This window comes from Streptomyces sp. NPDC047706 (assembly GCF_043204795.1).
Taxonomy (GTDB): Bacteria; Actinomycetota; Actinomycetes; order Streptomycetales; family Streptomycetaceae; genus Streptomyces.
In genome coordinates this window covers 56003-110134 of sequence record NZ_JBIDCW010000018.1, presented here as the reverse complement: position 1 = coordinate 110134, position 54132 = coordinate 56003, and the positions used below count along the sequence as shown (strand labels likewise).

Below are 54132 nucleotides of genomic sequence, written 5' to 3'. Positions count from 1 at the left end.
CCAACGAGACCTCCGCGCTGCGCCTCGCCCGTGCCCGCGCCACCGAGGAGGCGAAGATCGCCGAGGCGGAGGCGAAGCGGGAAGCGACCGAGCGCGCCGCGCGAGCCGCCCGTGAAGTCGAGGACGCCCGGCGCCGCGAGGAGCAGCAGCGGGCCGCCGAGGTCGCCCAGGCCGAGGACCGGTGGCGCAGCTACGCCCTGGGCTTCTACATCGTCTGCGCCGTCGTCGCCCTGCCCGTGCAGGTCGCCGCGTTCTACAACCCCAGCGCGATCTGGCTGATGGCCGCCCCCCTCATGCTCGAAGGCGGCGCCTGGGTCGTCCTCAAGGGCGCCGCCGCCGCCGTCGCCTCCCACCGCCCGCACTGGCACTACCGGCTCATCGCCTGGCTGCTCGCCTTCATCGCCGCCGCCATCAACCTGTGGCACGGCCTCCACGCCTTCGACCCGGCCACCGCAATCGGAACCGCGTTCGCGTCGATCGCCGGCCCGGGCGTCTGGGACCTCCACGAGCACGGCCGCATCCGCAAGCGCGACGGCGTCCTCACCCGACGGGAGCGCAAGGCGCAGGAGAAGGCCGCCCGCGACGAGGCCCGGCAGAAGGCCGCCGAGGAGAAGCGGCGGGCCGCCGAGAAGGAGGCCGCGGACAAGGTGGCTGAGGAGGCGCGCCAGCAGCTGGCCGCAGCACGTGCGGAGGCGTTCCCGAAGGTGTGGGAGCACGCCCTGAAGATCGCTGCCGCGCTCGGCGAGACCACCGTCACCGAGGCTGTGTGGAAGCGTGCGCACCGAGACGTCGAGGGCGCCGACCCGTCCGAGTCCGCTGACGTCATCCGCATGCGCAACGCCGCCGAGAGGCGGGTTGAAGCCGCCCGCCAGTCGAAGCCCGTCAACGCCAAGTCGCTGCAGGTGGATCAACAAATGCCCGGCCGTTCGGGGCGTGGTCACGCAGGGGGTCCGACAGTGCGCGGTACGCGACAGAAGGGCGACACCCAGAGGTACTCCCCGGCCGCCCGAAAGCAGGCCTCCATCACCGCCAAGAACGCCGCCCAGAAGGACGCGTCATGAGCCTCGACCAGCACCCCGAGTTCCCCGCCGACTGGGATGTCGGCAAGGTCATCCCCGGCGAGCTGCACGTGCCCGACGACCTGTCCGACGAGGACATCCCGCCCGGCATTGTCATCCCCTACGAGCCGCGCCTGCCCATGCTGTCGAAGACCGGCTCCGCTGCGATGGTCGTCGCCGCGAGCACCGGCCGGGCGTGCGGACTGACAGCCCGCTGGTTCTTCACCGGCGCCCGCGCCACCGCCGTCCTCGGCTGGCGCTACGTCCGCGCCCACGACCTCCAGGAAGTCCTCGGCGGCATGTCGAAGAGCGGCGACTGGAACAAGGTTGAGATCGTCCGCAAGCGGCGCTGGCGGTTCCTCGGCTGGGCGGGCGGTGTCACCGCCGGCCTCAACCTCACCGGCTGGTGGGCCCTCGTGAAGTTCGCTGACATGACCGCCCTCGACTGGTCCTGGGTCATCCCGCCCACCCTCACCGGTGCGGTCGCCGCCGCCGCGGTCACCATCTACGGCCGCTACCGGGTCAACAACCCGGGCCTCGCCCCGCAGCAGATCGTCGCCGAGCACGACGACCCCGACTCCGACGAGCCGTTCCCCCTCGCCCTGTGCACCTCGCCCGGCATGGTCGAGGACTGCGTGTCCCGAGCCTTCGCCTACGAGGGCATCGGCACCCGCGCGGTGCGGGCCCTCGGCTTCCGCGGCAAGTTCTGGGAGATCGACGTCGTCCTCCGCGGCTCCACGCCCGGCAAGGTCAACGCCGTCTGCGACCAGATGGACGCCCACTTCAACATCAAGCAGGGCGGCACCCTCATCGACCCCGACCCGGCCGAGTCCGCACACCTCGTGCTCCGCCTCGTCACCGGCAACCCGTTCGAGGACATGCCCAAGCCCAACGTGCACGCCCCGAACAGCCTGGACATCGCCGACGCGCACCACTTCGGCCGCTGCATGGACGGAAGCGACCTCAGCCTCGTCCTCGAAGGGCAGCGCATCCTCGTCATCGGCGTCTCCGGCGCCGCCAAGTCGACCGGCGTACTCCGCGACCTCGCAGAGGTCATCACCGCCTGCCACAACGCCATCGCCCTCGACTTCGACCCGGTCAAGGACGGGCTCAGGGAGTTCGAAGGCGTCATGGCCGCCCCGCCCATCCGCGGCAACCGGGCCTGCGAGGAGTGGCTCGACCACCTCGTGAAGATGGCCAAGGGCCGCAACACGGTGCGCAACCGGCTCGGCATGGGCGACACCTGGGTGGCCACCAAGGAGCACCCGGCCATCATCGGGTTCTTCGACGAGTTCATCTACATGAGCCCGCTGGCCAAGGAGCGGTTCATCGAACTCCTGCGCATCGGCAAGCAGTCCGGTATCTACGTGGTCGCCGCCGGCCAGGACGCCACGTCGGACGCCATGGGCGACGCGATCGCCGACACCTTCACCACGAAGATCATGCTCGCCTCTCGCTGGGACGACATCCGCATCGTGCTCGGCCAGGGCGCCGCGGCGAAGGGCTTCCGCCCCGACCGGCTCGTGCCCGCCCAGAACAAGGACATCAAGAACGACGCCGGCCAGTCGTACATCAAGGGCCCCGGCCTCGACCGGCCGCTGCTGTACGGGTGGAACGAGCACTCCCGCGAGGGCATCAAGCGGGCCGTCGAGGCGCGCAAGGAAGCCGGGCGGCCGTTGTTCGACCGGGACACGCTTCAGGCCGCCGGGCTGCTGCACCTCATGGACGGCGGCGCGAAGGAGACGCTCATCCCCGGCGGCCGGCAGATCGTCGTCGACGCCATCGAGGTGATGGCCACGGCTGGCGTCGAACGGATCCGGCCCGAGCCGCTCGCCGAGGCGCTCGCCGAGCTGAACCCCGAGCTGTACGCCGACCTCACGGCAGCTGACCTCCGGAAGCTCCTCCGTGAGGTTGGTGCGGGCGCACCGGTGCCCATCGGGGACATCGACGGGCTCAAGAACCCGCGCGGCTACAAGCTCGAAGCCCTGACCATTTTGACCTAGAAAGTGCACTGCTCGCGAGGTGCTCGCCGCTGCTCGGTCGCAGGTCACAGCCGCTCAGTGAAGTGCTCGGCCAACTGCTCGCCAAGATCCCGAGCGCCTCGCGAGCACCACCTTGAGCGGCCCTGACCAGCAGTGGAGCACCCGCGAGCACTTCCCGAGCACCTCGCAAACCCACACAAACCGATCACTCGCCCGAGGAGCGCTGATCATGCCCGCGAAGAGATCCACCGCCCAGAAGCGGGCCGCCGCACGCCGCCGCAAGCCCGCCGCACGCAAGCACCCCGCCAGCCGCGTCAAGATCCCCCGCAGCGGCCCCATACACGCCCGCCTCGGCGCCTGGATGGCCCTCCGCGTCGTCGCCCGCTTCGCCGACCACCAAGACGTCCTCCGCTCCCGCAAGGACGCCGCCATCCTCCGCGCCACCCACCAGGGCTGCCCCAAGTGCGGCGGCAACGGCCAGATCTTCACCAAGGGCAAAGACGGCTCCTTCACCGGCTCCAAGCCCTGCCCCGCCCCGCCCACCAAGACCACCGTCTCCCGCTGGGAGATCAACCGCGCCGCCCGCATGGGCGCCGACAAGAACACCGGCCTCATCGGCTGGTCCTGCCCCTGCGGCAAGAAGGAACGCCCCCGCTACCGCGACGCGAAGGAAGCCACCAAAGCCCTGCGCACCCACGAACGGCAGAAGCACGGCGGCAAGACCGTCGGCGGCACCTGGTACGCCCAGACCGCGCAGGCGGCCGTGCCCGCGCAGAAGAAGACACAGCCGGCCGTGTCCAAGGTCGTCACCAACTCCGGCAAGACCGACGACGCCTGGATCAAGCAGAACAGCCCGATGAGCCCCAACAAGGCCACCGCCAAAGGCCTGTGCTGGCAGTGCGCAGGCCACGGCAAGCTCTACAGCGCCTTCGGCGGCCAGCAGCTCATCGTCGTCTGCGGCGAATGCCAGGGCAGCGGCAAGGACAAGGCGGCGGCATGACCACGGCGCCCACCACCACGACCGCCACCGCCGCCCCGGTCGAACTCGGCCTCGACGCGCGGCTCGCGCTGGTGGGAGCCCTCATGGACGAACGCCTCGCCCTCGCCAACATCGCGTTCGAGGTCGACACCGCACACCTGCCCGCCGCCGACCCCATCCCCAACGTCACCGCCCCGCCCCCGATCGAGCCGGCCGCCGAACCCTGCCCGTACAGCACGCCAGCCGCCGCCACCCTCCACCGGGCCCGTATCCGGCTGGAGACCGCCGGCTGGTGCACCGGGCAGCTGCGCGACGAGCAAGGTGCCGCCTGCGCCATCGGAGCCATCCGGGCCGCCGCCGACAGCCGTAGCGCGGCCGACGACGCTTGCGCCGTCCTGCTGGAAGCCGTACAGCGGGACTTCGCCCACGTACAGACCATCCCGTCCTGGAACGACGGCCAGACCCAGCCGCGGCTCATACTGCTCTACCTCGACCGGGCCGCGGCATTGGCAGACGCGCGAGGACAGTGACGCGCCTGGGACAGGGGTGACTTGACATTCCGACCTGCACCGAAGCAAACTCGGATCAACCTAATACACGTGTCTGAAGGGTCATCGCGCGCGCGGTGGCCCTTTCGCCGTTCCCGGGGGAGGTCAGCATGCCCCCAGTCCTGGTGACCGCGGCCGACGCCGCGTACTACACCGGCCGCAGCATCGGCACGATCTGGCGGTGGGCGTCCGAAGGGCGCATCACCCGCTACGGCAGCGGCAAGAACGTTCGCTACGACGTGCACGAGCTGCCCGCCCGAACCGTCGACGAATGGTCCGGCGAGGAGCACCTCGGCGACCCGCCGCCCCTGCCTGCCGGCGCCCGCGCCGCCTGATCGTCCCGCCGCCTGCGCTCGCTCCGGTCCGGGCGGCGGGGCTTCAACCACGCGCCACGCGGCGCTCACCACTGTTCGCTCTGTAGGAGACCGTCATGCCTCGCACGAACATCAACGCCGTTCAGGCGTCCCGGTCCGGCACGGTTCTTCCGGCCGCGACCGCGGGTGACGCCGTGAACGGGAACTCGATCGCCAACGACGGGCGCACTGTGCTGATCGTCAGCAACACGAACGGCGCGTCGACGGCCCGCACGATCACCTTCACGACCACCGTGTCCGTCGACGGCCTCACCGCGCCCGTGCGGTCCGAGTCGATTCCGGCGGGGGAGACGCAGGTCTTCGGGCCGTTCCCGCCCAACGACTACGGGACGCCGCTCGCCTTCAACGTCGACAACGCCGAGCTGACGGTTCAGGCTGTCCGCGTCTGACCTCCTCAACCCGCTGCGAGGAACCCGCTATGGCCCGCATCCAGATCCTTGAACTGCCCACCGTCTACCGCGAGAAGGGGGACGACGAGACCCCCTTCGTCATCGTCATCGACCAGGCAGACGACGCCTTCCGCCACGCCCTCGCACCGACGAATGAGGCGATGTACGAGGCCCAGGCCGCCTTGGCCGAAGCCATCGGCGCCCGAAGCATCCTGATCTTCCCCGGCACCGTCGAGATCCCCGCCAATGAGGTCCCGGTCGATCCGAATGGCTACCCGCTGAAGATCCGCGTTGAAGGAGACTTCGAGGACTTCCGCGCGCAGGTGCAGGACGAGATCCGCAAGGCGCAGGCGCAGATGGGGAGTGCTGGGCTGAGGCGGTCCGTCTAGTCCTGGAACGAGCCGTCCCGACGGCGCTGGTGGCGGCCCATCATGTGCTTGCACTGAGGGCAGCACTTCAGGAACACCGGCTTAACCAGCCAGGAAAGCGTGAACAAGTACAGCGTGTGACGCCCCATCCGAGCGACCCACGACATCGTGCACGTCTGGCAGTCGCGGCAACCACTGGCCATTCGAAAGCACCCCTCTATTCCTGGAACCCCCCTGGTTCCGGGAGGGGCACGCTAGCGCAGTAGGGGAGGCCAGCGTGCCGTCACGGCTCAAGCCTCCCTGCTCACGGCCAGGTTGTGACCAGACCAAGCCCTGTCCGATACACGGCAGGGACACAAGGGTCCGAGGCGGGGCACGGAGACGGGGCTACACGGCACGGCACGAGGACCGCTTCCGCCGTGGCGTACTCGACGCCCAGCCCGTGTGCGTCCTCTGCCGTAGGGCGCCAGCCACAGAGGCCGACCACTGGCCAAGGTCGAGGCAGCAGCTGGAGCGTGAAGGCATGGACGCCGACGATCCGCAGTACGGACGTGGGCTGTGCAAGCCTTGCCACAGCAGAGAGACCGCGCGGCATCAGCCCGGAGGATGGAACGCCGAGCAGCGCAGGTGAAGCCATCCTGAAGGGCAAGGGCTACCGCATTCGGGGCATCGTGGTCGGCTGAGGGAAGGTCTACGACGCCCTGAAGGGCCGACTGGGCAACGCTCGGGCTGCCAGGATCGCCAACGCCGGCCCGAGGATGACCGATCAGTCGCGGGTGGCGAAGTGGGCTGCTCGGACCGGATACGCCGCGGCGGCTGATCGTCGCATCATCGCCGGGATCATTTCGGATTGATCAAGTTCAAGATCCTCGCGCGCACGCGCACGCACCCGGGTGGGGGCGCACCCGCCCGCGCGCGCCTGCGGGACCGCGGGGGAGGGAAATCCGTGGCGCCGCGGATCCGAGCCTTTTGATCTTGGGGGTGATCTTGCATGGCCGTGCCTGGTCGCAAGCCGAAGCCCCCGCTGCAGGTCGTCCGTGAGGGCAACCCGGGCAAGCGCCCGGTCCGCGAGGGTGTCAAGCTCCCGCCGGCCGAGCTGGTCGAGCCTGACTGGGCGGTGTTCTTCCCGGCGTCGCGGGTACCGCCCAAGCCGCGGGCGCCGCGCGGTGCGGACGACGAGCAGCTGAAGGTGTACCGGCATGAGGTGCAGGTCTGGCAGCGGTTGAAGGTTGCGGCGGAGGCCGCAGACTTCGGCCGCGGCGTTGCATCGCGTGAGTGGTCGAGCGTTGTGCCGGTGCTTCAGCGCATGTCGGGGCTGACGTCGGTGGACCGGTCGACGGCTGTGGACTACTGCGTGTGCGTGGCCCGGCTGGAGTGGTGCGAGCGGCAGCTCAGCATCGAGGGCTTGGTGACGATGGGGCAGCGCGGTCCGTGCCGGAATCCGCTGACGACGATTGCGTCGCAGTACCGGACGCAGTTGAAGACGTATATAGGGGAGTTGGGGCTGAGCCCGTCGGCGCGGGGCCGGCTGACGCCGCCGGAGGGGAACGATGACGACGAGGACAGCGTCTTCGATTAGAGGACCCCGGCGGGTGCGCTAACACCCCCGGGCGTGGCCGACTTACCAGGAGTCGACGTGGCTAACGCTACATGCAGCATCGAAGGATGCGACGACAGGCTGATCGCGCGAGGGTGGTGCTCAAAGCACTATCAGCGCTGGAAGACGCATGGCACTCCGAACGCGCCGGGCAAGACCCGGCGTGGGTGCACCGTCGATGGATGCGATAGACCTCGCTTCGGGCAGGGATACTGTCGGCTTCATTACGACCGGTGGCGAGCCCACGGCGACCCTGCTGTATCCAAGCTGAACCGTCAGCACGACGGCCGCTGCGAGGTTGAAGGGTGCGACCGGCCCTACAAGGGGCGTGGCCTGTGTCATCTGCACCTTCGCCGATTGAATGAGACCGGCACAACGAATGCTCGCGTCGTCGACGAGCCCGCCAAGTGCAAGGCGGGCGGCTGCAGTCGACGTGCTCACGGACAAGGCCTTTGCAGCACGCACTACTCACGGCTGCGCAAGTCGGGGACGACCGATGATCCCGTGGCGGAGCCACGCCCTTCGTGCTCGATTGAAGGCTGCACCGGTGAGGCGCTGGCCCGAGGCCTGTGCAGTCGGCACTACCAGAAGCTCAAGGCCCACGGTGATCCGAACAAGGGTGGCAATCGGCGGTCGGGGCGCGGCCTCATCTGTGAGGCCGAGGGCTGCGGAGCGCCGTACTCCAGCAATGGCTTCTGTGTCCGGCATGCCCTTCGTGACTATCAGCGCCGCAACCCGGAGAAGCTTCGAGCGTGGCGACAACGGCGCGGCAAGCGGCTCAAGGCCGGCGCGACATCGGAGCGGAGCGCGACCATCGAGTACCGGGCCATCATCATTCGGGACCCTTGTGTCTACTGCGGCGCTCCAGCAGAGGCCATAGACCACATTGAGTCGATCGCGAACGGCGGGCTCGACAGCTGGGAGAACCTGGCTCCAGTCTGCACCTCCTGCAATTGCTCGAAGCAAGCCAAAGATCTTCTGGACTTCTTGATGTACAGGTCGGGGGGTGGCTCGGGTGGCGGAAGAGTTCGACCCTGCGCTGCTTCCCGTTCCGTATGACGCCCTTGTAGAACTCGGGATGGACGACGCAGAGATCCGGCAGGCGTGGGAATCGCGCCCCCTGATCTCCGCCAACCAGCTTGCAGACCACCCGGGCGCCTACTTCGATGTAGAGGCTGCTCGCCGGGCGCTCAGGGCGATCGAGTCGTTCAAGCACACTAAGGGGCGCTGGGGTGGGAGCCCGCTCATCCTGGCGCCTTGGCAGCGAGTCTGGATCGTGGCGCCTGTCTTCGGTTGGCGTTATCACGACGAGGAACTGGGCTGTCCCGTGCGCGTGGCGCGGAACGTCTGGGTGGAGGTGCCACGCAAGGCGGGAAAAGCACGCTGTCGTCGGGCGTCGCGCTCACGCTCCTGCTGGCCGACGGCGAAATCGGGGCCGAGGTCTACACGGCGGCGGGAAGTCTCGACCAGGCGAAGCGCGTGTTCGACGACGCCAAACGGATGGCCGCCACGTCCAAGGCAGTCAAGGGGCGCGCTGAGGTTCTGACCTCAGTGATTCGGGTGCCGCGCACGGGCGGCGTGTTCCGAGCTCTATCGCGGATCGCAGAGACCGCGCATGGATTGAACGTCTCCGGGGCTGTGGTCGACGAGGTCCACGTCCATAAGTCGCGCGATCTAATCGATGCGATCATGACTGGTGTCGGCGCGAGGGACCAACCGCTGGTCGTCTTCTTGACCACGGCGGATGACGCGCAAGAGGGTTCCATCTACGACGAGTTGCACGGGCTGACCGAGAAGGTCGCCAGCCGGGTCGTGAACGACCCCGGCCACTACGGGGTGATCTGGGCGGCTCCTGAGGATGCGGACCCGTTTGACCCAGCGACCTGGGCGCGTGCGAACCCAGGGCTCGGAGTGAGCCCAACACTCGCGTACATGCGACGGGAAGCCGAGCGCGCCAAGGCGACGCCCAGCTACTACCCGACGTTCCTCCGCCTGAGTCTCAACATCAGGTCGAAGGCGTCCACCCGGTGGATCGATGTCCGCTCCTGGGACCGGGTGGCGGGCATGGTCGACGAGACTGCGCTGAAGGGGCGTCGGGCCTGGGGCGGCCTGGACCTGTCGGCGGTCTCCGACCTCAGCGCCTGGGTGCTGGCCGTGGATTCGAAGCAGCCGGGCGTCGAGGTTGAGCTGGTGTCCCGGTTCTGGCTGCCGTCCGAGCGGCTTGAGGAACTGCAGCGGCAGTTGCAGGTGCCGCTCGCACAGTGGGCCCGCGAGGGCTTCCTGAGGCTGACCGAGGGCGACGCGATCGACTACGACACGATCGAGAAGCAGGTGCTGGCGGACTGCCAGCACTTCGACGTGCAGTGGATCGGCTACGACCGCATGTTCGCCGGTCAGCTGGTGCAGAACGTGGACCGGGACACGAAGCGCGGTGTGAAGGTGACGCCGATCAGCCAGACGTTCCTGGGCCTGTCGCCAGCCTGTAAGGAGCTGGACCGGCTGCTGCTGGAGCAGCGGTTCCGGCACGGTGGGCATCCGATCCTTAGGTGGATGGCCGGGTGTGTGGAGACGATCGCGGACGGCAACGACAACTACCGGCCGATGAAGCCGGATCGGAAGAAGTCGCAGGCTCGGATTGACGGGGTCGCGGCGACGGTGATGGGCCTGGACGGCTACTTGCGCAGGCCGAAGGCGAAGTCTCGGGTGGCGGTCGGATTCTGACGCGAGGGGGTGCTCGTGGCCCCCTCGCAGAAGCCGAAGCCGGGTGAGCCGCTGTGGTGGGTGGACCAGCTATGGAAGGAGCTGGCCGAGCGCCGCAAGTACGCGGACACGATGCGGCAGTACTACTCGGGCGACCATCCGCTGCCGATGATCCCGGATAAGGCGCGGCCCGGGTTCCAGCGGCTGCTGAAGCAGTCCAGGTCGAACTATGTGGGCCTGGTCGTGGACGCGACGGCGGAGCGGCTGCAAATCGACGGGTTCCGGCTCGGTAGGAAGCAGAGGGTCGGCGACGCAGAGTTGTGGCGGATCTGGCAGGCGAACAGCATGGACGCCGACTCGGATCTGCAGCTGACGGAAGCGGTGAAGGTGGGCCGCTCGTTCGCGCTGGTGGCCCCGAATCCGGACGACGCGTCGACGCCGCTGATCACGGCGGAGGATGCGACGCAGGCGATCGTCGCCTACGAGTCGGGCAGCCGCCGCAAGCGGCGTGCGGGGTTGAAGACGTTCTTCGACGACTGGACTGGGGACGTCTGGACGACGCTGTTCGTCGACGGCCTGATCTTCAAATACCGGGCGCCGGAGCAGCAGAAGGGCGCGATGGGGCCGCCCAAGTGGGAACCCCGCGAGGTCGCCGGTGAGGACTGGCCGGCCCGCAACCCGCTCGACGTGGTGCCGCTCGTAGAGATTCCGAACCGTCCCGACCTGCTGGGTGAGGCGCACTCGGAGATCGAGGATGTTCTCGACGACCAGGACCGGATCAACAAGACGCTGATCGACCGGATGATGGCGCAGGAGTTCTCCGCGTTCCGGCAGCGGTGGATGACCGGCTACGAGGTGCCGATCGATGACAACGGGCAGCCGATTGAGCCGTTCAAGGCGGCCGTGGACCGACTGTGGGTGATCGAGGACGAAAACGTTACGGTCGGCGAGTTCCAGGCCACCGACCTGCGACCGTACCTGGACTCAGTGGAGTCCGACGTGCAGCACATGGCCGCGCGCACGCGCACGCCAGCCCAGTACCTGCTCGGCAAGCTGTCGAACGTCAACGGTGAGACGCTGAAGGCCACCGAGTCCGGGCTCGTCGCGAAGGTGCGTCAGCGTCAGCGCCCCCTTGGCGAGGGCATGGAGGAGGTTGCGCGGCTGGCGTTGCAGGCTGCTGGAGACTCCCGGGACCTGGCATCGCTTGAGGTGATCTGGCACAACCCGGAGTTTCGTACCGAGGGTGAGCTCGTCGACGCGTTGGTGAAGATGTCCACGCTCGGCGTACCGAGGGAGGCGCTGTGGGAGCGCTGGGGCGCGTCGCAGACGGAGATCGCGCAGTGGCGTGAGCAGGCCGACCAGCAGGCGGCGCGGATCCTCGGCGGTGACCTGGCGAGCCTGTACGGGCCGAAGCCGGACGTGACTGCGGCGGGCGGCGATGGCGACGCCGGTTGAGCTCGGGCGTAGCCGTTACGGACAGGTGACGTCGGTGATCCGCGCGGTGGTCGAACAGGTGCAGGCCCTGTGGAAGGGCATGTCACCGGCGACCGTCGAGGATGACTTGGGGGGCGCTGCCGGGGCGGCGATCGTGGCTGCGGTCGCTGAGGGGCAACTGTCGGTGGCGGACGCAGCGCAGGCGTACATCGCGGCGCAGATGGCCGCCCAGGGCGGGGCGGCGCTCGCGGAGGCAACGCTGGTGGCGGCGGCGTTCGCCGGGATCGCTCCCGATGGTGGTCCGCTGGAGACGCTGCTGTTCCTGCCCGCGATCGGCGTGCGGCGCCGACTGGCAGCCGGGATGACGCCGGATGAGGCGATGCTCGGCGGCCTCGCCGACATGGCCCGCTACGCGTCCACGGCGATTGCGGACACGGCCCGGTCCGCGGACCAGGTGGGCATGGCGGCGAACCGCAACTGCGTCGCCTACGTGCGCGTAGTGCAGCTGCCCGCGTGTGCGCGCTGCATCATCCTGTCCGGCCAGATGTACCGGTACAGCGAGGGATTCGACCGGCATCCGAACTGTGACTGCCAGACCCTGCCGCTGCGCGAGGAGGAATGGCCAAACGTGCCGACGCCGCGGCAACTGTTCGCTGGAATGTCGGAGAGGGAGCAGCGCCGGGTGTTCACAGTGGATGGCGCGAAGGCGATCCGTTCAGGTGCCGATCTCGGGCAGGTCGTCAACGCTCGCCGCGGTATGGATTTGGCGGGAGTGCGCGGGCGCAGCTACCGGCCAACTACAACTGAGGGCATCACGCGCCGCGGCCTGTACGGGCGGCAGATGCGCCGGGCGGGCGGAGACTTTGCCCGCTACCAGGGACAGCGATACAGCCAGTCCACGACGCCGCGTCTGACCCCGCAGGAGATTTTCCGGCAGGCGTCCGGCCGCGATGAGCAGGTCGAGTTGCTGCGCCGCTACGGCTACATCGTCTAGCCGATCTTGAGTGTCCCTGCCGCGAGGGCGGGGTGAACGGAAGGACAGCCGCGATGGCTGACGAGAACACCAACGACGTCACCGAGCCGGAGCCCGCGACGGAGCCCGAGCACACCGACGACGTCCCCGCCGGTCTCGGCGAAGCCGGACAGAAGGCCCTGGCCGCCGAACGCAAGCGGGCAGCCGCTGCCGAGAAGCAGGCCAAGGCCTCACAGAAACAGCTCGACGAGCTGAGCAAGCGTCTGCAGGAGTTCGAGGACCGCGACAAGACCGAGGCGCAGAAGCTCGCCGAGCGCGCACAGGCCGCTGAGACCGAGGCGGCGAGCGCCCGCGAGGAGCTGCTCCGCTACCGGGTCGCGGCGACCAAGAAGCTCCCCGCTGAGCTGGCCGCGCGCCTGCGCGGGTCCACCGAGGAGGAGATGGCCGCCGACGCGGACAGCCTGCTCGAAGTTCTCGGGCAGCGGCAGACTCCCAGCTACGACGGCGGCGTGCGGAAGCCCGCGCCCGCCCCGACCGACATGAACGCCCTGATCCGCCAGAAGGCGGGCCTGGGCTGACCAGCCACCGGCGCGGCTCGACCGGCCGGATCTCATCTGGACAGAGGAGGCACTGAGCCGTGCCGTACAACAACATCGTTTCGCGCACCGACGCGTCCGCCCTGATTCCCGAGGAAGTCTCGAACGAGATGCTCGGTAAGGCGACGGAGCAGTCGGCGACGCTGTCGCTGTTCCGCCGGGTGCCGGTCGGCCGGGCGCAGGTCCGGTTCCCGGTCCTGTCGGCCCTGCCCACGGCGTACTTCGTGACCGGTGACACCGGTCTGAAGCAGACCACCGAGGTCAACTGGACGAACAAGTTCCTTAACATCGAGGAGATCGCGGCGATCATGCCGGTCCCGGACAACGTCCTCGCGGACGTGGACGCCAACGTGTGGGACGAGGCAATGCCCCTGATCACCGAGGCGTTCGGGCGGGCACTCGACGCCGCGGTGTTCTTCGGCACCAACGCACCGGCCTCGTGGCCGACGAACGTCGGCGCCGCTGCGACCGCGGCCGGCAATGCTGTGACTGCGAACTCGGCGGCGACGGCGGGTGGGTTCTTCGGTGACATCGACAACGGCTACGAGAAGGTCGAGGCCGACGGGTTCGAGGTTGACGGGTTCGTCGGCGCCACGTCGGTGAAGAGCAAGCTGCGCAAGTCGCGTGACTCGCAGGGCAAAAAGCTCGACGAGACGCGCGTGAACGGCGCCCTCACGATGATCGACGGCATGCCGGTCGTGTACCCGATGCGGGGGCTCTTCCCGACCTCGGCCGGATCCCCGCAGCTCTTCATGGGCGACTGGTCGCAGTTCGTCGTCGGCGTCCGGTCGGACATCTCGATGAAGATCCTCGACCAGGCCGTCATCCAGGACAACACCGGCGCCATCATCTACAACCTGGCGCAGCAGGACATGACCGCCATCCGTCTGACGTTCCGCGTGGGCTGGCAGGTCGCGAACACCATCAACAACGACCAGCCGACCGAGGCCAGCCGCTACCCGGTGGCCCGCCTCGACCTGCCGTAAGGAGGCTGAGTCATGGCAGTGGGACGCACGAACGAAGGGCGCACGGTCACGGTCACCACGACCAACGCCAGCGCCAATATCACCGCGGCGGCCGGCACCTTCCACGAGGAGGACGCCGGCCGCACCATCACCGGGACCGGCATCCCCGCGGCGGCGACGATCGCTACGGTCACCTCTGACACGGCAGCGACTCTGTCGGCGAACGCGTCCGCTTCGGGCTCGCCGTCGGTGACGCTGGGCCGCGCCCTGCCGACGGCCTACGGGTTCACGGGCTGGTCGCCGGAGACGGACGCCGAGTCCGAGACGTACACCGTGGCGGCCGTGAATGCGGGCACCGCGACCCCGGACAAGCTGACGAACAACGTCACCCCGGTGACGCAGAGGGCGAGGGGCTGACATGGCGGCAGCACGGAAGCCTGCAGCGAAGGCCGAGGAAAAGCCCGGCGGCGCCGAGAAGACCGTGGCTCCAGAGGCGGTCGACGAGGTGCACACCCGAGGCGGCTGGGACGTCGGCTACCGCGGCGACCGGGTCGACGACGCGGACGACGACTCCTACACCGTCGCTGGTGTCCTCAAGGCCGCGAAGAGCGGCGACGAGTAGACGGGGAGGCCACCATGCCACTGCCTTCGCTGGCGACGGTGGCCGACCTCGCCACCCTGCTGGGCCGGACTTTCACGCCGGACCAGGAGCAGCAGGCGCAGGCCCTGCTGGACCAGGCGTCGAGCGTGGTCCGGGCCTATGTCCGTCAGGACATCACGCGCGCGACGACGACGGACACGTTCACGATGCGGCGGGCCGATCCGGTGCTGCACCGGTGCGCGGGAGTGGTGACGCTGCCGCAGCGCCCGGTCGTCGAGATCGACGCTGTGCTCGTCAACGATGTGGCCACGCAGGACTGGTGGCAGGACGGCAACGACCTGGTTCTCCGTTCGGCAGCGTGGGACCGGCCTCCGGCGGCCAACCGGCCGCCACAGGTCACGGTCACCTACACGCACGGCTACGATCCCGTGCCAGGCGACATCAAAGCGATCGTGCTGCAGGCCGCGAACCGGGTGATCGTCAACCCGTCCGGGATCCGCTCGGAAACGGTCGGCGGGATCTCCACCACCTACCTGATCCCGGCGGTCGGCGAGTACCTGGGCGTGCTGCTGTCCCGCACCGAGCAGAAGGTGCTGGACCGCTACCGCCGCACGGCCGCGTCGGTGAACCTGCGGAGCCGCTGATGCTGTACCTGCAGGACATCGTCATCGTTCGTGCCGGTGTCGCCGAGGACGAGTACGGCAACGAGCAACCCGACTGGGGCGCCGGCGCCACTCGCATCCCGGTGTCCGGGGTCAACGTGCAGCCGAACGGCGGCTCGACCGAGGACACCGAGGACAAGCAGGTCACGGTCACCGGCTGGCGCCTGTACACGCCCCGCGGCATGGACGTGGACCTGCGCGAGACCGACCGAGTCGAGGCGTGGGATACGACCATGCAGGTCATCGGCAAGGTGGCCCGCTGGCCCGCCCCGGGCGGGGGAGTGCACCACGTCGAGGCCGACCTTCGGGAGGTGGCGTGATGGCCGCAGGCCGTTTCCGGTTTGTGCCCAACCCGGAGCTGTATGACGAGATCGCCCGCCTGCCCGGCATGCGCAACGCCCTGAAGGAGGCTGCGGATCGTGGTGCCGCCGTGGCGCGGGCGACTGCACCGCGGTACTCGGGCCCGACCTACGACCCGGCGGTGCAGCGCCACGGCGAGTACGCGGCGAGCGTGTACTCCGCGGCGACGCTACGGCCGAACGGCTGGCGCGCCGAGTTCGGCGCAACCGCCCCGTGGGCGCTGCAGGTCGAGTTCGGGTCGGGCCGCCCCGCCACCTCCCGTGACCGGCCGCAGGCTGGCTGGTCCCCGAAGACGCGCACGCTCGGTCGTGCCCTGGACTCGCTGAGGAGCACCTGATGCCCCGGATCAAGCTCGCAACCTGGTACGGGGACAAGGCCCCGGGCGAGGAACTCGACGTCGACGACGTCACCTTGAAGGCGCTGCGCCGCGACGGACTCGTCGCCGAGGTGACCGGCTACGAAGACGGTGGCCGGCTGGAGCCGGGCACCTCCGAGGTCACCAACACGACGGACCAGCCCGAGCAGGTGGTCCCGGCTTCGCCGCCCGAGACGGGCGGGAAGCGGCGGTGAGCGGCGGCCTGCAGGCGGCGCCCATGCCGGACGCCGAGCAGGTCACCGTCAGGATCCTCAAGAGCGTCCTGCCGACGGGCACGATCGTCGGCACCGAGTGGCCCGACGGCTGGGAAGCCAAGCTGCCCCCTGGCATCGTCTCGGTCACGCTGGGGGGAGGCGGGTCCCGGCAGAAGCCGGTGACCGCTGACCGCACCCTCGACATCGACATCCTGGGTGCGACGAAGAAGCAGGCCCGCGACCTCGCGGCCGCTATCTCTGCCCACCTGATTGCCGCGCAGGGAACGACGCAGCACGGCGCCCGCATCTACGGCGTCGACGAGACGTCGCTGGTCTGGCTGCCCTACCAGCCGTCCGCCGAGACGGACACGATCCCGCGCTACGTGCTCGTAATGAGCATGGTGATCCGCCCCGCGTAGCAGCACCCAACCCGCACCCATCACCCATTCACCCGTCGGCGTCTGGCCGTGCGGGTCCTCGCTATGCCTGGAGGCATCCCGTGGCGAACGACGCCGACAACGTGAGGGTCGGTCTCAACGGATCGATCTACATCGCCCCGAAGGGCACCACCGCACCCGCCGACCTCGACAGCGCATGGGCGGCCGGCTGGGTCGACCTCGGCTACCTGTCCGACGACGGCGTGGAGATGTCGTACTCGACGGAGACCGAGGACATCAACGCCTGGCAGTCCCTGTCCCCGGTGCGGAAGGTGCTGACCGGCGTCGACATGACGCTCGGCTTCACCGCGATCGAGCTGAAGACGGCCACGATGACGCTGTACTTCCCCAGCGCCACCATGAGCGACGTCTCCGGCACCGTGCACAAGCTCAGCATCCCGGCGGCCCCGGCCCCCGACGAGCGGGCGATCGGCCTGGAGTGGCTCGACGGCACCATCAAGAACCGGCTGATCATCGCCCGCGGTGAGGTCACCGACCGGGAGTCCATCACCCTCGCCCGCTCCGGCGCGGTCGGCCTCGGCATGACCGTCTCCGCCTACGCCGACACCGCGCCCGAGATCGCGGTGTGGCTGTCCAACGACCCGGCCTGGTCCGCGGCCTGACGAACTCCCGGCAGACGTGCCTAGCGGGTCGCGTCTGCCGGGCCCCAACCCGCTACACCCGCAAGGAGAGATCAGCATGACCACCAGCAAGAAGCCCGCCGGGCGCGAAGTCGTTTCCCTCGACACGCTCGCCAAGCAGAAGCGCGACGCGCTCCCGGAGCCGGTTACGTTCGAGCTGCGAGGCGTGGAGTTCACCCTGGAGCCCTTCCACTCGCTGCCGATGGATCTGCAGGAGCGGATGCGCGGGCCTGAGGACTACCTCGGCATCCTGCGCGTCGCGCTCGGCCCGGAGAAGGTCAAGGAGATGGTGGACGCCGGCTACACCATCACCGACCTGAACCTGGTCGCCGAGGAGTGGATGCGGCGGTCCGGGATCGAGCCGGGGGAATTGCAGGCCTCCTCCGCTTCCTGACGGAGTACGGGGAGGCCGTCGAGTGGGACATGGCCCGGTACTGGCCGGGCCGGTCCCTGCTGGACCTGTGGCGTGGGACGCTCAGTTGGCGTGAGCTGCGGGTGTTCCTCAGCCATCTGCCGCACGACTCGGCCACGGCACGCGCGGTGCGCGGGTCCACGCCGGAAGAGGAAGCGTGGACGCTGGACCGGCAGCTGCTGGCGACGATCGCTGACGCGGTGCGAGAGAACACCTTCGCCACGATCAAGTTGGGCGGAGATCCGAAGAAGACGGGCCGCCTGAAGCCGCCCCGCCCGATTCCCCGCCCGGGTGTCGAGCAGCCCAAGTCGAACGTCATCCGCTTCGGTGGCCGTCACGGCTCCGGAGCCAAGCAACTGGCGCAGGTCTTCGGGAGGCCCGCCGCGAACCAGTAACGGGGGTGCGCGGTGGCCGGTGCTGGTGGCGTCCTCGTGGGACGCGGATACGTCTCGATCCGCCCCGAGTTCGAGGGGGACTGGTCCCGCTCCGTCAACGCCCGCGCCAGCCAGGCCGGGCGGTCCGGGGCGGGAGCCTTCAGCAAGGCGTTCGGCGCCGGGCTGAAGGGCCTGGGTGCGCTCGCCGGTATCGCGATCGGTGCGAACCTCTCGTCGGCCGCCGCCGGCGCCGCTGCACTGGCTCCCGCTCTGACGACTGCCGGCGTGGCTGCTGGTGCACTCAAGCTGGGACTGACCGGCGTCGGGGCTGCCTTCAAGGCGGCATTCGCCGACTCGACCGCGCAGGCGTCGTCGGCTGCTTCGGCGACGCGGGCCGTGGAGTCCGCGCAGCGCGGGCTGGCGAACGCGCAGCGTGCGCTCGCGCAGGCGCGTGAGGACGCGGCCCGCCGTGTCGCGGACGCGCAGCGGCAGGTCGCGGACGCCGAGCGGGACCTGGCCGAGGCTCAGCGCGACGCACGTGAGGTGCAGGCCGAGCTGAACGACGCTCGCCGTGAAGCCGCCCGCGCGCTGCAGGACATGAATCAGCGGCTCGCCGAGTCCCACCTCGACGAGCGCGAGGCCGTCCTCCGCCTGAAGGAGGCCGAGGACGAGCTGAGGGCAGCCCAGCGGAAGCCGGGCACGGATCCGGAGGAGCTGGAGCGGCTCCGCATCGCCTACGAGCGGGCCAAGCTCAACCTGACCGAGCAGCGCACCGAGACCAAAAGGCTTGCCGAGGACACGAAGGCTGCGAACAAGGCGGGCATCGAGGGCAGCGAGCAGGTTCTCGCCGTCCGCGAGCGGATCTCGGAGGCGAACGAGAACGTCGCCGACAAGGAGCGAGCTCTCGCCGACGCGCAGCGCGGCGTGGACGAGGCGCGCGCCGAGGGCGCCCGGCAGATCGAGGACGCCCAGCGCGCGGTAGCCGACGCTGCCGCTGCGGTGGCGGACGCACAGGCCGCGGCTGCAGCGCAGACGTCGGCGCTGGACCAGGCCATGGCCAAGCTCGCCCCCAATGCGCAGAGCTTCGTGCGGGCCGTGCAGGGGCTGGCGCCCGCCTGGGATGCGATGCGCCTGTCCGTGCAGAACGAGCTGTTCCGAGGCCTCGACGACACGGTCACCACCCTCGGACGCACCACCATCCCGATCCTGCAGCGGCAGCTCACCGCAACGGCCGGCGTGTGGAACGCCATCGCCAAGTCGGCTGCCGGCGCGGTCACGGAGATGGCCCGGTCGGGGATGCTCGACCAGATCCTGAAGGACGCCACCGCCAACCTGAGGGTCTTCCAGGACACGCCCGGCCAGCTCATCACAGCGTGGGGGCAGCTCGCTGTCGCCGCGCAGCCCGCGTTCAATGCGCTGCTCACCCAGTTCGCGGGGGCCATCAAGAGCTTCACCGACGGCATTGCCGCATCGTTCGAGTCGGGCGGTCTTGAGCAGGCCATCACGACCGCGTTCGGGATTCTGTCGCAGTTCGGGACGCTGCTCGGAAACGTCTTCGGCGTCGTCAGCCAGATCTTCAAGGCCGCGTCGGACGCGGGCGGGCAGATCGTCGGCGCGTTGGGTGCCGTGTTCGGCGAGCTGGAACGCATCCTGGCCGCGCCACAGATGCAGGCGCAGCTGCGCAGCCTGTTCGCGTCGGTGGCCCAAATCGTTGGCGCGCTCGTCCCCGTCATCGGGGCGATCGTGCAGGCTGCCGTGCCGCTGATGGCGGCGATCGCCCAGCCGATCGCGATCCTGGCGACCGCGCTCGGACCGCTCCTGCAGCAGCTCGCCACCACCTTGGGCGCTGCGCTGCTGCCGATCGTCGATGCGCTCGCGCCCGCGCTGGTCCTCGTCGGTACGACGATCCTGCAAATCGTCACCGCGGTGATGCCGCTGCTGCAGCCGATCGCCACCCTGATCAGCCAGGTAATCACCGGACTGGCGCCCGCGCTGCAGCCGGTCGTGGCGGTCACCATGCAGCTGGCCAATCTCCTCGTCGGGCCACTGATGCAGGTGGTCCAGGCGCTGACCCCTGCCCTGGTGCAGGTCGCGGGGCTGGTGGCTGGCGTGTTCCAGGCGCTGCAGCCGATGTTGCAGCCGCTGATCGGACTGCTGGCGCAGGTCGCGCAGTTGGTCGCCGACGTATTCGCTGCGGCCCTCGCTCAGATCGTGCCGGCGCTCACCCCGCTGGTCGACGTCGGCGTGCAGCTGGTCGACAACGTGTTCGCCGCGCTGGAGCCACTCCTGCCTGTCATCGGGCAGGCCTTCGAGGCGATCGGGGCCGCCCTGCTGACCATGCTGCCCAGTCTGCTGGGATTCGCCGACGCGGCCGTTCTCCTCGTCGAGGGCCTGTCGCCGCTGATCCCGATCGGTGTGCAGCTCGTGCAGAGCGTCCTGGAGGCGCTGCTGCCGGTACTGCCCACGGTCGCGGACGCGTTCGTCGGGATCGCCGAAGCGCTCTTGCAGATCGTCGGCCCGCTCGCCGAGATGGCCGGGCAGATCGCGCAGCAGCTCGCGCCGATCCTCGCCGACATCGCCCCCATCTTGGGGGAGTTCGTCGGCCTGCTCGCGAACACTCTCGCCCGCGTGCTGCCGCCCCTGACGGACGCGCTCATTATCCTGGTGGGTGCGTTCACGCCCCTGTTCCCGGTGCTGACCGAGCTGGTCGGGATGGTGCTGGAGATGGCGGCCGGAGTGCTGATGCAGCTCCTGCCGTCGATCCTGCAGCTGGTACAGGCCGGAGTGGACCTGGCCGTCGCACTGCTGCCCCTCGTGCCGCCGCTCGCGCAACTGATCGGGCTGGTGCTGGAACTGGCGGTCAACGTTTTGGACTGGCTGCTGCCCCCGCTGATCGACCTTGCCACCTTCCTCGTAGGCGGCCTGGCGGGTGCACTGTCGACGGCGATCGGATGGGTATCCGGCATCATCACCGTGATCGCAGACCTGATCAGCTGGGTGACGAAACGGCTGATCCCAGCGTTCCGCCTGCTCCGCGACCGAACGATCAGCATCTGGAACGGCATCAAGAAGGCCATCTCCGACGCGTGGACTCTGATCAAGGTTCTGGTGCTGTACCCGATCCGGGACTTCTTCACGAAGACGATCCCCGGCTGGGGATCCACCCTGCGTCGCAAGGTCGCCGAGTCGTGGATCGGTCTGCGTACCGGCGTCAACGACTCGTGGGTCTGGCTCAAGACCTGGGTGATCTACCCGATCCGCGACTTCTTCACCAAGACCATTCCGGGCTGGGGTACAACTCTGAAGAACCGGCTGGTCGGCGCGTTCACCGAGGCGGTCAAGAGCATCAAGACGGCCTGGGACCGCATCAAGAAGATCGCCCGCGACCCCGTCAAGTTCATCGTCGACACCGTCTACAACAACGGCATCCGCAAGGTGTGGAACCTCGTCACCGACGCGTTCGGCGGCAAGCACCTCAAGCCCATGGAGTTCGCCACCGGCGGCATCCTGCCCGGCTACACCCCTGGCCGCGACGTGCACCTCATGCCGTCCGTCGCCGGACCTGTCGCTCTCAGCGGCGGCGAGGCCGTCATGCGCCCGGAGTGGACGCGCGCGGTCGGACCCGGCTACGTCCACGCCATGAACGCCGCCGCCCGCCGCGGCGGAGTCGGGGCAGTGCGCGGCATGCTGGGCTTCGCCGACGGCGGCATCTTCTCCGGCATCGGCGACATCCTCGGCGGCGCCTGGGACAAGGTGAAGAAGAGCGCCTCCTGGCTGAAGGACACCTTCGGCGGCGCCATCACCTCCGGCGTGAAGTCCGTCATCAACCCCCTCATCAAGGCAATCCCGGGCGGCAACATCGGCTGGGTGGGGCTCCTCAAGAGCCTGATGAAGGGCGCCGTGTCGCGCCTGGTCAGCGCGGGCAAGGAAGGCGACAAGCGGTCCGTCCCGAACATCGACTACAAGGCCGGTGCGGGCGTCGAGCAGTGGCGGGGCGTCGTCCGTAAGGCGCTCGGCGAGGTCGGTCAGCCGCTCGCCTACGACGGCATCACCCTCCGCCGGATGAACCAGGAGTCCGGCGGCAACCCGACCATCGTCAACAAGTGGGACTCCAACTGGCAGGCGGGACACCCGTCGGTGGGCCTCATGCAGGTCATCGGCCCCACCTTCCGGTCCTACGCCGGGAAGTACCGGAACACCGGCCCGTTCCTGTACGGGGTGTCGACGAACCCGCTGGCCAACATCTACTCCAGCATGAAGTACGCGCTCGCCGCCTACGGCAGCCTGCCGCGGGCGTACAACCGGGCCGGCGGCTACGACTCCGGCGGCTGGCTCCAGCCCGGCGTGACCACCGCGGTCAACCTCACCGGCAAGCCGGAGGCCGTCCTCACCGACAGCCAGTGGCGAACCATGGTGGGCGCCGCGGCAGCGGGCACTGCTGCCGGGCCGGCCACGCAGTACGTCATCAACGCACGCACCGCCGATTTCACCGTCGCCGACCTGGAGCGCGTCCAGCGCGTCCAAGAGGCCCGGGCCAGGGTGGGGAGGCCGCGGTAAATGCCCATCATCGCAGCACCTGTCGTCATCCCGCCGGATACGGGAGAGCCGCCCGGCGGGACACCCGTACCGCTGCCGGAGATCGGGTACGCCACCGCGACGTACATCGATCCGTCCGGCACGGTGTGGCCGCTCACCGACGAGGCGGCAGGCTGGTTCACGCTGGCCGACGGCGTATCCGGGCTGGGGGCGACGCCATATGAGCTGACCAGCGACCCTCACCCGCGCGGAGGTGCGCGTCTGCGGCATGTCCAGCCGCAGCCGCGGACCATCGTGTGGCCGCTGTTCGTGCAGGGCAAGGACCACACCGAGTTCCTGCAGCGGTGGCGGGCGCTGGCTACCGCGTTCACCCGCACCCTTCGCAGGCAGGAGGGGCCGGGCCTGCTGGAGATTGCCCGGCCGGACGGTACGCGTCGGCAGATCCGGGTCTACTACCAGGACGGATTCGAGGGGCAGGCCAAGCGGGGGTACTACCGCGACGCCGACAGTGCCGTGATCTCGCTGTGGTGCGAGGACCCGTACTGGTTCGATCCCGCCCCGTGGACAGTAACCCGGGAGACGGGCACTCTCAGTAGCTTCTTCACGCCCTATCCGACGGTGTCGTCGTCGCAGGTGCTGGGCGCGACGACCGTGCACAATCCGGGCGACGTCGACGTCTGGCCGACGTGGGTGGTGACCGGCCCGGCCAGCTCGATCACGTTCACGCATGCCGGGACGGGCGAGGCCTTCACACTCGACCCGGATGCTCCCGCGATCGGGCACGGCAGCCTGCTCGCTGGCGAGAAGGTCACGATCTCCACCGACCCGCCGCGTGTGCGCTTCGAGAACGGCGACAACTGGATCGGCGGCCTGGACTGGCCCGCAGCCACGCTGTGGGGGCTGGAGCCCGGCGACAACGAGGTGACGTTCGCGCTGTCCGGGTCCGGGCCCGAATCGTCGGTGAACCTGACCTTCAACGCCCGATACGAGACAGCCTGATGACCATCCAACTCCTCGTCACCGACAACACGCTGACCGTGCAGGGCGACCCGCTCACCGGCTGGACCAGCCTCGACGCCGCGAAGAAGTTCAACGAGCCGGGGGCGGGCTCGGTCACCTTGCCCGCCTACCCGGAGGTGATGGAGCAGCTACAGCCCGGCAACCGCCTCGTCGTGATCCGCGACGGCGGGATCTGGATGGGGGGCCCGATGGAGGTTCCCGCCGACTTCTCCTGGTCCATCGACGGCGAGCAGGACCCGGGGCAGGTCACGGTGAGCTTCAGTGACGACTTGGCGCTGGTCGCGGGCTACATCACCTGGCCTGAGCCCGCGAACGCGTGGGCGACGCAGCACGGCATCACCTACCGGCAGATCAACGCCACCAACGCCGAGACGATCATCCGCACGCTCGTCAACGAGAACTGTGGGCCCGCCGCAGTCACAGCGCGCCGCATCCCCAGCTTCGCCCTCGACAGCGTCGCAGGAGTCGGCACGGCCACCACCATGAAGACCAGGTTCGAGCCGCTGCTCGACGCTGCCCGGCGGGCGGCAGCCGACGGCGGCGGCATCGGCTTCCGTACCCGGCAGGTCGGCACTCAGATCCTGTTCGGCTGCTACGAACCCCAGGACCTCACGGCCACGGCCCGCTTCTCCGTCGGCCTCGGCAACCTGCGCGGCGTCACCTACAAGCGGGGCGCGCCGACCGTCACCCACGCGCTTGTCGCCGGCACCGAAACCGAGGGCAGCACCACCCGCACCTTCGTCGAAGTCGCCGACTCGGCGGCAGCCACCGAGTGGTGGCGGGTCGAGCGCTTCATCGACGGCGGCGCCGACAACAACGCCAACCTCGAACTGACGGTCGCCGGCCGCAGCGACCTCGCCGACGGGTCCGGGCCGGTCGAGCTGTCCACTGTCACCATCGACACTCCGGACCTGCAGGCCGGCCGCGACTTCGACCTCGGCGACCTGGTCACCGTGGCGCTGCCGCACGGCCTGGAGGTCACCAACATCGTCCGCTCCATCCACCTGCACGCCGAGCCCGGCACCGGCGAGAGCGTGACCTCTGTCGTCGGATCTTTGGATGCCACCACTGACCCTCAGACGGTGAGGCTGCTCGGCAGGGTGACCCGTCGGCTCAACCGACTGGAAGCGAGGTAGCCACATGGCTCAGGATTCGTGGCCGTCCCCATCTCACGCCAGCCGGGCCGTCACCGACACCGAGTACGAGAAGATGGCCGCGCGCTTCTCCGACGACGGCGTCTACGGTGACCCGACGGATGCGGCCGTCGCCTCTGCGGGTGTCGGCCTCAACGTGACCGTGCGGGCCGAGGCGCGCGCTTCAGTGCGCGGGCACGCCTGGTACTCCGGAACGACGCCCGTCAACCTGCCCGTCTCGGCGAACGCCACAGGATCGACGCGTACCGACTGGGTGGTGCTGCGCCTTGACCGTTCGACCTGGCAGGTGCGGGCCGTGATCCGTGAGGGAACCGCGGGCGCGGGTGCTCCGGCCTTGGTGCAGGACACGGGGGACATCGGCGTGTTCGAGGTGCCGCTCGCTCTGGTGACGGTGCCTGCTGGTGCGAGTGCGGTGTCGGTGACGCGCGCCGAGCAGTATGTGGGGACTCGGCTGCGGCCGTGCACTTCGACGAGCCGCCCGGCGATGCCGCGCCGCGGTGATGTCTGCTACGAGATCGACACCGGCCGCCTGGTCCTCTTCAACGGTTCCGCCTGGATCACGGTCTATTCGGATTCCGGGGTCATCAACGTGTCGTCGGCGCTGTCGTCGTGGACGGTGGGGATCACCCCGGTGATCTGGGAGCGTAACGGGAACGTGCATTTCCGGCTGGGTGAGTTCGACCGGGTGGGCTCCAGTTTCACGGGTGCTTCGGACAGCCGCCTGCCGGTGCTGATCCCTGCCGGGTACCGGCCCACGCATCACATTTACGCCGTCGCGTATCTGACCGGGTCGCGTATCGGGCGGGTCACGGTCTACGCGGCGGGTAACGAGCGGGCCGGGCAGGTGTGGCTGACGCAGCATCCCGGGATTTCGACCGGTGATGTCGTCATGCCGAACAGCGTCTCGTGGGTGGTGTGACATGGCTCGTGCAACATTCGGTGCCGGCGTGGCGGACTTCGTGGTGCAGCCGTCCGACGGGCTGTGGGGTGTCGCCGCCAACGTGGTGGTGACGTTCTGGGATGAGGCCGAGGGCGGCCTGCAGTACACCGACCTGCTCGACGCCACGGGCACGCCGGTCACGCAGGTCGTCACCGACGAGTTCGGCGCGCTGCCCGAGTTCTCCGGGCCGGACGGCGTGCTGGGTATGTGGGCGCAGGCGGGCGGCGGCACGCGGGCGTGGCTGGCGACCCGCGATCTGACGAGCAGCGCGTCGACGAAGCTGGACTGGATCGTCGTCACCGACCCCTTGTACGGGGCGGCTGGCGACGGCGTCCGCGACGACACGGCGAGCATTCAGGCGGCGATCGACGCGGCCACCGCCATTGAGGGCGGCACGATCTACATCCCGCGCGGAACCTACATGCTGTCCGCGCCGCTGCTGCTGCCCGCAGGCGAGGGCCCCACGATCATCGGCTCGGGCTGGACCTCAAGCCTGAAGCTGGCTGTGGGCGCCAACTGTTACGTCATCGAGATGGGCGGTGGTGACACCCGGGTCACGATCCGCGACCTGAAGATCGACGGCAACGAGTCCGGCCAGACCGACGAGTCTGGGGGCATCTACGCTGCGGGCGCGGTCGCCTGTAGGTTCGACAACATCCACTTCGTTGCTTGCCGTGACGACGCCCTCTATCTGGGGCCGCAGACCGGTGGTGCCTTCGGCCACAACAACAGGATCATCGGCTGCCTGTTCGACGGGGCGATGGGGTCGGACGGCCCCGGCCGTGGCATCCACATGGACGCCAACGACGAGAACCAGATCATCGGCTGTGACTTCGAATTCCTCGGCGGATCGGGCGGCACGACGTGGGGGACCGCGGTCTGCATCCTCGACCGGGCGGGCACGCAGACGATCGAGTCCTGCAACTTCGTCGGCGGCGCGACCAACAACACCAAGGGCATCCGAATCCAGGACGCGAGCGCCACGAAGATCAACGGCTGCAACTTCGACGGGACCGGCGGTGACAGCGTCTTCATTGCGGGCACCGGCAACGTCGTCACCGGCAGCACCATCTTCAGCCCCGGCGAGGTCGGCTCACTCACCGGCCAGGTCGCGGGCGTGCACCTGGAGTTCGGAACTCGCAACAACCTGATCGTCGGCAACTCGATCGCCTCGTCGACGACCGACGACAAGACCGGCTGGCTGATCCGTGAGGAGGGCTCGGGCGACGCTGGTCCGAACCTCATCTCGAACAACGTGCTGATCGTCAAGGGTGACTGCGCGGTCGCCACCGCCGAGATCAACGGCATCGGCACCCTCTACACCAACAACCTCGGCGACGGGCCGATGACTGTAACGACCGCCGTCGTCAAGGAGGACGACACCCCGCGCGCGTCCACGGTCACCACCACAGCCGACCCCGAGCTGACGCTGGAGGTCGAACCCAACGCCGTGTACGACGTCGAGTGCGTGGCCGTCTGGTCCACCGGCGGCGGCGGCTTCCGCGCCACATGGCTCGTGCCGTCCGGGGCGGCCATGGTGTGGACCGACAACGACAGCGTCGGCGCGTCGAGCGCGGCCACCGCGGTCACGTTCGCGTCCGGCACCGGCACCACCCTCAAGGGCACCCTCGTCGTCGGCGCGACCGCCGGACCGATCACCCTGTCGTGGGCACAGAACGCGTCGAACGCCGCCAACACCATCCTCCGCGCGGGCTGCTCACTGAAGCTGACCCGCATCCGCTGACCCCCGCCCCGAGCCGCCGGCCCGGGGCTTTCGCATGCCTGGAGAACCGATGGCCCTCAAACTCGTCAGCCGCTCCCAGTGGGGTGCGCGCGCGTATCGCACCCCGAACGGGGCCACCCCGTACAGCCGTGCCCGGCGCGGCGTGAAACTCCACTACCTCGGCACCACCTACTACGACCGGCATCACGCGCAGTGCGCCGCCTACGTGCGGCAGATCCAGGCCCAGCACATGGACGGCAACGGCTGGTCCGACATCGGCTACTCCTTCGTCGTCTGCACACACGGCTACGTGTACGAGGGCCGCGGCCTGAAGCGCCGCAACAGCGCGAACGGCAACACCACGCTGAACGACCAGGACTACGCGGTGCTGCTGATGGTCGGCTCGTCGGGTCTCACCGCGCCGACGGACGCACAACTGCACGGCGCGCGCGACGCCATCGAGTACTGCCGCAGCGAAGGCCCGGCCGGGACGTGGCTGGGCGGGCACCGCGACGGCTACGCCACCGCCTGCCCCGGCGACACCGTCTACGCCTGGGTGCAGACGGGCGCACCCCGACCGAACACCGAACCCGCCCCGCCCACGGAGGACAGCATGCCCCTCACCAAGGCCGACGTCGAAACGATCCTCAAGACCGACGGCATCATCAAGAACAACAACCCGTCGACCCGCGCCAGCAACCCGCACATCGCGATGAAGACGGCGTTCGAGAACGAGGAGATCCTCCTCCGCCGCATCGACCGCAACGTGGCCGCGCTGCAGGCGGCGAACGAGAAGCTTGTCGGCGCCGTCGCCACGCTGACCGCCGGGCTGGGCGACCTCGACCCGGCCGCGATCGTCTCCGAACTCCGGGCCGCACTGGAGTCCATCACCGTCCGCCTCGACGTCCCCGACGAGGCATCGTGACCGCCATCGACTACGACCTGGAGTTCCTGGAGGACGGCCGCCACATCGAGCTGATCTCCATCGGCATGGTGTGCGACGACGGCCGCGAGTACTACGCCGTCAATCGGGACATGCCCGTGCGGAAGATCCGCAAGCACAAGTGGCTGATGGAGAACGTGGTTCCCGGACTTCCGAAGGGGCACGGCGACCAGCGCATTCACATGCCGAAGCGCTGGCTCTTCCACTACGCCGACCACCGGGTGAAGCACCGGTCGACCATCGCCGCCGAGGTTGCCGCGTTCATTCGCGCCGCCGGGCCGGACGTACAGCTGTGGGCGAACTACGGCGCCTACGACCACGTTGCCCTCGCCCAACTGTGGGGGCCGATGATCGCACTCCCCGACGGGGTGCCGATGTTCACGCACGACATCCAGCAGGAGCGCGCCCGGCTCGGGCTGCGCTGGGACGAACTCCCTCAGCAGGAGTCCGGCGAGCACAACGCTCTCGCGGACGCACGCCACAACCAGTTCGTGCGGCGCTGGCTCGCCGAACAGGAAGCGAGAACCTGATGAAGCTCTTCGGCCGCGAGCCCGCGCTCGTCATCGCCACGATCAGCGCCGCCCTGTCGCTGCTGGTCACCTTCAACTTCGGCCTGTCCGCCGAGCAGTCCGGCGCGATCGTCGCCGTCATCTCCGCGGTGTTCGCCGCGGCCACTGCCGCCGTCACCCGGCCCATCGCGCCGTCGGCGTTCACCGGTCTCGTCGCCGCGGTCGCCGCGCTCCTCGCCGCCTACGGCATGCACCTCGCACCCGAGACGATCGGCTCCCTGAACGCGGTCGTGCTCGCCGTGCTCGGCCTGCTCACCCGCGGCCAGGTCTCCCCGACACCCGCCGGCGCGCCCGTCCGGGGCGTCTGAGTGCCGCGCCGTGTCGTCCGGCGGCTGGGCCAGGCCCTCGGCCGCCGCGGCGCGATCCTCCTGTCCTACGGCACCGTGTGGGCGCTGTACGGGTACGCGCAGATCACCACCCCGCAGCCCGACCAGCGCGGACTGCGGCCCGCGCTGGAGTTCATGCCGCTCACGGTGTGGGGCTGGCTGTGGGTGCTGACCGGGCTGGTCGCGGTCGTCTGCGCGTGGATGCCGCAAGGCCTGGACTGGCCCGCTTTCCTGGCCCTGCCGTTCATGGTGCTGCCGTGGATGGGCTCATATCTGATGGCGTGGGCCACCGGCGACTTTCCGAGGGGGTGGGTGGCCGCCATCGTGTGGGCCGCGATCGCTGTTCCCGTGCTGGTTGTGGCGGGATGGCGTGAGCCGCCCCGCGTGAAGAGAGTGCGAGTCGAATAATGGGTGTAGACACCTGGGTTCAGGCAGGTATGGCTGCGGTTGCCGCGGTGGGTGGGGTCGTGTCGGCGCGGTCCGCGCGCCGCACGAAGCGGCAAGAGCGGCGGGACGACTTCCTCGCCATCAGCGAGCAGCAGGGCAAGGCGATCGAGCGCCTGGAATCCCGCGTGCAGCGGCAGGAGACCGAGGCGGAGAAGCAGCGGGAACGCATCTCCGACCAGGATGAGGCGATCGGCTGGCTTCTGCATCGGGTGCGGTCGCTGGTGTCGCACATCAAGCGGGCGGGCATGGAGCCGCCGGCTCCCGAGCCGATGCCGGAGCGTGCCGCACGTTACGTCCGCGGCATCGACGTGTGAGAACTGGAGTGCGACATGCCCGACCCGATCCCGCTCCGTCCGCGCCGGGATGATGCGGCGGCGGACGTGCGGTCGCTCGTGCAGCTGGGGGAAGCCCCGCCGCAGCCGGTGCCTGCTCCGTCGACGAGCCCGTTCCTGGAGCCGGTGTACGACCCGCCCCTCGAACCCCTGCCGGACGACCCGGCATGACGACGCCCCCACCGCTTCGGCGGTGGGGGCGTTCTGCTGTGTCCGGCGCAGGGGCGCACGCCGACTCTTTGCCAAGTTGTTACCTGCACCTTCGGTGGCCGCTAGACCCCCGCACGCGCACACGTCCCTATAGGGGTGTGTCTGAGCTGTTTGCGGGGGATTGCGAACAATGCGAGGGGCCGGGCAGCATCAAGCCAACCCGCCCCGCACACCGAGGACTTCACCCATGACCCGCACCCCAGACCGACGCGCATCACGCCAGCGAACCGAAAACCCGCCGATCACCCCCGGCTCCCCGGTCGAGATCCGGCTCGTCGGCCACGAGGACGACGTTCACCGCGTGGTTGCTGCCATGCAGCAAGCCGCCGGCCACTCCAGCGGCCCCGTCTCGTACCGGCCCAGCCACTACACCGCAGGCGCCCTCCGCGCCTACCTCACCATCGTCATCCCGCCCGCCGAGGAGCAGCCGTGACCGCCACCTACCAGGACCTGCCCGTCTACAGCACGGGCAGCGCACCCGCTGGCCTCATGACCCGCGCCCAACTCCGCGGCGCCGGCCGCCGACTCCGTCCCGGACAGAAGACCCGGCCACAGGCGTGGCTGTACTGCATGCCACGCCACCACCACGCCCCGCTCTACACGCTGGAGCAGACCAGCCCGCAACCCAAGTCGACCCCTGCCCAGCTCGCTGCGCTCGCCGTTGGCCGTGCAGTGTGGTGGAAGGCGCGTGCGTGTCATCACTGCGATGAGATCCACAAGGGGTGGTGCGATCAAGAGATGGTCGCCATGTTCCGTCAGGACCACGACGCTGCCGCTCAGTGGGCGCGCAAGGTGCTCGATGATCCAGCCTGCGTCGTGCTCGACACGGAGACCACGGGCCTTCACGACGGGGCCCGCATCGTTGATATCGCCGTCCTCGGCATCGACGGCAGCGTCCTCCTCGACAGCCTCGTCAACCCGGGCGTGCCGATCCCGGCCGAGTCGACCCGCATCCACGGCATCACCGACGACACCGTCAAGGACGCCCCCAGCTTCAGCGAGCTGCTGGTGTCGCTCACGACGGCACTCCATAACCGCAAGGTCGTCATCTACAACCGAGAGTTCGACAAACGCCGTCTGGCCGTCGAGCTCCACCAGCATTACCGCGCGCGCTACGTGAACCTGGAGAAGCCCCGTCACGGTCGCCAGCGCATCCACCCCGCAGCCCGCGCCTGGCTGGCAGCCCAGACGTGGGAAGACTGCGCGATGGTGGCCTACGCCGAGTGGTACGGCGACTGGACCTGGGACTACGAAGCGCGCGACGACAAACCGCTGTACCGGCAAGGCGACTACCGGTGGCAGCCGCTCCCTGGTGCCGGGCACCGTGCAGCCGACGACTGCCGAGCCGTCATCAGCGCGCTCAAGGAGATGGCCGCGTAGCGCCCAACGATCTCTGAAGCGCGCCCGGTTGGCCGCTCGACCTCTCGATAACATGCCATATCGCGGGCGTTATTTGAGGTGATTGTCCGACTCGGCCTGCGGGGCTTCCGGCCTCTCCGGTAGCTCCGCCCCGGGCCGCCTGGCGTACCACTCCCATAGTCGCCGCGTGACGCTGCTGCGATCGCTGCCTACGGCGTGCGCTGCGGCGTCGAAGTCATTGACCAACTCGTCGGGGATGCCACGCACGACTCGCTGCTTATGACGGTGACGGTGCTGGCGTCGGCGTTCCTCTTCGCTGGTCATGGGGGGATTGTGGCAGGTGGCTTGCCACCAGTCAAAGGGTGCGGAATGATGGTGGCAAGCCACCAATGTGAGGATTGCAAGCATGGCCATCTCCGCCGAAGACCAGATCATCCACCACCTGAAGGACAAGGTTGGGCTCGCCAAAGCCGACGAGCTCGTGACCGGACTGAAGGAGGAGATCGCGGCATCCCTGCGTGAGTTCGCCGATCAAGAGGACGCTCACCTCGCCAAGACCTCGGCTTCCGTGTACGTGCAGGGGATCCGAGACGCCGCCGACCGCGTCACCGACAAGTGAGGACACCGACATGACCGACACCATCCGAAAGACCCGCCCCAACGCCACAGTCGAGAAGGCCCTGGTCTTCGACGGCACCCCTGAGACCGTCCTGGTCCGCCCCATCCCCACTGCCTGCCGCACCAACATGGCCGAGGGCGTCATCGACTCCGACGGCTGCGGCGGCACCGGATGGATCTGCCCCGCCTGCCACGAGGGGGACGACTGTCCGACTGTCGGCAGCGACGAGTGCGAGCCCGGCACCGGAGGAGCGCAGGCGTGCGTCTGCGTAGACGGCCAGTCCGGCAACTGGGAGCCCTCCACCTGGGCCTGAGCTCCACATACAGAAGCGCCCCGCCTGAGGAAGCAGGCGGGGCGCTCGCTCGTACCGTAACGAATTGGAGAACCCGTGACCGACCTCGCCCCGCAGCAGCCGGACGCCACCCCCGCCGTCTACGACGCTGCGACGCTCGCCGTCCTCGCCGCCATGGAGAAGGCCGCCGAACAGCACCTCGACGCCATCCGCCCCCACAACACGAAGCGCGGCTACGCCAACGACTGGAAGCTGTGGGAAGAGTTCCACGGCTGGCTCGCCGAACGCACCGGGCAGCCGCTTCCGTTGACCGCCGTCACCAAGGGCACGCTCGTCGGGTTCGTCGTCTGGCTCGACACCATCAAAGCGGCCGCCCCCAACAGCATCGACCGCCGCATCACCGGCGTCACCGTCACCCTGCGCGGCCGCGGCATCGAAGTGCCTAAAGCCGTCACCGTCGCCGCGCGCCAAGCCCTCAAGCCGCTGAAGGCCGACCCCGAACGGCAGGCGCGCGGACGTGGCAAAGCCGCTGCCGTCACGCCCGAGCAGCTGCGGCAGATGAACGCCGCCGTCGCCGACGGACTCACCGGACTCCGCGACCGCGCCCTCTGGCTCATGGCCTTCGGGATCGCCGGACGCTCCGCCGAAGTCGCCGCCCTCCGAGCCGACAGCATCGTCCACGTCAGCCAGGGCCTCGAAGTCCACGTCCCCGCCGTCAAAGGCCGACCGCCCCGAGACGTCGTCGTCCACTACGGCCGCAACCCCGACACCTGCCCCGTCCGCGCCTGGCTCACCTGGCGCGCCGCCGCAAGCATCACCACCGGGCCCGCCTTCCTGCCCATTACCGTCCACGGCCGTCTCGGCGAACGCGCCCTCTCCCCGGAAGCCGTCCGCGAGATCATCGCCCGCAACGCCGAACGAGCAGGCCTCGCCGTCCGCTTGACCGGCCACAGCATGCGAGCCGGGTTCATCACCACCTCTCGACGCGCAGGCAAGCGAGAAGAGAAGATCCGCGAACAGTCCGGCCACGCCGAGAACAGCCCCGCCTTCTGGGGGTACATCCGCGAAGCCGACAAGTGGACCGACGCGGCCAGCGAGGACATCGGCCTGTAGCCGCCACCCCATGCCACACTGAACGAGCGCCCGCCAGGCCCCCCGTCCTGGCGGGCGCCTGCGTTGTCGGTGGCCAGCCGTACAGTGGTGGCACCTAGCGATCCCGAGACAAGTCGGGTTGCTGCTGCTGAAGTCTGCCCCGGCGTGATGCACCGGGGCAGACTGCATTCGGGAGGGGTTATGGACGAGCTGGTGGAGTGGCTGCGCGCGCAGCTCGACGAGGACGAGCGGATCGCGCGGAGGGCAGGCGACACCTTCCGCCAGATCGGCGAGACGGGCGTCATCGTCGCCACCGAAGGTGACCGCGCCGAAGAGTGCGCCTCCGCGAACTGGGCTGGCGTAGCGGAGCACATCGTGACACACGATCCGGCGCGGGTGCGGCGGGACATCGACGCCAATCGGAGACGGCTGGAACGCCACACGCCGACGATGATGGTCGGCTACGACAGCAACGAGAACGACCCGTCAACCTACGTGCTCGGATGCCCCACGTGTCAGGTGACGGTCGTACATGAGGGCGACTGGCCGTGTGAAGAGGTGCGGGACATGCTGGTCAGCTTCGCGGACCGGCCCGGCTACCGCGAGGACTGGCGACCGTAGCCTCACGCCGCTTCGACGACGTCCCCGCGCTCGACGGCCGCCAGCTCCGCCAGCAGCCGCGCGTACTCCGCCCGCTGCTCCGCCGTCAGCGGCACCTGCGGATGCGACCACAGCGCACGGATCGCCGCGTTCAGCTCAGCAGCCGAGCGCGCGGAACCCTCAGGCGGGGGAGAGACGGGCATGGCGATCAGCGTAGCCGCGGGGTGTGACAGCGGGCTACGAGTTGCCGCGGTCGACGACCACGAACGTGCCCTTGTTCGGCAGCGTCACGACGAGCCCCCGATCCCGCAGTTCCTGCACGGCCCGCCTCGCCGTTCCCGGAGCCACCCCGTACTGGGCGCCCATGTCCCGCTCGTTCGGTAGACGCGCACCTTTCGGCAGCCGACCGGAACGGATCTCCGCCTCCACCTCGTCGGCGACCCGCATGTACACGTACCCGATCGGCAGCTCACCCATGATCCGAAACTAGGGCGGCACCCTGCGGTCGGCATCCGCAGATGGCGCCATGCCGCCCCATGTAGCGGTATGTAGCGGTACCGTCTGAGCAGCACAGACCCCCGCGACCGCTGGCCCGCGGCCCGGGGGCATGGCCGACGAACGGAGCGTCGACGTGGACGAGCGTAGAGACCCCGAGCCCGCAGCCGGAAGCACACAGCACGTCTTAGCCGGCGTCGGCCAGCTGTCGCCCGTGCAGGAAGCGTGGGCCGCCTACGTCGCGCACGCCACCCATTGCGCCGGCTGCCGCGACGTCGACCGGCGGTGCGAGCAGGCCGAGCAGCTGTACCGGGCATGGCGGGAGCTGAGCAGTGCGGCTCTGCGCCGGCTGGGCGCCGAGAGGGCCTGACAAACCGGCAGATGCGATTCCGCATCACACCGGTACTAACCGGCGGACCAGTCTTGCCTCAGAGGAAACCCCTGGCCAGAGCGGGCGCGGGCGGTTACAAATTCACACGGGGCGCATAAGATCTGCCCGGATATATGCAGCGGCCACAGTTCACGCGGGGGTACTCCCGTTGTTGACTGAGATTCGGCAACGGGCCGCAGGCTCGGCGAGAGATGATCAGTGAAGGAGGTCAGTCACATGGACGCGCAGCGCGTGCGCCACCAGGAGCAGGTGGCTGAGCTTCATCTCCTGGCCGGCTTCCATCCGCTGGATCGTGGACCGGTCGACGGTGCTGGCGTGGGCGAGCATCTCCTGGGTCATGTTCTGGTGCAGCCGCCGCACGCGGACGCGGTCGCCGACGGCCCGGCGGGCGTCGAGGATCCACTGGGGTTGATTGGCTGGCACCCGAGCAACGTCTTACGGACCATGATCATAAGTCAGCAGCAGATTTGCGGCATTCTTTGATCATGCGATCCCGGCGACGGACGGGCAGCTGCCCCGCGTAGAACAGGCGAGGCGACGCCGCCTCGACTGCCGACCCGTGACTGCATATGCCAGACGCGGCAAGGTAGTGTCCACACTCGAACGCATGTTCGCCCATTCGAGTGAACAACGGCATTGACGTACATCCGTCAGGCAATACGGAAGGTCGAACTCCACAGGCGTGCCGGCCCCGTCATCAGTGGTCGCCCCCCCTCGATGACGGGGGACCGGCACTTGGGGCGGCCCCTCGCACTCCGTCGACGCACGGGCGAGGGGCCGCCTGTCATCTGGCCTGGGCAAACGGCTTGATCGTTTAGGAGGAATTTAGGAGTCGCGGTAGGTCACTGCCAAGGTTCTACCAAGGTTCTGCCGGGGTTCTACGGAGCCGATAACGAAGGCCCAGGTCCGGGGATTCCCCCCGTGACCTGGGCCTTTACGCGTTCTACCTCGTGCCCCCGGCAGGATTCGAACCTGCGACACCCGCTTTAGGAGAGCGGTGCTCTATCCCCTGAGCTACGAAGGCGCAGCTGTCCCTGACCTGGATCAGGGTGCTCGGTCCACAGAGTACCGGATCAGGGGTTGGCCAGGAGGGTGGGCCGGGTGAGCGTGCGGTGTCAGCCACGGTCACCTGTGAAGCCCGCAGCTCAGCCGCCGTGCACCGGCAATTGAGCACTGCCGGGGACGGCCACCCGCGCAGGGGGAACGCAGCCCGCGACGTGCCCGCCGCCCCGCCCTCCGGGGTGCCGCAGGCCCTACGGCCGGCCTGTGGCCCCGCGCCTCGGCCACTGAAGTCCCCACGATCAGCTCGCGGCATCGCGCCCTGGAGCCCGGCGATCAGCTCGCGGTCCGCGCCCTGGCGCCGGAGCCCCGCGAGCGCGCGCCGCCCCGCGCCCCAGGCGCCGGCGCCCCCACGGCCGGCCCCGGCGCCGCGCGGAGCGCCGACGCCCCCGCTGACTGACTCCCACCAATCCGAACCGCCCCACCACATGCAGATCCGCCTCGATCGCGTCCGCTGTCTCCCCTGTGCATCGCTGTGTTGAGGGCGGCCACCGCGTGGCCCGTGCGGTCGCGGACAGGTACCGCCAGGGAGGGCAGGCCCTCCTCGAGTTCCTCGTCGACCAGGGCGCAGCCCTGGTCCCGGACCTCCTCCAGGGTGCGGGACAGGGCCCGCGGGTCGGTGAGTGTGCGGGAGGTGAGCGGGTGCAGGGGGCCGGGGGTGCGGGCGGCGGGCGGCGGGCGGGAGGTCCGCCAGCAGGGCGCGGCCCATGGAGGTGGCGTACGCGGGCAACCGGGTGTCCACGGTGATGTTCACGCTCATCACCCGCGCCGTCGCCACCCGCGCCGTGTACCGGATCTCGTCGACGGCGGCCGTCAGCACGGCGAGCGATGTCGACTTGTGGATGCGCTCGGAGAGTGCCGCGAGGTGCGGGGCGGCGATGTGGGGGAGGGAGGTGCGGGACAGGGCCGGGTAGCCGAGGGCGAGGACCCGGGGGTGAGGGTGACGGCGCCGGGGCGGGACTGGGCGACCAGGCCCAGGTGCCCGTAGGTGATCAGGGCCCGGCGGGCGGTGGCCCGGGCCAGGCCGGTCGCCTTCGCCACCTCCGTCAGGGTGAGCTCCGGCCCGCCCTCGCCGAACGCGGTGAGGACGGTCAGGTGTGATGGCTGGTGTCGCTGACGACGCTGGCCGCGCACACGATCCGGCCGGTACGGGGGTCGCGTACCGGGACCGCCACCGCCACCAGTGCCGGTCCGATCAACTGGTCGTCCAGCGTCCATCCGTTCTGCCGGGCCTCGGTCGAGCGGCGCGTGAACTCCTGCGCGGGCAGTGGGTGTTCTGCTGCCGGTACGGCCGCGAAGTCGTGGTTCTGCGGATCCGCCGCGCGGGCGTGCCCGCCAGCGCTTCCAGTTGCCCGCCCCGTGTCCGGCCCCGCCCCGTGTCCGGCCCCGCCCCGTGTCCGGCCCCGCCTCGTGTCCGGCCCCGCCCCGTGTCCGGCCCCCGCCTCGCCGTCCCCCCTTGCCTCGCGCGCGGCTCTGTTCAGCTTCCCAGCCTCCCGGCCTCCCTCCGGCTGCGGGCCCGGCCCGCAGCCGGGTTCGCCTCGCGCCAGGTCTCACCCCGCAGTCGGGCCCGCCCGCTGCCGTCGCCCTACCGTCGTGTCACCCGCACCGTGTGGTTCCCCTCCACGTCCGCTCCCGCGACCACGATCCGTATGCCCCGCTCCCGGTCCTCGAAGGTCTCCCCGGGGGTGAAGGTGGCGTCCGACAGTTCCGCGTGGACGTTCGGGCTGCGGGTGCAGCCGCCGCTGGCCCGGCGGGAGTCGTACACCCGCACCGGGCCGTGTCCGGTGTCCACCTCAGCGTCGACCTTGTAGATCAGCAGGCCCGGCCGGCACACGGCCTCGTCGTTGCCGTCGCGGGTGCGCAGCTCGACGGCGTACCCGCTGCGCCGGTCGAGGGGTATGACGATCAGTTTGGCCCCGCCCGGGAGGGCCAGGGGGGTCAGGGTGTGCTCGGTGGTGCCGGGGGTGGACAGGCAGTGCACCTGCGCCGCGTCCAGCCAGCCCAGCTTCCACTTGTGCCAGCCGAGGAGGTCGTTGTTGGCGCCCCAGTCCTCGCTCATGATGTCCCAGTGCCCGACCGCGCCCCCGCCTTCCTGGGTGTAGAGGTCGGGGAGGCCGAAGACATGGCCGTTCTCGTGGGGCAGGACGCGGTAGCCGGTGTCGGCGTAGGTGCCGGAGCCGTCGTCCTGGCGGGAGTAGACGAACGAGGCGTTGGCGACGGGTACCCCGTCCGCCGTGGGCGCCTCGCTGTTGCCGGCGAAGGTCACCGACAGGACCGTGTCCAGTGCAGAAGGGCCGGCGTTCGGGGTCACCAGCACGTTCAGCATGTCGTACTCGCGGAAGTCGACCTTGGGGTCGGCCGCGGCCACTATGTCCCGCACCAGCTGCCGGTAGCCGGGGTCGAAGGGGGCGCCGCGTTCAATGCCGTACTCCTGGAAGGACTTCGGCATGCGCAGCCAGTCGGCTATCGGGGTCTGTGGGCGGTAGTCCAGGCGGCCGTAGGAGCTGGTGCGGAACCACTCCTGGGTCCGGGGGAAGAACTCGTCGAACCGGTCCAGTGCGTCGCCCTTGCCGGGGGCGTCCGTGAAGTCGACCATCAGCGTCAGCGCGTGGACGGTGCCGGTGGAGCGGGAGTAGCCGCCGGGGGTCGGTATGCCCTCCGACATCTGCACGTCGGCCTTGCCCGTGATCATGCATGGCCCGTGGGTGGAGGAACGGGCGAGGTCGGTGATCGGCCGCGCACCCGCCGTCGCCGAGCCCACCGTGTGGTGGCCGGTACCGGCCGAGGTGCTCACCGCCAGGGTCACTGCGGTCACGGCGCCGAGCGCGGCCGCGCGGCGCGGGCGTATCCGACGGCGGGACGGCTGCATGCATGGACCTTTCGCTCCAGGCAGCCACCCGTCTCCGGCTGCACCCTTGCGATTCACCCTGTGCCGGGTGTGGCGCGGGCGCGCGCTGGAGCCGACCGATCGTGGGTTTGCGGTGAGTAAGCGCAGGTCAGGTGGGGTATGAACGCGGTGGTGGTGGTGTGTGACGGGGGTCACAGAAATTCCTTCTGCGGGTGGGAAATAACCGGGGATCGTTTCCCCGTTTAACCACTCGTACGAGCGAAACGGGGGATCATTCCCCGGATCGCGGCACCGACCGGCCTCACCCCGAAGACACCACCTCACCCATACTCAGCCAGTCACCCACTCATCCAGGAGTACGCCGTGCAGACCGCCACCCCCGAGCGACGTAAGGCGACCCGGCCCCGGGCCGACGCCCTGCGCAACCGGGAGCGGATCGTCACCGCCGCCCGCGAGATGTTCGTCGAGCACGGCCCCGACGTGCCGCTCGACGAGATCGCCCGCCGGGCCGGCGTAGGCAACGCCACGGTGTACCGCAACTTCCCTGACCGCGACGCCCTTGTCCGCGAGGTCGTCTGCTCGGTCATGGACCGTACGGCCCGGGCCGCCGAGCAGGCACTCGCCGAGAACGGCGACGCCTTCGCCGCCCTGGAGCGCTTCGTGCACGCCTCCGCCGACGAGCGGATCAGCGCGCTGTGCCCCATGATCGCCAGCACCTTCGACGAGCACCACCCCGATCTGCTGGCCGCGCGCGGCCGGGTCGAGCAACTCGTCGCCGAGGTGATGGCGCGTGCCAAGGCGGCCGGGCAGCTCCGCACCGACGTGGGGGTCGGCGATCTGATGGTCGTCGTCGCCCAGCTCAGCCGGCCTCCGGCCGGCGCCGCGTGCCTCAGCGTGGACCGCTTCGTGCACCGGCATCTGCAGATGTTCCTGGACGGTCTGCGCGCACCGGCGCGCTCGGACCTGCCGGGCACGGCCGTGACCTTGGAGGACCTGCGCCAGGTCTGACAGCCGATTCCTTCCGTTCACTTCCCTTTCTGTTCCGTAGCTGGTGGCTGCCAGCTCGTAGCTACTAGCTGGCAGTTCGTAGTTCGTAGTTCGTAGTTCGTATCTGGTGGCTGCGGGGGTTTCGTCAGCTGGTGGCTCCGGTCGTTCCGTAGCTCGCGCTCCGGGCGTTTGTCCTCCTTCGCCCTTCACCTTTCGTCCTTCGTCCTACTCGTCCTCCTCGCCTTCTCGCCTTCTCGTTCTTCCGTCTTCCTTCTCGCCCTTTTCCGTCCCGAAGTTCCGAAGTGGGTACACCCATGTCTGAATCAGCCGTCAAGGCTCCCGGCGTCCCCGACGCCAACCGCTGGAAAGCGCTCGTCTTCATCGCGCTCGCCCAGCTGATGGTCGTCCTCGACGCCACCATCGTGAACATCGCCCTGCCCTCCGCGCAGCAGGACCTCGGCATCTCCGACGGCAACCGGCAGTGGGTCGTGACGGCCTACGCCCTCGCCTTCGGCGGTCTGCTGCTGTTCGGCGGCCGGATAGCCGACCTGTGGGGCCGCAAGCGCGCCTTCGTGGTCGGCCTGGCCGGCTTCGCCCTGGCCTCCGCGCTGGGCGGTGCCGCCACCAACGAGGCGATGATGTTCGGCGCCCGCGCCCTCCAGGGCGTCTTCGGCGCACTGCTGGCTCCCGCCGCGCTCTCCCTGCTCGCCGTGATGTTCACCGACGCCAAGGAGCGCGCCAAGGCCTTCGGCATCTACGGGGCCATCGCCGGTGGTGGCGGCGCCGTCGGCCTGATCCTCGGCGGCTTCCTGACCGAGTACCTGGACTGGCGCTGGACGTTCTACGTCAACATCCCGTTCGCGGTGGTCGCCGCGGCCGGTGCCTGGTTCGTCATCCGTGAGCCCGAGGGTGGCCGTAACCGCTCCCCGCTCGACATCCCCGGCGTCATCCTGTCCACCCTCGGCCTGGTCGCGCTGGTGTACGGCTTCACCCGCGCCGAGTCCGAGGGCTGGAGCGACTCCGTGACCATCACGATGTTCGTCGCGTCGGCCGTCCTGCTCGCCACCTTCGTGTTCGTCGAGTCGCGGGTGAAGGCCCCGCTGCTGCCGCTGCGCGTGATCACCGAGCGCAACCGCGGTGGCGTCTACCTCTCGCTCGGCCTCGCGATCATCGCGATGTTCGGCCTCTTCCTCTTCCTGACCTACTACCTCCAGATCGTGAAGGGCTACTCGCCGGTCAAGACGGGCTTCGCGTTCCTCCCGATGATCGCGGGCATGATCACCGGCTCCACCCAGATCGGCACCCGCCTGATGACCCGGGTCGCGCCGCGGCTGCTGATGGGCCCCGGCTTCCTGGTCGCCGCGGTGGGCATGCTGCTGCTGACCCAGCTGGAGATCGGTTCCTCTTACGCCGCCCTGCTGCTGCCCGCGATGCTGCTGCTCGGCCTCGGCATGGGTACGGCGTTCATGCCGGCGATGTCCCTGTCCACGCAGGGCGTCGAGCCCCGGGACGCCGGTGTCGCCTCCGCGATGGTCAACACCTCGCAGCAGGTGGGCGGCGCGATCGGCACGGCCCTGCTGAACACGATCGCCGCCTCGGCGACCACCTCGTACATCGCCGACCACATCGGCTCGGCGACCTCCCGCTCGCAGCAGCAGCTCGTGCAGCTGGAGGGCCAGGTGCAGGGCTACACCAGTGCCATCTGGTTCGCCGTCGGCATCCTGGTGGTCGCCGCGGCGATCGCTCTGACCCTCGTCAACGCCGGCCGCCCGGACATCAGCGCGGTCACCGGCGCGGGCAAGGGCGCCGAGGACGAGGTGCCGGTTCCGGTGGTCGCGCACTGACCCGCTGACGGCTCCCGCCCCGACGTACCCCTGCGGGCGTACATTCTTCCGGCGATCGGTACGACCTCAGCGAAGCCAGGGCAGATCCGCCCCGGCCTCGCTGGGCTGAAGTCCCTCGGCGACGATCCGCATGATCTCGCCGAGGGACTTCTGCTGTTCCGGGGTGAGCCGCTCGAACAGTGCCTGCCGTACCGCCGCCACATGGCCCGGCGCCGAGCGCTTCAGCACCTCCAGGCCCTGCTCGGTGAGCACCGCGAACTGGCCCCGCTTGTCGGAGGGGCAGTCCTCGCGGCGTACCCAGCCGTTCTTCTCCAGCCGGGCGACGGCGTGCGAGAGGCGGGACCGGGTGATCTTCGCGTGCATCGCCAGGTCGGTCATCCGCAGCCGGAGGTGCGGGGACTCGGCGAGCTTGACGAGCAGGCCGTAGTAGATGTGCGGCATGCCCGCGTCACGCTGGAGCTGACGGTCGAGGTGGTCCTCCAGGAGCGTGGCGGCCTCGATGTACGACCGCCAGACGCACTGCTCCTCGTCGGTGAGCCAGTTCGGCTCGTCGACGGCCGCGGCGGCTGTGGCTGTGGCTGTGGCCGCGGGTGTGGATGCAGGAGCGGATGCGGATGCGGAGGCCGACTTCATGGGAGTCACTGTACGAGGCTCTTCTTGAGACTTGAACAAATGCGACGTAAGATCCTTCATGAAGGTTGAGAGTTGAAGCACTCGGTCGGGTCGTCACCCGGTCTGGATTGTCGCCCGGTCTGGGGTTGTCACCCGGTCCGGGGTTGTCAGGTCTTGAGGCCGTACGGTCGGCCGGAGGGAGCCGCCGTGATGTTCGCCGCCGCACAGGAGCGCATGCCTGCCCTGTACCTCAGTCACGGCGCCCCACCGCTGGCCGACGACCCGGTCTGGCCCGGTGAGCTCGCCGCATGGTCCACCGGGCTGCCCCGGCCGCGCGCGGTCCTCATCGTCTCCGCCCACTGGGAGGAGGCCCCGCTCGCCCTCGGCGCCACCCGGACCGTCCCCCTCGAATACGACTTCGGGGGCTTCCCCGAGCGCTACTACCAGGTCCGGTACGAGGCCCCCGGCGCCCCCGAACTCGCGGATTCCGTACGGAAGTTGCTGCGCGCTCCCGGCATGCAGGTGCAGGACGTGCCGGACCGGGGCCTGGACCATGGCGCGTACGTGCCGCTGGCCGAGATGTACCCCGAGGCCGACATCCCCGTCCTCCAGGTCTCCATGCCGACCCTCGACCCGGTGCGGCTGATGGAGATCGGCCGCCGGCTGGCCCCGCTGCGGGATGAAGGGGTGCTCATCGTCGGCTCCGGCTTCTTCACCCACAACCTCGCCGCGCTACGGCACCCCGGTGGGGGAGTGCCCGGCTGGTCGGCCGAGTTCGACGACTGGGGCCGGCAGGCGCTGGCGGCCGGAGACGTGGACGCGCTGCTCGACTTCACCCACACCTCCCCGGCCGGACGGCTCGCCCATCCGCGCACCGAGCACTTCGCACCGCTCTTCGTGGCCATGGGCGCGGCGGACGCGACGGGAGAGCTGAGGGAACAGAAGTCCGTGATCGACGGGTTCTGGATGGGGCTGGCGAAGAGGTCGGTGCAGTTCGGCTGAGCCGCGGGGACTGAGACGGCGCCAGGGAGCTACCGGCCTTTGACCGCAAGCCCTTCCGTGCGGCCGCACGGTTACAGGGCCTTCTCGTACCAGGCAACGTCCCAGTAGCGGCCGAACTTGCGGCCGACCTCGCGGTACGTGCCGACGTGGCGGAAGCCGAAGCGCTCGTGCAGCCGGGTGGACGCCTCGTTCGGCTGGGCGATGCCGGCGTAGGCGCGGTGCAGGTCCTCGCCGGAGAGGGCGTCGAACAGGGCCCGGTACAGGAGGGTGCCGACGCCGCGGCGGCCGGCGTGCGGCGCGACGTAGACCGTGACCTCCACGGAGGTGGAGTACGCGGGTTTGGCGCGGTGCGGGCCGGACGTGGCGTACCCCAGGATTTCCTGGGAGTGCGCGTCCGTGGCAACCATCAGGCGGTGCGGCCCGTCTACCGGATGGGAGAGCAGCCAAGGGCGGCGCTCCTCCGGAGCGAAGACGGTCGTGTCGAATGTGATGGGCGTCTCACGTACATAGTGGTTGTAGAGGTCGGTGAGGGCCGCGAGATCACCCTCGACTCCCGGTCTGACCTGCACCTCTTTGTGCCCCGTCGGCATCGGGCCTCCTCGTGTGGCCGGACAGGGTACTGCATGATCAGAAAAATCGAGGGGTGGGTTGGGAATTCTGTCCGGATTCCAGTCGTTGTTTCCGTCGGATGCAGGGCACCCGAGCAGTGACCGGACAGGGTGCTGAGCGTCCTAAGGACCACCCGCTGACCTCACCATCGCAAGGGAGCACGCATGGCAACCCGTGCCGTCGCCCGTCGTACGTCCGCCGCCGGCGAGACCGTCGACGCGGCCAGCAGTGTTCGCGCCCATGGCGGCGAGATCGCGGACCGCGATCTGGTCGGCATGTATCTCGACGAGATCGCGCGCACACCGCTGCTCGACGCCGCCAAGGAGGTCGAGCTGTCCCAGACCATCGAAGCGGGTGTGTTCGCGCGGCAGGTCCTCGACGGGTGCGAGGAGTCGAAGGCCGACGCCACCCGTGAGGAGCTTCAGGCCCTGGTCGCCGCGGGCGAGCGGGCCAAGGACGTCTTCATCCGCTCCAACCTCCGCCTGGTCGTAGCGGTCGCCCGGCGCTACCCGCGCAGTGGCCTGCCGCTGCTGGACCTGATCCAGGAGGGCAACGCCGGCTTGGTGCGCGCGGTCGAGAAGTTCGACTACCGCAAGGGCTTCAAGTTCTCGACGTATGCCACCTGGTGGATCCGCCAGGCGATCACCCGCTCCATAGCCGACCAGTCACGCACCATCCGGCTGCCCGTCCACCTGGTCGAGGAGCTGGGCCGGATCCGGCGTGTGCAGCGCGAGTTCAACCGCGAGCACGGGCGTGACCCGGAGCCCGCGGAGATCGCCGCCGAGCTCGGCTCGACGCCGGAGCGTGTCACCGACGTACTGGACTGGGCGCGCGACCCCGTCTCGCTGAACATGTCGGTGGACGACGAGGGCGAGACGCAGTTCGGCGACCTGCTGGAGGACACTTCGGCGGTCAGCCCCGAGCAGTCCGTGATGACCCTGCTGCGCAGCGAGGAGCTGGACGACCTGATCGGCCGTCTCGACCAGCGCACGGCATCCATCATCAAGATGCGGTACGGCATCGAGGACGGCCGGGAGCGGACCCTGACCGAGGTCGGCAAGGAGCACGGCCTGACGCGTGAGCGCATCCGCCAGATCGAGAAGCACGCCCTTCTGGAGCTGAAGAAGCTGGCACGTCAGACCGGCTTCGACGCCGCGGCGTGAGGCTCGCCCCAGGTGCCGCACGGAGATCGTTCCGGGGGCGTACGCCGGGGGGCGAAGGCCCGCGCGAACATGGCTGTGTAACGCCGCTTCAAAAGGCCCGTCCCGGGAACAAGACTTCAGGGCACGGGAGTTCGGGCCCGAGGGAGACACCCCCGGGCACCGGCGGCCCCAACGGTCCCACCCACGGCACGGCCCGTGACCAGCAACTGCCGCACGGCACACCGCAAGCCACGTCCCGACGCACTCCCCCCGGCGCCGGGACTGCCCCGAGCCGGGCTTCGGCGCCTTCCCCCGGGCGCCGGGGCCCGGCTCTTGTCTGTGGCGTGCGGGCCTCGGCTGATCGCGGCGCGCGTGGCTGTGCCCGTCGGCGGGCATGTCAGGGCGGCGGGGCACCCCGTACCTGAACACCGGGGTGGCCCGCCGGAATGGCAGATTGTGCCACATGGGCATAGCCTGCCGACGTGAGCAGCGCCACCCCAGCAGAGCACCCCCGGTCCTCGTCCCCGTCCCTCTCCCTGACGGAGCGCCGCAAGGCGGAGACCCGGATGGAGATCGCCCGCGCGGCGGCGGGCCTCTTCGTCCGGCAGGGGCTACGGGCCACCCGCGCCGAGGACATCGCCCAGGCGGCGGGCATCGCGCCGCGCACGTTCTACCGCTATTTCGCCTCCAAGGAGGAGGCCGTCGCCCCTCTCTACGCGGCCGGGGGCAGGCGCTGGGTGGAGGCGGTCCGCGCGGCTCCCGCCGGACTGTCCGTCCCGCAGGCCCTGGAACACGCGGTACGGCACACGCTGACGCCGGGGGCCGGGGCCTCGGCGGCGTCGTGGGAGTGGGTGCGGACGCTGATCCGCATGGCCGACGCCAGCCCGGCGCTGCGAAGGGTCTGGGCGGAGGTCTGCCGAGCCTCCGAGGACACCCTGGTGGCAGCGTTGGTGGGGCGGGTGCCCGAGATCACTGAGGGTGACGACAACGTTGCCGGACGCGTCACGCCGGAGCTGCGCTTCACGGCGGCCGTAGCGAGCGCGGCCGTGCGGGTGGCCGTGGAGTCCTGGGCTGCCGGAACCGCTCCTCCCACGGGGCCGGAGGGACCGGCGGAGCTGGCGCTTCGGAATCTGGGTGCGTTGCGGGACTTTCGGTGGGGAGAGGGCTGGAGGGGCGTGAGCTGGGGAGAGGGTGAAGGGGTGGACTGCAGGGGCGTGAGCTGAGCGTGTCTCACCTGGTCGCCGCCCCCGCCGCCCCCGCCGCCCCCCCCGCCCTGCCCCGCCGCCCGACTGAGCCGACCCCCCAGTTCCCGCACGTACTCCACCAGGACTCCCGGCTCGCGCACCGTGAACTCGCATCCCAGCATCGCCAGCCGCACCGCCACCCACTCCAGCGGGTCGGCCGTCCTGCCCCGCAGCCCGCACCTGGTCTCACCGAGCGGCTCGGGCGCCCCCAGCCACCCCCGCAGCCGGGGCGCGACGACGTCGGCGGGTTCCTCGAACGTGACCTCGACCTCGTACGTCTCCTGCTGACGCCGGATCGACTGCCGCAGGTACTCCGCCGCGCTCCCCGTCGGCAGCTCCCGTGGGGCGAACCGCGCGCCGGTCGCGAACGGCTCGCTCACCCTGTCGACGCGGAAGGTGCGCCAGTCTTCGCGGCCGAGGTCGTAGGCGACGAGATACCAGCGGCGCCCGGTGGACACCAGCCGGTACGGCTCGGTCAGCCGGCGCGACTCGCTGCCGTCCCCGGCGCGGTACGCGAACCGCAGCCGCTCCCGGCCGGCCACCGTCGACGCCATGACGGTCAGTGTCTCCGGCGCGATCGACGCCCCGTCGCCGCTGGTCAGGGCGGTGGTCGCGGATTGCAGCGTCGCCACCCGGTGCCGTAGCCGGCCCGGCAGCACCTGTTCCAGCTTGGCCAGCGCCCTCACGGACGCCTCGTCCACGCCTTCCAGCGCGTGCCCCGCCCCGGCCCGCAGGCCCACCGCGATCGCCACCGCCTCCTCGTCGTCGAGGACGAGGGGCGGCATGGCCTTGCCCGCGACGAGCCGGTAGCCGCCGTCCGCGCCCTTGGACGCCTGCACGGGATAGCCGAGCTCCCGCAGCCGGTCCACGTCCCGCCGCACGGTGCGCCGCGAGACCCCGAGCCGTTCGGCGAGCTCACCGCCGGGCCATTCGCGGGGCGTCTGGAGGAGGGAGAGCAACTGAAGGAGCCGAGCCGGGGTGTCCGTCGTCATGAGTCCGAGCATGCCGTAGGAATAGGACACGATCTGACCTATTGCGAACCTAGTTTGCAGCCATGACCTCCACCGAGACCCCTCCGCCCCGGCCTGCCGTGCCGTCCGGTCCGTCCGCGTCGTCCGGTCCGTCCGTGCCGCCCGACCAGCCCGCGTCCTCCGCCCCCTCCGCGTCCTCCGCGTCGTCCGCCCCGCCCATGGCTTCGATACCTGACCGCCGTCGCTGGTTCGCTCTCGCGATCGTGATGACCGCCGCCTTCATGGACCTCGTCGACGTCACCATCGTGAACATCGCGATTCCGTCGATCCAGCGCGACGAGGGCGCCACGTTCAGCCAGATCCAGTGGATCACCGCCGGTTACGCGCTCGCCTTCGCCGCGGGCCTGATCACCGGCGGCCGCCTCGGCGACATCCACGGCCGCAAACGGGTCTTCCTCATCGGCATCGGAGGCTTCACCGTCGCGTCCGCGCTGTGTGGACTCGCCGCGAACCCGGAGATGCTGGTCGCTTCCCGCATCCTGCAGGGCGCGATGGCGGCGCTCATGGTGCCGCAGGTCCTGGCGATCGTGCACGCCACCTTCCCGGCGCACGAGCGCGGCAAGGTCTTCGGCCTGTTCGGCGCGGTCGTCGGGCTCGGCGCGGTCTCCGGCCCGCTGCTCGGCGCCCTGCTGACCGAGTGGAACCTCTTCGGTCTCGAATGGCGCCCTATCTTCCTGATCAACCTGCCGGTCGGCATCGCGGGCCTGATCCTGGGCCGCCGCTTCATCACCGAGTCCAGGGCGCCGTACGCCCTGAAGCTGGACCTTGTCGGCGTCGTCCTGGTCACGCTGGGCCTGCTGATGCTGCTCTACCCGCTCACCCGCGGCCGTGAGCTGGGCTGGCCGCTGTGGGGGTACGTCTCGATGGGCGGCTCGCTCGCCGTGCTCGGGGCGCTGGTGGCGTACGAGCGGCGCAAGGCGGCGCGGGACGGCTCCCCGCTGATCGAGCTGTCGCTGTTCCGGGTCAAGAGCTTCGCCGCGGGTATCGCCGTGCAGACCGTCTTCGGGATCGGGCTCGGGGTCTTCTTCCTGGTCTGGACGCTGTACATGCAGATCGGGCTCGGCTGGAGCGCGCTGCGGGCCGGGCTGACCGGGGTGCCGTTCTCGATCGCAGTGTCCGTGGCGGCCGGGGTGTCGGTGCAGCAGCTGGTGCCGCGCTTCGGGCGAGGGGTGCTCCAGGCCGGCGCCCTGGTGATGGCGGCCGGGCTGGGCCTGTACATCTGGGAGTCCGAACGGTACGGCCTCGGTATCGCCTCCTGGCAGATGGCTCTGCCGCTGGTCGTGATGGGTGCGGGCATGGGCCTGATCGTCGCCCCGCTGACGGACGCGATCCTGTCCGAGGTGCCGCGGGAGCATGCCGGTTCGGCGTCCGGGCTGATCAGCACGGTGCAGCAGATGGGCAACGCTCTGGGGCTGGGCCTCGTGTCCGTGGTCTTCTTCGGCGTGGTCGACGACCGTGTGGCGGAGACCGGGCAGCCGGGGCCGGCGTTCGTGGACGGCTTCCAGAACGCCGTGGGGTGGGTCACCGCCGTGATGCTGGTGATCTTCCTGCTGATGTTCGCGCTGCCGAGGCGGCCCGCCCAGCACGCGGAGGGTGCTGGGCAGGGGCCGCCCTCGGCGGTGGAGAAGGAGGAGGGGGAGAAGGAGGCAGGCAAGGAGGCGGAGCTGGTGCACTGAGGCAGCGGCAAGCACTGCGGCGGCGTGCACTGAGGTGAGCACAGCGGTGGCTGCGTGCAGTGAGGCGGCTGCGGGCAATGCGGCGTCGGCGTGCACTGCGGCGGCTGCGGGGCGCTGCGGCGGCTGCGTGCACTGAGCAGCGGGCGAGCACTGCGGGGGCTGCGTGCAGTGAGGCGGCTGCGGGCAATGCGGCGGCGGCGGTGGCTGCGTGCAGTGAGGCGGCTGCGGGCACTGCGGCGGCCGCCTGCGGGTGAGGGCCCGGCACCTCGGTGCCGGGCCCTCACCATGCGCCGACGCGAGGACCCCTCGATGTCACGTACGTCCGTTCATGCCCGATTGAGGTCCGAGCCTGTTTACTTCCAGGAAATCCGGGCGTAGCCTTCGCCGTGAAACCACACGTTCGGGCATAGTCGGAGGCGAACGGGCATGTACGCACCGGAGCGGCAGCAGGAGATCCTCCGGCTCGCCCGCGACGCCGGCCGGGTGGACGTCCTGTCGCTGGCCGAGGAGTTCCAGGTCACCGCGGAGACGATCCGTCGGGACCTGAAGGCCCTCGACCGCGCCGGCCTCGTCCGCCGGGTGCACGGCGGAGCCATCCCGGCGGGCCGCCTCGACTTCGAGCCGGACCTCGCCGAGCGCGAGTCCACGGCCGCCGACGAGAAGGACCGCATCGCCAAGGCCGCCCTCGCCGAACTGCCCGCCGAGGGCACACTGATCCTCGACGCCGGTACGACGGTGGCCCGGCTGGCCGCCGCCATCCCGCTGGAGGCCTCGCTCACCGTCGTCACCCACAGCCTGCCGATCGCGGCCCGCCTCGCGGACCACCCGGGCATCCAGCTCCACCTGGTCGGCGGACGCGTGCGGCACCGCACCCGCGCGGCCGTGGACGCCTGGGCGTTGCGCGCGTACGGCGAGATCCGGGCCGACGCCCTGTTCGTGGCGGCCAACGGCTTCTCCGCCGAGCACGGCCTGACCACCCCCGACCTGGCCGAAGCCGCGGTCAAGCGCGCGGCCCTCGCGGCCGCCCGCCGCGTGGTGCTGCTCGCCGACTCCTCCAAGCACGGCCAGGAGCACTTCGCCCGCTTCGGCGACCTGGGTGACGTCGACCTGCTGGTCACCGACGACGAGCTGAGCCCCGAGGACGCCGCCGCCATCGAGAGCGTCGGCACGGAAGTGGTGCGCGCATGATCCTCACCGTCACCCCCAACCCGTCCCTCGACCGCACCTACGAGGTTCCCGCCCTGGCGCGCGGCGAGGTCGTCCGGGCCACCGGCGAGCGCATGGATCCCGGCGGCAAGGGCGTGAACGTCTCACGCGCCGTCGCGGCCTCCGGACGGCGCACGGTCGCGGTCCTGCCCCTGGGCGGAGCACCGGGGGCACTGGTCGCCGAGCTGCTCGACGCGCAGGGCATCGAGGTCGCGCCGGTCCCGGTCGCGGGTGCGACCCGTTCGAACATCGCGCTCGCGGAGGCGGACGGTGTTCTCACGAAGATCAACGCGCCGGGTCCGAAGCTGTCGGCGGAGGAGCGGGAGCTGCTCTTCGACACGGTGCGCGCGCGGTCGCGGGGCGCCGACTGGATCGCCTGCTGCGGCAGCCTGCCCCGCGGGCTCGCGCCTTCCTGGTACGCCGAGCTGGTCGCCCGGGCACACGCCGGGGGCGCCCTGATCGCACTGGACACCTCGGGGTGTGCGCTGCTGGAGGCGCTCCGGGAGCGGCCCGACGTGGTGAAGCCGAACGCCGAGGAACTGTCGGAGGCCGTTGGACGGCCCCTGGCCACGGTGGGCGACGCGGTGAAGGCGTCCGAGGAGTTGCGTCAGCGGGGCGCGCGCGCCGTGCTGGCGAGCCTGGGGGCCGTCGGTCAGCTTCTGGTGGACGACGCGGGCGTCTGGTTCGGCACCGCGCGCGTGGAGGCCGTGCGCTCCAACGTGGGCGCCGGGGACGCCTCGCTCGCCGGCTTCCTGATCGCCGGCGGCAGCGGCCCTCAGGCCCTCGCCTCAGCCGTCGCGCACGGGGCGGCGGCCGTTCAGCTGCCCGGCAGCGCGATGCCCGCGCCGGGCGACCTGGACCCGACGGCGGTGACGGTCACGGCCGATGTGCCGGTCGACCGCGAGCTGACGGAGCCGGTGTCATGAACGTGCGTACGGCGTGCCGCGCGGCGGACCCGGCATCGGCCGGTGCGCGGCCGGTCTCCTCCCTGCCGACCGCCTGCCCCGACCCCCATCACCCCGACCCCCATCACCCCGACCCTCACTCCCGTCCCCACCCCCACCCTCACTCCCGTCCCCGCCCACCTCACCCTCGGGCGATACGCGTGCGAAGGAGCCCGCGATGAGCGACATGATCACCGCGGACCTGGTCGACCTCGACCTGTCCGCCGACACCAAGGAAGCGGCGGCGCGCGCCCTCGCCGAGCGCATGGTGGCCCTGGGCCGTGTGACCGACCTGGACGGTTTCCTCGCCGACGTGGCGGCCCGCGAGGCGCAGATGCCGACCGGCCTCGACGGCGGCATCGGCATCCCGCACTGCCGCAGCGAGCACGTCACCGAGCCGACGCTGGCCTTCGGGCGCAGCGCGGCCGGGATCGACTTCGGTGCCGCGGACGGCCCCGCCGACCTGATCTTCCTGATCGCCGCGCCCGCCGGCGCCGACGACGCCCATCTCACGATCCTGTCCTCGCTGGCCCGGCAGCTGATGAACGCCGAGTTCACCGACGCCCTGCGGGCCGTGGGGGACCGAGCGGCAGCGGCGGCGCTCATCCGCGGGGACGCGACGCCGGCGGCCGCCACCGCCGGTGCGCGAGGGCCGCAAGCGGCAGCCGGCACGGCCTCAGAGGCCGGCCCCGCAGACTCCGTGGCGGCGCCGGGAGCGGCCTCTCCCGGCGCCGCCACGGGTGATCCCTACGCCACGGGTGATCCCGTCGCGACGAGTGAGGCGGCGGACCCCGCAGCCCGCTCCGACGGCCACGCCGACCCAGCCGGCGAGCGTGACCGCGACGAAGGCGAACGCGGAGGCGAGCGCCGACGCCCCTTCCGTGTCGTCGCCGTGACCTCCTGCCCCACCGGCATCGCCCACACCTACATGGCGGCCGAGTCGCTGGAGAACGCGGGCCGGGAGGCCGGGGTCGAGGTCGTCGTCGAGACACAGGGCTCGGCCGGCTTCACCCGGCTCGACCCGGAGGTCATCGCGGCGGCGGACGGCGTGATCTTCGCCCATGACCTGCCCGTACGGGAGAAGGACCGCTTCGCGGGCAAGCCCACCGTCGACGTCGGCGTCAAGGCGGGCATCAACCGTGCCGCCGAGCTGATCACGGAGGTGCGCGGCAAGGCGGAGCGCGGCGAGGTCACCGCGGCCGCCCGCCCCGGCGGAACGCCCGTCGAGCGCGCCGGTGAGCCCGGAGAGGGCTACGGCACCAGGCTCCGCAAGTGGCTGATGTCCGGCGTGAGCTACATGGTCCCGTTCGTCGCCGCGGGCGGTCTGCTCATCGCCCTCGGCTTCGCGATCGGCGGCTACCAGATCAACGAGGCCACGTCCGTCATCGACCACTTCGACTGGGGCCAGGCCGACAGCTGGGGCGCGCTGTTCTTCCAGATCGGCTCCGCGGCCTTCGGCTTCCTCGTCCCGGTCCTCGCCGGATACATCGCCTACGGCATGGCCGACCGCCCCGGTCTCGTCCCCGGCTTCGTGGGCGGCGCGATCTCCTTGACCATCGGCGCGGGCTTCCTCGGCGGTCTGGTCGCCGGTCTCATCGCCGGCGGCGTGGTCCTCGCCATCCAGAGCATCAGCATCCCGGCGCCCCTGCGCGGCATCATGCCCGTGGTGGTGATCCCGCTGATCTCCTCTGCGATCGTCGGGTTCCTGATGCTCGTGGTCATCGGCAAGCCCATCGCCGAGGCCCAGAAGGCCCTCACCGACTGGCTGAACGGCCTGTCCGGCGCCAACGCCGTCCTCCTCGGCGTGCTCCTCGGCCTGATGATGTGCTTCGACCTCGGCGGCCCCGTGAACAAGGTGGCCTACACCTTCGCGACGGCCGGTATCTCTGTCGCGGCACCCAGCGACTCCGCGATGAAGATCATGGCCGCGGTGATGGCTGCCGGAATGGTGCCGCCGCTGGGCATGGCCCTGGCCACCACCGTCCGCAAGAAGCTGTTCACCGGCGCCGAGCGCGAGAACGGCAAGGCCGCCTGGGTGCTCGGCGCCTCCTTCATCTCCGAGGGCGCGATCCCCTTCGCTGCCGCCGACCCGCTGCGTGTCATCCCCTCCGCCATGGCGGGCGGCGCGGTCACCGGTGCCCTGACCATGTCGTTCGGCTCGACCCTGCGCGCCCCGCACGGCGGCATCTGGGTCACCTTCCTGATCGGCAAGCCGCTGCTGTACCTGCTGGCCATCGCGGCCGGTACGGCGGTCACGGCGGGACTGGTCATCCTTCTCAAGGGCCTGCGCAAGCCGGCCCCCGGCGCACCGGGACCCGAGCCGGCCACGGTGCCCGCGGAGGCGAAGCAGCCGGTGGCGGCGGCGTAACGGCCGCCGCGTCCGCCGCGCGGCGGACGCGCAGACGGCGGCACGGCCCGGGACCCGGTCAGGCCCGGACCGTGCCGCCCCATGCGGTGGCCCGGGCCCCTGACCGCGCCCACGCCCGGGACGGCATGCCCGCCTGCGTGGCGCCCCTCAGGACAGCTGCGCGGCCCTGCGCTCCATGGCCTGCCGGGCCGCGTCCTCCGTCGCGTACACCTCGCACATGTGCCGGCCGTCCGGCGTGGCGGTGTGCTCCACCTCCCACAGGGAGACCTCCTGGCCGTCGCTGAGCAGGAACGCGTGCTCGTAGAGCGAGAAGCCGAGCCCGGCGCGTCCCGCACGGCAGGGCCGCCCGAAGGCCTGCGTGATCTGGTGGGCGCACGCCGTGGCGAGCAGCGCGGCGGTCGCCGTCCCGGGCCGGTCCTGGTTCTCCGCCCGGCGCAGCAGCCGGCGTGCGTGGTCCGCCGAGTCGTCCGGCACGTATGCGTGCCGCGGCGT

The 54132-nt window shown here is 70.1% G+C and carries 63 protein-coding genes, 1 tRNA gene and 1 pseudogene (2 of these 65 only partly in view); 52 read left to right on the top strand and 13 right to left on the bottom strand.

From position 1 onward, the window contains the following. The 37 genes from ACGF8A_RS21940 to ACGF8A_RS21760 all read left to right on the top strand — a co-directional run. On the top strand, positions 1 to 1061 hold the 3' portion of the coding sequence (locus tag ACGF8A_RS21940) for a hypothetical protein (protein WP_393110623.1). It extends 205 nt beyond the left edge of the window; only the last 1061 of its 1266 coding nucleotides appear in the window; its start codon lies beyond the left edge, outside the window; its stop codon occupies positions 1059 to 1061. After that, entirely contained in the window at positions 1058 to 3061 is a 2004-nt protein-coding gene (locus ACGF8A_RS21935) for a hypothetical protein (protein ID WP_393110621.1), read from the top strand. Before ACGF8A_RS21940 ends, ACGF8A_RS21935 begins: the two co-directional genes overlap by 4 nt. Before the next feature lie 208 nt (positions 3062 to 3269). Next, positions 3270 to 4040, top strand: a complete 771-nt coding sequence (locus ACGF8A_RS21930) for a hypothetical protein (RefSeq protein ID WP_393110619.1) — start codon at positions 3270 to 3272, stop codon at positions 4038 to 4040. Further along, positions 4037 to 4549 (top strand): hypothetical protein, encoded by a 513-nt coding sequence (locus tag ACGF8A_RS21925; RefSeq protein WP_393110617.1) that lies wholly within the window; start codon positions 4037 to 4039, stop codon positions 4547 to 4549. Before ACGF8A_RS21930 ends, ACGF8A_RS21925 begins: the two co-directional genes overlap by 4 nt. A gap of 128 nt (positions 4550 to 4677) precedes the next feature. After that, a complete protein-coding gene (locus tag ACGF8A_RS21920) occupies positions 4678 to 4902 on the top strand; it encodes a helix-turn-helix domain-containing protein (RefSeq protein WP_393110615.1) in 225 nt (74 codons plus the stop codon). 95 nt (positions 4903 to 4997) lie between these two features. Further along, positions 4998 to 5330, top strand: coding sequence for a hypothetical protein (locus ACGF8A_RS21915; protein ID WP_393110613.1), 333 nt, complete (start codon positions 4998 to 5000; stop codon positions 5328 to 5330). 29 nt (positions 5331 to 5359) lie between these two features. Further along, on the top strand, positions 5360 to 5719 hold the full coding sequence (locus ACGF8A_RS21910) for a hypothetical protein (RefSeq protein WP_393110612.1): 360 nt from the start codon (positions 5360 to 5362) through the stop codon (positions 5717 to 5719). Between the two features lie 970 nt (positions 5720 to 6689). Next, on the top strand, positions 6690 to 7277 hold the full coding sequence (locus ACGF8A_RS21905; RefSeq protein WP_393110610.1) for a phage terminase small subunit P27 family: 588 nt from the start codon (positions 6690 to 6692) through the stop codon (positions 7275 to 7277). A 33-nt stretch (positions 7278 to 7310) separates the two neighbouring features. Next, positions 7311 to 8354, top strand: coding sequence for an HNH endonuclease (locus tag ACGF8A_RS21900; protein ID WP_393110608.1), 1044 nt, complete (start codon positions 7311 to 7313; stop codon positions 8352 to 8354). A 198-nt stretch (positions 8355 to 8552) separates the two neighbouring features. Beyond that, positions 8553 to 10016, top strand: a complete 1464-nt coding sequence (locus ACGF8A_RS21895) for a terminase large subunit (RefSeq protein ID WP_393110606.1) — start codon at positions 8553 to 8555, stop codon at positions 10014 to 10016. 15 nt (positions 10017 to 10031) lie between these two features. Then, the gene (locus ACGF8A_RS21890) at positions 10032 to 11450 is read left to right on the top strand and encodes a phage portal protein (RefSeq protein WP_393110604.1); all 1419 of its coding nucleotides are present in this window, start codon (positions 10032 to 10034) and stop codon (positions 11448 to 11450) included. Further along, complete coding sequence (locus tag ACGF8A_RS21885) at positions 11434 to 12423, top strand: hypothetical protein (RefSeq protein WP_393110602.1); 990 nt, start codon at positions 11434 to 11436, stop codon at positions 12421 to 12423. The genes ACGF8A_RS21890 and ACGF8A_RS21885 overlap by 17 nt, the downstream gene beginning before the upstream one ends. 53 nt (positions 12424 to 12476) lie before the next feature. Beyond that, positions 12477 to 12980, top strand: coding sequence for a hypothetical protein (locus ACGF8A_RS21880; RefSeq protein ID WP_393110600.1), 504 nt, complete (start codon positions 12477 to 12479; stop codon positions 12978 to 12980). A gap of 59 nt (positions 12981 to 13039) precedes the next feature. Further along, the gene (locus ACGF8A_RS21875) at positions 13040 to 13984 is read left to right on the top strand and encodes a phage major capsid protein (protein WP_393110598.1); all 945 of its coding nucleotides are present in this window, start codon (positions 13040 to 13042) and stop codon (positions 13982 to 13984) included. A 12-nt stretch (positions 13985 to 13996) separates the two neighbouring features. Continuing rightward, complete coding sequence (locus ACGF8A_RS21870) at positions 13997 to 14380, top strand: hypothetical protein (protein ID WP_393110595.1); 384 nt, start codon at positions 13997 to 13999, stop codon at positions 14378 to 14380. A 1-nt stretch (position 14381) separates the two neighbouring features. Then, the gene (locus ACGF8A_RS21865) at positions 14382 to 14585 is read left to right on the top strand and encodes a hypothetical protein (RefSeq protein WP_393110593.1); all 204 of its coding nucleotides are present in this window, start codon (positions 14382 to 14384) and stop codon (positions 14583 to 14585) included. A 38-nt stretch (positions 14586 to 14623) separates the two neighbouring features. Continuing rightward, the gene (locus ACGF8A_RS21860) at positions 14624 to 15208 is read left to right on the top strand and encodes a hypothetical protein (protein WP_393110591.1); all 585 of its coding nucleotides are present in this window, start codon (positions 14624 to 14626) and stop codon (positions 15206 to 15208) included. Further along, positions 15208 to 15546, top strand: coding sequence for a hypothetical protein (locus tag ACGF8A_RS21855; protein WP_393110589.1), 339 nt, complete (start codon positions 15208 to 15210; stop codon positions 15544 to 15546). Before ACGF8A_RS21860 ends, ACGF8A_RS21855 begins: the two co-directional genes overlap by 1 nt. Continuing rightward, a complete protein-coding gene (locus tag ACGF8A_RS21850; RefSeq protein ID WP_393110586.1) occupies positions 15546 to 15923 on the top strand; it encodes a hypothetical protein in 378 nt (125 codons plus the stop codon). The genes ACGF8A_RS21855 and ACGF8A_RS21850 overlap by 1 nt, the downstream gene beginning before the upstream one ends. Continuing rightward, a complete protein-coding gene (locus ACGF8A_RS21845) occupies positions 15923 to 16156 on the top strand; it encodes a hypothetical protein (protein WP_393110584.1) in 234 nt (77 codons plus the stop codon). Before ACGF8A_RS21850 ends, ACGF8A_RS21845 begins: the two co-directional genes overlap by 1 nt. Beyond that, entirely contained in the window at positions 16153 to 16575 is a 423-nt protein-coding gene (locus ACGF8A_RS21840) for a hypothetical protein (RefSeq protein ID WP_393110582.1), read from the top strand. The genes ACGF8A_RS21845 and ACGF8A_RS21840 overlap by 4 nt, the downstream gene beginning before the upstream one ends. 80 nt (positions 16576 to 16655) lie before the next feature. Then, positions 16656 to 17216: a phage tail protein gene (locus tag ACGF8A_RS21835; protein ID WP_393110580.1), complete on the top strand. Its 561-nt coding sequence runs from the start codon at positions 16656 to 16658 to the stop codon at positions 17214 to 17216. A gap of 76 nt (positions 17217 to 17292) precedes the next feature. Beyond that, complete coding sequence (locus ACGF8A_RS21830) at positions 17293 to 17628, top strand: hypothetical protein (protein ID WP_393110578.1); 336 nt, start codon at positions 17293 to 17295, stop codon at positions 17626 to 17628. A gap of 29 nt (positions 17629 to 17657) precedes the next feature. Continuing rightward, complete coding sequence (locus ACGF8A_RS21825; protein ID WP_393110576.1) at positions 17658 to 18041, top strand: hypothetical protein; 384 nt, start codon at positions 17658 to 17660, stop codon at positions 18039 to 18041. A 36-nt stretch (positions 18042 to 18077) separates the two neighbouring features. Continuing rightward, positions 18078 to 22577, top strand: coding sequence for a hypothetical protein (locus ACGF8A_RS21820; RefSeq protein WP_393110574.1), 4500 nt, complete (start codon positions 18078 to 18080; stop codon positions 22575 to 22577). After that, positions 22578 to 23555: a phage tail protein gene (locus ACGF8A_RS21815; protein WP_393110572.1), complete on the top strand. Its 978-nt coding sequence runs from the start codon at positions 22578 to 22580 to the stop codon at positions 23553 to 23555. Continuing rightward, the gene (locus ACGF8A_RS21810) at positions 23555 to 24712 is read left to right on the top strand and encodes a siphovirus ReqiPepy6 Gp37-like family protein (RefSeq protein ID WP_393110570.1); all 1158 of its coding nucleotides are present in this window, start codon (positions 23555 to 23557) and stop codon (positions 24710 to 24712) included. The genes ACGF8A_RS21815 and ACGF8A_RS21810 overlap by 1 nt, the downstream gene beginning before the upstream one ends. A 4-nt stretch (positions 24713 to 24716) precedes the next feature. Next, positions 24717 to 25649 carry a hypothetical protein gene (locus ACGF8A_RS21805; protein WP_393110567.1) on the top strand — a complete coding sequence of 311 codons (933 nt, stop codon included), beginning with the start codon at positions 24717 to 24719 and terminating at the stop codon, positions 25647 to 25649. Position 25650: 1 nt separating this feature from the next. Then, on the top strand, positions 25651 to 27414 hold the full coding sequence (locus ACGF8A_RS21800; protein ID WP_393110565.1) for a glycosyl hydrolase family 28-related protein: 1764 nt from the start codon (positions 25651 to 25653) through the stop codon (positions 27412 to 27414). 49 nt (positions 27415 to 27463) lie between these two features. Next, positions 27464 to 28318, top strand: a complete 855-nt coding sequence (locus ACGF8A_RS21795; RefSeq protein WP_393110563.1) for an N-acetylmuramoyl-L-alanine amidase — start codon at positions 27464 to 27466, stop codon at positions 28316 to 28318. Beyond that, entirely contained in the window at positions 28315 to 28866 is a 552-nt protein-coding gene (locus ACGF8A_RS21790) for a hypothetical protein (RefSeq protein WP_393110561.1), read from the top strand. The genes ACGF8A_RS21795 and ACGF8A_RS21790 overlap by 4 nt, the downstream gene beginning before the upstream one ends. After that, positions 28866 to 29213 carry a hypothetical protein gene (locus tag ACGF8A_RS21785; protein WP_393110559.1) on the top strand — a complete coding sequence of 116 codons (348 nt, stop codon included), beginning with the start codon at positions 28866 to 28868 and terminating at the stop codon, positions 29211 to 29213. The genes ACGF8A_RS21790 and ACGF8A_RS21785 overlap by 1 nt, the downstream gene beginning before the upstream one ends. After that, a complete protein-coding gene (locus ACGF8A_RS21780; protein ID WP_393110557.1) occupies positions 29214 to 29639 on the top strand; it encodes a hypothetical protein in 426 nt (141 codons plus the stop codon). Next, positions 29639 to 29992: a hypothetical protein gene (locus tag ACGF8A_RS21775; RefSeq protein WP_393110555.1), complete on the top strand. Its 354-nt coding sequence runs from the start codon at positions 29639 to 29641 to the stop codon at positions 29990 to 29992. The genes ACGF8A_RS21780 and ACGF8A_RS21775 overlap by 1 nt, the downstream gene beginning before the upstream one ends. A gap of 15 nt (positions 29993 to 30007) precedes the next feature. After that, positions 30008 to 30181 (top strand): hypothetical protein, encoded by a 174-nt coding sequence (locus ACGF8A_RS21770; RefSeq protein WP_393110553.1) that lies wholly within the window; start codon positions 30008 to 30010, stop codon positions 30179 to 30181. A 226-nt stretch (positions 30182 to 30407) separates the two neighbouring features. Beyond that, positions 30408 to 30653 (top strand): hypothetical protein, encoded by a 246-nt coding sequence (locus tag ACGF8A_RS21765; protein ID WP_393110551.1) that lies wholly within the window; start codon positions 30408 to 30410, stop codon positions 30651 to 30653. Further along, the gene (locus ACGF8A_RS21760; RefSeq protein ID WP_393110549.1) at positions 30650 to 31600 is read left to right on the top strand and encodes an exonuclease domain-containing protein; all 951 of its coding nucleotides are present in this window, start codon (positions 30650 to 30652) and stop codon (positions 31598 to 31600) included. The genes ACGF8A_RS21765 and ACGF8A_RS21760 overlap by 4 nt, the downstream gene beginning before the upstream one ends. Before the next feature lie 69 nt (positions 31601 to 31669). On the opposite strand, the gene ACGF8A_RS21755 is transcribed toward ACGF8A_RS21760, so the two are convergent. Further along, complete coding sequence (locus tag ACGF8A_RS21755; RefSeq protein ID WP_393110547.1) at positions 31670 to 31903, bottom strand: hypothetical protein; 234 nt, start codon at positions 31901 to 31903, stop codon at positions 31670 to 31672. Between the two features lie 82 nt (positions 31904 to 31985). Here ACGF8A_RS21755 and ACGF8A_RS21750 point away from each other — a divergent pair, with 82 nt between their 5' ends. The 4 genes from ACGF8A_RS21750 to ACGF8A_RS21735 all read left to right on the top strand — a co-directional run bounded on the left by ACGF8A_RS21750 (position 31986) and on the right by ACGF8A_RS21735 (position 34203). Further along, positions 31986 to 32198 (top strand): hypothetical protein, encoded by a 213-nt coding sequence (locus tag ACGF8A_RS21750; protein ID WP_393110545.1) that lies wholly within the window; start codon positions 31986 to 31988, stop codon positions 32196 to 32198. 10 nt (positions 32199 to 32208) lie between these two features. Then, on the top strand, positions 32209 to 32511 hold the full coding sequence (locus tag ACGF8A_RS21745; protein WP_393110543.1) for a hypothetical protein: 303 nt from the start codon (positions 32209 to 32211) through the stop codon (positions 32509 to 32511). Positions 32512 to 32586: 75 nt separating this feature from the next. Further along, positions 32587 to 33603, top strand: coding sequence for a tyrosine-type recombinase/integrase (locus tag ACGF8A_RS21740; protein WP_393110541.1), 1017 nt, complete (start codon positions 32587 to 32589; stop codon positions 33601 to 33603). Between the two features lie 180 nt (positions 33604 to 33783). Next, complete coding sequence (locus tag ACGF8A_RS21735; RefSeq protein ID WP_393110539.1) at positions 33784 to 34203, top strand: DUF6221 family protein; 420 nt, start codon at positions 33784 to 33786, stop codon at positions 34201 to 34203. Positions 34204 to 34205: 2 nt separating this feature from the next. Here ACGF8A_RS21735 and ACGF8A_RS21730 read toward each other — a convergent pair whose 3' ends face one another. Together ACGF8A_RS21730 and ACGF8A_RS21725 are read right to left on the bottom strand one after the other, a co-directional pair. Continuing rightward, the gene (locus ACGF8A_RS21730; protein ID WP_393110537.1) at positions 34206 to 34385 is read right to left on the bottom strand and encodes a hypothetical protein; all 180 of its coding nucleotides are present in this window, start codon (positions 34383 to 34385) and stop codon (positions 34206 to 34208) included. Positions 34386 to 34419: 34 nt separating this feature from the next. Further along, positions 34420 to 34659: a GntR family transcriptional regulator gene (locus ACGF8A_RS21725; RefSeq protein ID WP_393110535.1), complete on the bottom strand. Its 240-nt coding sequence runs from the start codon at positions 34657 to 34659 to the stop codon at positions 34420 to 34422. Positions 34660 to 34813: 154 nt separating this feature from the next. Between ACGF8A_RS21725 and ACGF8A_RS21720 the strand changes: the two genes are divergently transcribed. Continuing rightward, positions 34814 to 35047 carry a hypothetical protein gene (locus tag ACGF8A_RS21720; protein WP_393110533.1) on the top strand — a complete coding sequence of 78 codons (234 nt, stop codon included), beginning with the start codon at positions 34814 to 34816 and terminating at the stop codon, positions 35045 to 35047. Positions 35048 to 35263: 216 nt separating this feature from the next. On the opposite strand, the gene ACGF8A_RS21715 is transcribed toward ACGF8A_RS21720, so the two are convergent. From ACGF8A_RS21715 to ACGF8A_RS21705, 3 genes are all read right to left on the bottom strand, one after another. Beyond that, entirely contained in the window at positions 35264 to 35491 is a 228-nt protein-coding gene (locus ACGF8A_RS21715) for a helix-turn-helix domain-containing protein (RefSeq protein ID WP_393110531.1), read from the bottom strand. A gap of 528 nt (positions 35492 to 36019) precedes the next feature. Then, positions 36020 to 36092: transfer RNA gene (locus ACGF8A_RS21710), tRNA-Arg, on the bottom strand. Between the two features lie 311 nt (positions 36093 to 36403). Then, complete coding sequence (locus tag ACGF8A_RS21705) at positions 36404 to 36721, bottom strand: IclR family transcriptional regulator C-terminal domain-containing protein (protein ID WP_393110756.1); 318 nt, start codon at positions 36719 to 36721, stop codon at positions 36404 to 36406. A 113-nt stretch (positions 36722 to 36834) separates the two neighbouring features. On the opposite strand from ACGF8A_RS21705, the gene ACGF8A_RS21700 reads away from it, so the two are divergent. Further along, positions 36835 to 37041, top strand: coding sequence for a hypothetical protein (locus ACGF8A_RS21700; protein ID WP_393110764.1), 207 nt, complete (start codon positions 36835 to 36837; stop codon positions 37039 to 37041). Here the strand turns inward: ACGF8A_RS21700 and ACGF8A_RS21695 are convergent. Together ACGF8A_RS21695 and ACGF8A_RS21690 are read right to left on the bottom strand one after the other, a co-directional pair. Next, positions 36941 to 37168: a hypothetical protein gene (locus ACGF8A_RS21695; protein WP_393110529.1), complete on the bottom strand. Its 228-nt coding sequence runs from the start codon at positions 37166 to 37168 to the stop codon at positions 36941 to 36943. The genes ACGF8A_RS21700 and ACGF8A_RS21695 overlap by 101 nt on opposite strands. A gap of 544 nt (positions 37169 to 37712) precedes the next feature. Then, complete coding sequence (locus tag ACGF8A_RS21690; RefSeq protein ID WP_393110527.1) at positions 37713 to 38996, bottom strand: M6 family metalloprotease domain-containing protein; 1284 nt, start codon at positions 38994 to 38996, stop codon at positions 37713 to 37715. A gap of 342 nt (positions 38997 to 39338) precedes the next feature. Between ACGF8A_RS21690 and ACGF8A_RS21685 the strand changes: the two genes are divergently transcribed. Together ACGF8A_RS21685 and ACGF8A_RS21680 are read left to right on the top strand one after the other, a co-directional pair. Further along, complete coding sequence (locus ACGF8A_RS21685; protein WP_393110525.1) at positions 39339 to 39983, top strand: TetR/AcrR family transcriptional regulator; 645 nt, start codon at positions 39339 to 39341, stop codon at positions 39981 to 39983. Between the two features lie 293 nt (positions 39984 to 40276). Beyond that, positions 40277 to 41806 carry an MFS transporter gene (locus tag ACGF8A_RS21680; protein WP_393110523.1) on the top strand — a complete coding sequence of 510 codons (1530 nt, stop codon included), beginning with the start codon at positions 40277 to 40279 and terminating at the stop codon, positions 41804 to 41806. 66 nt (positions 41807 to 41872) lie between these two features. Here the strand turns inward: ACGF8A_RS21680 and ACGF8A_RS21675 are convergent, their stop codons facing one another. Continuing rightward, positions 41873 to 42439 (bottom strand): MarR family winged helix-turn-helix transcriptional regulator, encoded by a 567-nt coding sequence (locus tag ACGF8A_RS21675; RefSeq protein ID WP_393110521.1) that lies wholly within the window; start codon positions 42437 to 42439, stop codon positions 41873 to 41875. A 213-nt stretch (positions 42440 to 42652) separates the two neighbouring features. Between ACGF8A_RS21675 and ACGF8A_RS21670 the strand changes: the two genes are divergently transcribed. Beyond that, complete coding sequence (locus tag ACGF8A_RS21670) at positions 42653 to 43420, top strand: dioxygenase (RefSeq protein ID WP_393110754.1); 768 nt, start codon at positions 42653 to 42655, stop codon at positions 43418 to 43420. 71 nt (positions 43421 to 43491) lie between these two features. Here ACGF8A_RS21670 and ACGF8A_RS21665 read toward each other — a convergent pair whose 3' ends face one another. Continuing rightward, on the bottom strand, positions 43492 to 44010 hold the full coding sequence (locus ACGF8A_RS21665) for a GNAT family N-acetyltransferase (protein WP_393110519.1): 519 nt from the start codon (positions 44008 to 44010) through the stop codon (positions 43492 to 43494). 183 nt (positions 44011 to 44193) lie between these two features. On the opposite strand from ACGF8A_RS21665, the gene ACGF8A_RS21660 reads away from it, so the two are divergent. Both ACGF8A_RS21660 and ACGF8A_RS21655 read left to right on the top strand, forming a co-directional pair. Next, a complete protein-coding gene (locus tag ACGF8A_RS21660) occupies positions 44194 to 45192 on the top strand; it encodes an RNA polymerase sigma factor RpoD/SigA (protein WP_393110517.1) in 999 nt (332 codons plus the stop codon). Between the two features lie 545 nt (positions 45193 to 45737). After that, positions 45738 to 46394: a TetR/AcrR family transcriptional regulator gene (locus tag ACGF8A_RS21655; protein WP_393110752.1), complete on the top strand. Its 657-nt coding sequence runs from the start codon at positions 45738 to 45740 to the stop codon at positions 46392 to 46394. A 44-nt stretch (positions 46395 to 46438) separates the two neighbouring features. Here ACGF8A_RS21655 and ACGF8A_RS21650 read toward each other — a convergent pair. Together ACGF8A_RS21650 and ACGF8A_RS21645 are read right to left on the bottom strand one after the other, a co-directional pair. Then, positions 46439 to 47407, bottom strand: a pseudogene (locus ACGF8A_RS21650) (helix-turn-helix transcriptional regulator); the annotation flags it as partial. Positions 47408 to 47456: 49 nt separating this feature from the next. Continuing rightward, positions 47457 to 47606 carry a hypothetical protein gene (locus ACGF8A_RS21645; protein ID WP_393110515.1) on the bottom strand — a complete coding sequence of 50 codons (150 nt, stop codon included), beginning with the start codon at positions 47604 to 47606 and terminating at the stop codon, positions 47457 to 47459. On the opposite strand from ACGF8A_RS21645, the gene ACGF8A_RS21640 reads away from it, so the two are divergent. From ACGF8A_RS21640 to ACGF8A_RS21625, 4 genes are all read left to right on the top strand, one after another. Next, on the top strand, positions 47605 to 49122 hold the full coding sequence (locus tag ACGF8A_RS21640) for an MFS transporter (protein ID WP_393110513.1): 1518 nt from the start codon (positions 47605 to 47607) through the stop codon (positions 49120 to 49122). The genes ACGF8A_RS21645 and ACGF8A_RS21640 overlap by 2 nt on opposite strands. A 426-nt stretch (positions 49123 to 49548) precedes the next feature. Beyond that, positions 49549 to 50310: a DeoR/GlpR family DNA-binding transcription regulator gene (locus ACGF8A_RS21635; RefSeq protein ID WP_393110511.1), complete on the top strand. Its 762-nt coding sequence runs from the start codon at positions 49549 to 49551 to the stop codon at positions 50308 to 50310. Then, complete coding sequence (gene pfkB, locus ACGF8A_RS21630; RefSeq protein WP_393110509.1) at positions 50307 to 51254, top strand: 1-phosphofructokinase; 948 nt, start codon at positions 50307 to 50309, stop codon at positions 51252 to 51254. The genes ACGF8A_RS21635 and pfkB overlap by 4 nt, the downstream gene beginning before the upstream one ends. A 196-nt stretch (positions 51255 to 51450) precedes the next feature. Next, complete coding sequence (locus ACGF8A_RS21625; protein ID WP_393110507.1) at positions 51451 to 53640, top strand: fructose-specific PTS transporter subunit EIIC; 2190 nt, start codon at positions 51451 to 51453, stop codon at positions 53638 to 53640. A gap of 147 nt (positions 53641 to 53787) precedes the next feature. On the opposite strand, the gene ACGF8A_RS21620 is transcribed toward ACGF8A_RS21625, so the two are convergent. Next, positions 53788 to 54132: the end of a DUF6227 family protein gene (locus ACGF8A_RS21620; protein ID WP_393110505.1), read on the bottom strand. Its footprint extends 402 nt past the window's final position; the window shows 345 of its 747 coding nt (coding positions 403-747); its start codon lies beyond the right edge, outside the window; the stop codon is at positions 53788 to 53790.

Bases quoted from the DNA above. Each gene is read 5' to 3' on its own strand.
- ACGF8A_RS21935 (WP_393110621.1), top strand. From the start codon at position 1,058: ATGAGCCTCGACCAGCACCCCGAGTTCCCCGCCGACTGGGATGTCGGC.
- ACGF8A_RS21930 (WP_393110619.1), top strand. From the start codon at position 3,270: ATGCCCGCGAAGAGATCCACCGCCCAGAAGCGGGCCGCCGCACGCCGC.
- ACGF8A_RS21925 (WP_393110617.1), top strand. From the start codon at position 4,037: ATGACCACGGCGCCCACCACCACGACCGCCACCGCCGCCCCGGTCGAA.
- ACGF8A_RS21920 (WP_393110615.1), top strand. From the start codon at position 4,678: ATGCCCCCAGTCCTGGTGACCGCGGCCGACGCCGCGTACTACACCGGC.
- ACGF8A_RS21915 (WP_393110613.1), top strand. From the start codon at position 4,998: ATGCCTCGCACGAACATCAACGCCGTTCAGGCGTCCCGGTCCGGCACG.
- ACGF8A_RS21910 (WP_393110612.1), top strand. From the start codon at position 5,360: ATGGCCCGCATCCAGATCCTTGAACTGCCCACCGTCTACCGCGAGAAG.
- ACGF8A_RS21905 (WP_393110610.1), top strand. From the start codon at position 6,690: ATGGCCGTGCCTGGTCGCAAGCCGAAGCCCCCGCTGCAGGTCGTCCGT.
- ACGF8A_RS21885 (WP_393110602.1), top strand. From the start codon at position 11,434: ATGGCGACGCCGGTTGAGCTCGGGCGTAGCCGTTACGGACAGGTGACG.
- ACGF8A_RS21880 (WP_393110600.1), top strand. From the start codon at position 12,477: ATGGCTGACGAGAACACCAACGACGTCACCGAGCCGGAGCCCGCGACG.
- ACGF8A_RS21870 (WP_393110595.1), top strand. From the start codon at position 13,997: ATGGCAGTGGGACGCACGAACGAAGGGCGCACGGTCACGGTCACCACG.
- ACGF8A_RS21865 (WP_393110593.1), top strand. From the start codon at position 14,382: ATGGCGGCAGCACGGAAGCCTGCAGCGAAGGCCGAGGAAAAGCCCGGC.
- ACGF8A_RS21855 (WP_393110589.1), top strand. From the start codon at position 15,208: ATGCTGTACCTGCAGGACATCGTCATCGTTCGTGCCGGTGTCGCCGAG.
- ACGF8A_RS21850 (WP_393110586.1), top strand. From the start codon at position 15,546: ATGGCCGCAGGCCGTTTCCGGTTTGTGCCCAACCCGGAGCTGTATGAC.
- ACGF8A_RS21845 (WP_393110584.1), top strand. From the start codon at position 15,923: ATGCCCCGGATCAAGCTCGCAACCTGGTACGGGGACAAGGCCCCGGGC.
- ACGF8A_RS21830 (WP_393110578.1), top strand. From the start codon at position 17,293: ATGACCACCAGCAAGAAGCCCGCCGGGCGCGAAGTCGTTTCCCTCGAC.
- ACGF8A_RS21825 (WP_393110576.1), top strand. From the start codon at position 17,658: ATGGCCCGGTACTGGCCGGGCCGGTCCCTGCTGGACCTGTGGCGTGGG.
- ACGF8A_RS21815 (WP_393110572.1), top strand. From the start codon at position 22,578: ATGCCCATCATCGCAGCACCTGTCGTCATCCCGCCGGATACGGGAGAG.
- ACGF8A_RS21810 (WP_393110570.1), top strand. From the start codon at position 23,555: ATGACCATCCAACTCCTCGTCACCGACAACACGCTGACCGTGCAGGGC.
- ACGF8A_RS21805 (WP_393110567.1), top strand. From the start codon at position 24,717: ATGGCTCAGGATTCGTGGCCGTCCCCATCTCACGCCAGCCGGGCCGTC.
- ACGF8A_RS21800 (WP_393110565.1), top strand. From the start codon at position 25,651: ATGGCTCGTGCAACATTCGGTGCCGGCGTGGCGGACTTCGTGGTGCAG.
- ACGF8A_RS21795 (WP_393110563.1), top strand. From the start codon at position 27,464: ATGGCCCTCAAACTCGTCAGCCGCTCCCAGTGGGGTGCGCGCGCGTAT.
- ACGF8A_RS21785 (WP_393110559.1), top strand. From the start codon at position 28,866: ATGAAGCTCTTCGGCCGCGAGCCCGCGCTCGTCATCGCCACGATCAGC.
- ACGF8A_RS21775 (WP_393110555.1), top strand. From the start codon at position 29,639: ATGGGTGTAGACACCTGGGTTCAGGCAGGTATGGCTGCGGTTGCCGCG.
- ACGF8A_RS21770 (WP_393110553.1), top strand. From the start codon at position 30,008: ATGCCCGACCCGATCCCGCTCCGTCCGCGCCGGGATGATGCGGCGGCG.
- ACGF8A_RS21765 (WP_393110551.1), top strand. From the start codon at position 30,408: ATGACCCGCACCCCAGACCGACGCGCATCACGCCAGCGAACCGAAAAC.
- ACGF8A_RS21755 (WP_393110547.1), bottom strand. From the start codon at position 31,903: ATGACCAGCGAAGAGGAACGCCGACGCCAGCACCGTCACCGTCATAAG.
- ACGF8A_RS21750 (WP_393110545.1), top strand. From the start codon at position 31,986: ATGGCCATCTCCGCCGAAGACCAGATCATCCACCACCTGAAGGACAAG.
- ACGF8A_RS21745 (WP_393110543.1), top strand. From the start codon at position 32,209: ATGACCGACACCATCCGAAAGACCCGCCCCAACGCCACAGTCGAGAAG.
- ACGF8A_RS21735 (WP_393110539.1), top strand. From the start codon at position 33,784: ATGGACGAGCTGGTGGAGTGGCTGCGCGCGCAGCTCGACGAGGACGAG.
- ACGF8A_RS21730 (WP_393110537.1), bottom strand. From the start codon at position 34,385: ATGCCCGTCTCTCCCCCGCCTGAGGGTTCCGCGCGCTCGGCTGCTGAG.
- ACGF8A_RS21725 (WP_393110535.1), bottom strand. From the start codon at position 34,659: ATGGGTGAGCTGCCGATCGGGTACGTGTACATGCGGGTCGCCGACGAG.
- ACGF8A_RS21700 (WP_393110764.1), top strand. From the start codon at position 36,835: ATGGAGGTGGCGTACGCGGGCAACCGGGTGTCCACGGTGATGTTCACG.
- ACGF8A_RS21690 (WP_393110527.1), bottom strand. From the start codon at position 38,996: ATGCAGCCGTCCCGCCGTCGGATACGCCCGCGCCGCGCGGCCGCGCTC.
- ACGF8A_RS21680 (WP_393110523.1), top strand. From the start codon at position 40,277: ATGTCTGAATCAGCCGTCAAGGCTCCCGGCGTCCCCGACGCCAACCGC.
- ACGF8A_RS21675 (WP_393110521.1), bottom strand. From the start codon at position 42,439: ATGAAGTCGGCCTCCGCATCCGCATCCGCTCCTGCATCCACACCCGCG.
- ACGF8A_RS21670 (WP_393110754.1), top strand. From the start codon at position 42,653: ATGCCTGCCCTGTACCTCAGTCACGGCGCCCCACCGCTGGCCGACGAC.
- ACGF8A_RS21665 (WP_393110519.1), bottom strand. From the start codon at position 44,010: ATGCCGACGGGGCACAAAGAGGTGCAGGTCAGACCGGGAGTCGAGGGT.
- ACGF8A_RS21660 (WP_393110517.1), top strand. From the start codon at position 44,194: ATGGCAACCCGTGCCGTCGCCCGTCGTACGTCCGCCGCCGGCGAGACC.
- ACGF8A_RS21655 (WP_393110752.1), top strand. From the start codon at position 45,738: ATGGAGATCGCCCGCGCGGCGGCGGGCCTCTTCGTCCGGCAGGGGCTA.
- ACGF8A_RS21640 (WP_393110513.1), top strand. From the start codon at position 47,605: ATGGCTTCGATACCTGACCGCCGTCGCTGGTTCGCTCTCGCGATCGTG.
- ACGF8A_RS21645 (WP_393110515.1), bottom strand. From the start codon at position 47,606: ATGGGCGGGGCGGACGACGCGGAGGACGCGGAGGGGGCGGAGGACGCG.
- ACGF8A_RS21635 (WP_393110511.1), top strand. From the start codon at position 49,549: ATGTACGCACCGGAGCGGCAGCAGGAGATCCTCCGGCTCGCCCGCGAC.
- pfkB (WP_393110509.1), top strand. From the start codon at position 50,307: ATGATCCTCACCGTCACCCCCAACCCGTCCCTCGACCGCACCTACGAG.
- ACGF8A_RS21625 (WP_393110507.1), top strand. From the start codon at position 51,451: ATGAGCGACATGATCACCGCGGACCTGGTCGACCTCGACCTGTCCGCC.